The organism is Streptomyces sp. NPDC093568, assembly GCF_044764945.1.
Lineage (GTDB): Bacteria > Actinomycetota > Actinomycetes > Streptomycetales > Streptomycetaceae > Streptomyces.
Genome location: NZ_JBIWJD010000003.1, coordinates 57,672 through 114,221, shown reverse-complemented (window position 1 = coordinate 114,221; position 56,550 = coordinate 57,672). Strand labels below are relative to the sequence as shown.

At 72.9% G+C, this 56,550-nt stretch carries 46 protein-coding genes and 2 pseudogenes (2 of these 48 running past the window's edge); 24 read left to right on the top strand and 24 right to left on the bottom strand.

Annotation, left to right across the window (positions count from 1 at the left end):
• Positions 1–132 carry the beginning of a hypothetical protein gene (locus tag ACIRD7_RS14615; protein ID WP_403453175.1) on the bottom strand. Its footprint begins 294 nt before the window's first position, so 132 of the gene's 426 nt are visible here — the first part of the coding sequence; the start codon lies at positions 130–132; its stop codon lies beyond the left edge, outside the window.
• 391 nt (positions 133–523) lie between these two features.
• Between ACIRD7_RS14615 and ACIRD7_RS14610 the strand changes: the two genes are divergently transcribed.
• The 7 genes from ACIRD7_RS14610 to ACIRD7_RS14580 all read left to right on the top strand — a co-directional run bounded on the left by ACIRD7_RS14610 (position 524) and on the right by ACIRD7_RS14580 (position 8,622).
• The gene (locus ACIRD7_RS14610) at positions 524–1,702 is read left to right on the top strand and encodes an aromatic ring-hydroxylating dioxygenase subunit alpha (protein WP_403453174.1); all 1,179 of its coding nucleotides are present in this window, start codon (positions 524–526) and stop codon (positions 1,700–1,702) included.
• 178 nt (positions 1,703–1,880) lie between these two features.
• The gene (locus tag ACIRD7_RS14605) at positions 1,881–3,005 is read left to right on the top strand and encodes a spermidine/putrescine ABC transporter substrate-binding protein (RefSeq protein WP_403453173.1); all 1,125 of its coding nucleotides are present in this window, start codon (positions 1,881–1,883) and stop codon (positions 3,003–3,005) included.
• Positions 3,006–3,008: 3 nt separating this feature from the next.
• Positions 3,009–3,902, top strand: coding sequence for an ABC transporter permease (locus ACIRD7_RS14600; RefSeq protein ID WP_403453172.1), 894 nt, complete (start codon positions 3,009–3,011; stop codon positions 3,900–3,902).
• Entirely contained in the window at positions 3,899–4,777 is an 879-nt protein-coding gene (locus ACIRD7_RS14595; protein WP_403453171.1) for an ABC transporter permease, read from the top strand. The genes ACIRD7_RS14600 and ACIRD7_RS14595 overlap by 4 nt, the downstream gene beginning before the upstream one ends.
• A 4-nt stretch (positions 4,778–4,781) precedes the next feature.
• Complete coding sequence (locus ACIRD7_RS14590) at positions 4,782–5,852, top strand: ABC transporter ATP-binding protein (RefSeq protein ID WP_403453170.1); 1,071 nt, start codon at positions 4,782–4,784, stop codon at positions 5,850–5,852.
• A 36-nt stretch (positions 5,853–5,888) separates the two neighbouring features.
• A complete protein-coding gene (locus tag ACIRD7_RS14585; RefSeq protein ID WP_403453169.1) occupies positions 5,889–7,208 on the top strand; it encodes a flavin monoamine oxidase family protein in 1,320 nt (439 codons plus the stop codon).
• On the top strand, positions 7,201–8,622 hold the full coding sequence (locus ACIRD7_RS14580; RefSeq protein WP_403453168.1) for an aminobutyraldehyde dehydrogenase: 1,422 nt from the start codon (positions 7,201–7,203) through the stop codon (positions 8,620–8,622). Before ACIRD7_RS14585 ends, ACIRD7_RS14580 begins: the two co-directional genes overlap by 8 nt.
• Before the next feature lie 21 nt (positions 8,623–8,643).
• On the opposite strand, the gene ACIRD7_RS14575 is transcribed toward ACIRD7_RS14580, so the two are convergent.
• Complete coding sequence (locus tag ACIRD7_RS14575; protein WP_403453167.1) at positions 8,644–10,278, bottom strand: sigma-70 family RNA polymerase sigma factor; 1,635 nt, start codon at positions 10,276–10,278, stop codon at positions 8,644–8,646.
• A gap of 594 nt (positions 10,279–10,872) precedes the next feature.
• On the opposite strand from ACIRD7_RS14575, the gene ACIRD7_RS14570 reads away from it, so the two are divergent.
• The 3 genes from ACIRD7_RS14570 to ACIRD7_RS14560 are packed head-to-tail and all read left to right on the top strand — an operon-like array spanning position 10,873 to position 14,520.
• Positions 10,873–12,240: an MFS transporter gene (locus tag ACIRD7_RS14570; RefSeq protein ID WP_403453166.1), complete on the top strand. Its 1,368-nt coding sequence runs from the start codon at positions 10,873–10,875 to the stop codon at positions 12,238–12,240.
• On the top strand, positions 12,237–13,616 hold the full coding sequence (locus tag ACIRD7_RS14565) for an alpha/beta hydrolase family protein (RefSeq protein ID WP_403453165.1): 1,380 nt from the start codon (positions 12,237–12,239) through the stop codon (positions 13,614–13,616). Before ACIRD7_RS14570 ends, ACIRD7_RS14565 begins: the two co-directional genes overlap by 4 nt.
• 52 nt (positions 13,617–13,668) lie before the next feature.
• Complete coding sequence (locus tag ACIRD7_RS14560; protein ID WP_403453164.1) at positions 13,669–14,520, top strand: PaaX family transcriptional regulator C-terminal domain-containing protein; 852 nt, start codon at positions 13,669–13,671, stop codon at positions 14,518–14,520.
• 21 nt (positions 14,521–14,541) lie between these two features.
• On the opposite strand, the gene ACIRD7_RS14555 is transcribed toward ACIRD7_RS14560, so the two are convergent.
• Positions 14,542–15,972, bottom strand: coding sequence for an FAD-dependent oxidoreductase (locus ACIRD7_RS14555; protein ID WP_403453163.1), 1,431 nt, complete (start codon positions 15,970–15,972; stop codon positions 14,542–14,544).
• A 66-nt stretch (positions 15,973–16,038) separates the two neighbouring features.
• A complete protein-coding gene (locus tag ACIRD7_RS14550) occupies positions 16,039–16,782 on the bottom strand; it encodes a DUF1775 domain-containing protein (protein ID WP_403453162.1) in 744 nt (247 codons plus the stop codon).
• Positions 16,783–17,030: 248 nt separating this feature from the next.
• Between ACIRD7_RS14550 and ACIRD7_RS14545 the strand changes: the two genes are divergently transcribed.
• Positions 17,031–18,035, top strand: a complete 1,005-nt coding sequence (locus tag ACIRD7_RS14545) for an esterase/lipase family protein (protein WP_403453161.1) — start codon at positions 17,031–17,033, stop codon at positions 18,033–18,035.
• A 66-nt stretch (positions 18,036–18,101) separates the two neighbouring features.
• Here the strand turns inward: ACIRD7_RS14545 and ACIRD7_RS14540 are convergent.
• Positions 18,102–18,302 (bottom strand): annotated as a pseudogene (locus tag ACIRD7_RS14540) (DUF418 domain-containing protein); the annotation flags it as partial.
• Here ACIRD7_RS14540 and ACIRD7_RS14535 point away from each other — a divergent pair.
• Positions 18,299–18,415: pseudogene (locus ACIRD7_RS14535) on the top strand (two-component sensor histidine kinase); the annotation flags it as partial. The pseudogenes ACIRD7_RS14540 and ACIRD7_RS14535 overlap by 4 nt on opposite strands.
• A 17-nt stretch (positions 18,416–18,432) precedes the next feature.
• Here ACIRD7_RS14535 and ACIRD7_RS14530 read toward each other — a convergent pair.
• Both ACIRD7_RS14530 and ACIRD7_RS14525 read right to left on the bottom strand, forming a co-directional pair.
• Positions 18,433–19,278 (bottom strand): NmrA family NAD(P)-binding protein, encoded by an 846-nt coding sequence (locus tag ACIRD7_RS14530; RefSeq protein ID WP_403453160.1) that lies wholly within the window; start codon positions 19,276–19,278, stop codon positions 18,433–18,435.
• Entirely contained in the window at positions 19,275–19,703 is a 429-nt protein-coding gene (locus ACIRD7_RS14525) for a nuclear transport factor 2 family protein (RefSeq protein ID WP_403453159.1), read from the bottom strand. The genes ACIRD7_RS14530 and ACIRD7_RS14525 overlap by 4 nt, the downstream gene beginning before the upstream one ends.
• Positions 19,704–19,794: 91 nt before the next feature.
• On the opposite strand from ACIRD7_RS14525, the gene ACIRD7_RS14520 reads away from it, so the two are divergent.
• Positions 19,795–20,379: a TetR/AcrR family transcriptional regulator gene (locus ACIRD7_RS14520; RefSeq protein ID WP_403453158.1), complete on the top strand. Its 585-nt coding sequence runs from the start codon at positions 19,795–19,797 to the stop codon at positions 20,377–20,379.
• Positions 20,380–20,398: 19 nt separating this feature from the next.
• Here the strand turns inward: ACIRD7_RS14520 and ACIRD7_RS14515 are convergent, their stop codons facing one another.
• Positions 20,399–20,755: a luciferase family protein gene (locus tag ACIRD7_RS14515; RefSeq protein ID WP_403453157.1), complete on the bottom strand. Its 357-nt coding sequence runs from the start codon at positions 20,753–20,755 to the stop codon at positions 20,399–20,401.
• Positions 20,756–20,896: 141 nt separating this feature from the next.
• Positions 20,897–21,460 (bottom strand): heme-binding protein, encoded by a 564-nt coding sequence (locus ACIRD7_RS14510; protein WP_403453156.1) that lies wholly within the window; start codon positions 21,458–21,460, stop codon positions 20,897–20,899.
• Positions 21,461–21,693: 233 nt separating this feature from the next.
• Between ACIRD7_RS14510 and ACIRD7_RS14505 the strand changes: the two genes are divergently transcribed.
• The 5 genes from ACIRD7_RS14505 to ACIRD7_RS14485 all read left to right on the top strand — a co-directional run bounded on the left by ACIRD7_RS14505 (position 21,694) and on the right by ACIRD7_RS14485 (position 34,379).
• Positions 21,694–22,929: a sensor histidine kinase gene (locus tag ACIRD7_RS14505; protein WP_403453155.1), complete on the top strand. Its 1,236-nt coding sequence runs from the start codon at positions 21,694–21,696 to the stop codon at positions 22,927–22,929.
• Positions 22,926–23,597, top strand: coding sequence for a response regulator (locus ACIRD7_RS14500; protein ID WP_403453154.1), 672 nt, complete (start codon positions 22,926–22,928; stop codon positions 23,595–23,597). The genes ACIRD7_RS14505 and ACIRD7_RS14500 overlap by 4 nt, the downstream gene beginning before the upstream one ends.
• 217 nt (positions 23,598–23,814) lie before the next feature.
• Positions 23,815–31,578: an SDR family NAD(P)-dependent oxidoreductase gene (locus tag ACIRD7_RS14495; RefSeq protein ID WP_403453153.1), complete on the top strand. Its 7,764-nt coding sequence runs from the start codon at positions 23,815–23,817 to the stop codon at positions 31,576–31,578.
• Between the two features lie 61 nt (positions 31,579–31,639).
• A complete protein-coding gene (locus ACIRD7_RS14490; RefSeq protein ID WP_403453152.1) occupies positions 31,640–33,106 on the top strand; it encodes an FAD-dependent oxidoreductase in 1,467 nt (488 codons plus the stop codon).
• A gap of 121 nt (positions 33,107–33,227) precedes the next feature.
• Positions 33,228–34,379 carry a hypothetical protein gene (locus ACIRD7_RS14485; RefSeq protein ID WP_403453151.1) on the top strand — a complete coding sequence of 384 codons (1,152 nt, stop codon included), beginning with the start codon at positions 33,228–33,230 and terminating at the stop codon, positions 34,377–34,379.
• A gap of 27 nt (positions 34,380–34,406) precedes the next feature.
• Here ACIRD7_RS14485 and ACIRD7_RS14480 read toward each other — a convergent pair whose 3' ends face one another.
• From ACIRD7_RS14480 to ACIRD7_RS14455, 6 genes are all read right to left on the bottom strand, one after another.
• On the bottom strand, positions 34,407–35,945 hold the full coding sequence (locus ACIRD7_RS14480) for a protein kinase (protein ID WP_403453150.1): 1,539 nt from the start codon (positions 35,943–35,945) through the stop codon (positions 34,407–34,409).
• Complete coding sequence (locus ACIRD7_RS14475) at positions 35,942–36,736, bottom strand: serine/threonine protein kinase (RefSeq protein ID WP_403453149.1); 795 nt, start codon at positions 36,734–36,736, stop codon at positions 35,942–35,944. Before ACIRD7_RS14475 ends, ACIRD7_RS14480 begins: the two co-directional genes overlap by 4 nt.
• 292 nt (positions 36,737–37,028) lie before the next feature.
• Positions 37,029–37,472, bottom strand: a complete 444-nt coding sequence (locus ACIRD7_RS14470) for a hypothetical protein (RefSeq protein WP_403453148.1) — start codon at positions 37,470–37,472, stop codon at positions 37,029–37,031.
• Between the two features lie 29 nt (positions 37,473–37,501).
• On the bottom strand, positions 37,502–37,960 hold the full coding sequence (locus ACIRD7_RS14465) for an SRPBCC family protein (RefSeq protein WP_403453147.1): 459 nt from the start codon (positions 37,958–37,960) through the stop codon (positions 37,502–37,504).
• Positions 37,961–38,129: 169 nt separating this feature from the next.
• Positions 38,130–38,609, bottom strand: a complete 480-nt coding sequence (locus ACIRD7_RS14460) for a potassium channel family protein (RefSeq protein ID WP_403453146.1) — start codon at positions 38,607–38,609, stop codon at positions 38,130–38,132.
• A 91-nt stretch (positions 38,610–38,700) separates the two neighbouring features.
• The gene (locus tag ACIRD7_RS14455) at positions 38,701–39,417 is read right to left on the bottom strand and encodes a TioE family transcriptional regulator (protein ID WP_403453145.1); all 717 of its coding nucleotides are present in this window, start codon (positions 39,415–39,417) and stop codon (positions 38,701–38,703) included.
• 68 nt (positions 39,418–39,485) lie between these two features.
• Between ACIRD7_RS14455 and ACIRD7_RS14450 the strand changes: the two genes are divergently transcribed.
• Positions 39,486–40,724: an erythromycin esterase family protein gene (locus ACIRD7_RS14450; protein WP_403453144.1), complete on the top strand. Its 1,239-nt coding sequence runs from the start codon at positions 39,486–39,488 to the stop codon at positions 40,722–40,724.
• An 82-nt stretch (positions 40,725–40,806) separates the two neighbouring features.
• Here the strand turns inward: ACIRD7_RS14450 and ACIRD7_RS14445 are convergent, their stop codons facing one another.
• On the bottom strand, positions 40,807–42,045 hold the full coding sequence (locus tag ACIRD7_RS14445) for an NlpC/P60 family protein (protein WP_403453143.1): 1,239 nt from the start codon (positions 42,043–42,045) through the stop codon (positions 40,807–40,809).
• A 238-nt stretch (positions 42,046–42,283) separates the two neighbouring features.
• Positions 42,284–42,778 carry a PaaI family thioesterase gene (locus tag ACIRD7_RS14440; protein ID WP_403453142.1) on the bottom strand — a complete coding sequence of 165 codons (495 nt, stop codon included), beginning with the start codon at positions 42,776–42,778 and terminating at the stop codon, positions 42,284–42,286.
• 89 nt (positions 42,779–42,867) lie between these two features.
• On the opposite strand from ACIRD7_RS14440, the gene ACIRD7_RS14435 reads away from it, so the two are divergent.
• The 3 genes from ACIRD7_RS14435 (at position 42,868) to ACIRD7_RS14425 (ending at position 44,846) form a co-directional block, all read left to right on the top strand.
• Complete coding sequence (locus ACIRD7_RS14435; RefSeq protein WP_403453141.1) at positions 42,868–43,332, top strand: winged helix-turn-helix transcriptional regulator; 465 nt, start codon at positions 42,868–42,870, stop codon at positions 43,330–43,332.
• A gap of 211 nt (positions 43,333–43,543) precedes the next feature.
• The gene (locus ACIRD7_RS14430) at positions 43,544–44,383 is read left to right on the top strand and encodes a DUF1206 domain-containing protein (RefSeq protein ID WP_403453140.1); all 840 of its coding nucleotides are present in this window, start codon (positions 43,544–43,546) and stop codon (positions 44,381–44,383) included.
• A 28-nt stretch (positions 44,384–44,411) separates the two neighbouring features.
• The gene (locus ACIRD7_RS14425) at positions 44,412–44,846 is read left to right on the top strand and encodes a hypothetical protein (RefSeq protein ID WP_403453139.1); all 435 of its coding nucleotides are present in this window, start codon (positions 44,412–44,414) and stop codon (positions 44,844–44,846) included.
• Between the two features lie 99 nt (positions 44,847–44,945).
• Here the strand turns inward: ACIRD7_RS14425 and ACIRD7_RS14420 are convergent, their stop codons facing one another.
• A complete protein-coding gene (locus ACIRD7_RS14420; RefSeq protein ID WP_403453138.1) occupies positions 44,946–47,066 on the bottom strand; it encodes a SpoIIE family protein phosphatase in 2,121 nt (706 codons plus the stop codon).
• A gap of 264 nt (positions 47,067–47,330) precedes the next feature.
• Between ACIRD7_RS14420 and ACIRD7_RS14415 the strand changes: the two genes are divergently transcribed.
• A complete protein-coding gene (locus ACIRD7_RS14415) occupies positions 47,331–48,410 on the top strand; it encodes a glutamate--cysteine ligase (protein ID WP_403453137.1) in 1,080 nt (359 codons plus the stop codon).
• Positions 48,411–48,486: 76 nt separating this feature from the next.
• Here ACIRD7_RS14415 and ACIRD7_RS14410 read toward each other — a convergent pair whose 3' ends face one another.
• From ACIRD7_RS14410 to ACIRD7_RS14400, 3 genes are all read right to left on the bottom strand, one after another.
• Entirely contained in the window at positions 48,487–50,673 is a 2,187-nt protein-coding gene (locus ACIRD7_RS14410; RefSeq protein ID WP_403453136.1) for an MMPL family transporter, read from the bottom strand.
• 345 nt (positions 50,674–51,018) lie between these two features.
• Positions 51,019–51,687 carry a response regulator gene (locus ACIRD7_RS14405; RefSeq protein WP_403453135.1) on the bottom strand — a complete coding sequence of 223 codons (669 nt, stop codon included), beginning with the start codon at positions 51,685–51,687 and terminating at the stop codon, positions 51,019–51,021.
• Positions 51,684–52,844, bottom strand: a complete 1,161-nt coding sequence (locus ACIRD7_RS14400) for a sensor histidine kinase (protein ID WP_403453134.1) — start codon at positions 52,842–52,844, stop codon at positions 51,684–51,686. Before ACIRD7_RS14400 ends, ACIRD7_RS14405 begins: the two co-directional genes overlap by 4 nt.
• A gap of 206 nt (positions 52,845–53,050) precedes the next feature.
• Here ACIRD7_RS14400 and ACIRD7_RS14395 point away from each other — a divergent pair, with 206 nt between their 5' ends.
• Complete coding sequence (locus ACIRD7_RS14395) at positions 53,051–54,112, top strand: AraC family transcriptional regulator (RefSeq protein WP_403453133.1); 1,062 nt, start codon at positions 53,051–53,053, stop codon at positions 54,110–54,112.
• A 42-nt stretch (positions 54,113–54,154) separates the two neighbouring features.
• Here ACIRD7_RS14395 and ACIRD7_RS14390 read toward each other — a convergent pair whose 3' ends face one another.
• The 3 genes in view from ACIRD7_RS14390 to ACIRD7_RS14380 are tightly spaced (each overlapping or abutting the next) and all read right to left on the bottom strand, a layout consistent with a single transcriptional unit that may run on beyond the window.
• Positions 54,155–55,585, bottom strand: coding sequence for an aldehyde dehydrogenase family protein (locus ACIRD7_RS14390; protein ID WP_403453132.1), 1,431 nt, complete (start codon positions 55,583–55,585; stop codon positions 54,155–54,157).
• On the bottom strand, positions 55,582–56,457 hold the full coding sequence (locus ACIRD7_RS14385) for an SDR family NAD(P)-dependent oxidoreductase (protein WP_403453131.1): 876 nt from the start codon (positions 56,455–56,457) through the stop codon (positions 55,582–55,584). Before ACIRD7_RS14385 ends, ACIRD7_RS14390 begins: the two co-directional genes overlap by 4 nt.
• Positions 56,454–56,550, bottom strand: the 3' portion of a protein-coding gene (locus tag ACIRD7_RS14380) for a flavin-containing monooxygenase (protein WP_403453130.1). Its footprint extends 1,250 nt past the window's final position; the window shows 97 of its 1,347 coding nt (coding positions 1,251–1,347); the start codon falls outside the window, past its right edge; the stop codon is at positions 56,454–56,456. The genes ACIRD7_RS14385 and ACIRD7_RS14380 overlap by 4 nt, the downstream gene beginning before the upstream one ends.

The window sequence follows — 56,550 nt, the reverse complement described above, 5'->3', positions numbered from 1 at the left end:
CCGCTCGGCGGCCACGAGGACCGACGGCGGGCGGCCGGTCGCCGGGGACCGCAGGGCGGCGACGGCGGCGGGCAGCTCCTGTTCGGGCTCCGGGGTGAGGCCGAGCCAGACGAGACTGCGGCGAGTGCTCATGCGTGCCTCCGGGGTCGCACCGGCTCCGAGTGGTCCGGAGGCGGGGGTGGCGCGGCCATGACGTGGGACGGGGATGCTCCGGTGCCGTGACGCGAGGGGGCGGGGAGCTGTGCGGGGTGTCCGGATCCGGATGCCCGGCGTGGCGCGGACCGGAGGCCCGCGGGCTTGCGGAACACGTCCGGGCATCCGTCTGCGGGCCTGGGCCGTCCGCCTGCCACGACACTAACTAACTAATCAGTCAGCCCACAAGTCTTGACTTGATCCCGCGACGGTCTCACTCTGACTAACCAATCAGTCAGCCAGATCGCGGCAGGTCTGAAGCCGGACCTGCCGTGTATCCCGGCCACCCCTCACCGCCCATCGCCGCCGCAGCGGCGCGGAGGAGGACCCCATGAACCCCTCGACAACCCGGGAAGCCGACGTGGTCGACGCCGTCCCGCACGGGCCGCCCCCCGGACATCCCGGGGAAGCCCTGCCGGCCCGCTACTACACCGATCCGGCCATCGCCGAGGCCGAGACGGACCGCATCTTCGCCAAGTCCTGGCAGCTCGTCTGCCACGAGTCCGACCTGCCCGGACCCGGCGCCCGGCTGGCCGCCACCGCCGCCGGCCGGGAGGTGCTGGTCGTGCGCACCGAGGACGGCGGGCTCGCCGCCCACCTGAACGTGTGCCGGCACCGCGGCACCCGTCTGGTCACCGACCCGGAGCCGTCGGGCAAGGCGATCCGCTGCCCGTACCACGGCTGGACGTACAAACTGGACGGCCGGCTGGTCGGCGCCCCCGAGGCCCGCCGGATCCCCTGTCTGGACAAGCCGAGGCTGGGCCTGCACCCGGTCAACGTGGAGTCCTTCCTCGGCTTCGTCTTCGTCAACCTCGACATGGAGGCGACCCCGCTGGCCGAGAGCTGTGCCGGGCTCGCCGAGGCCGTGGGCCGCTACGCCGGTGCCGGTCTGGTCCCCGTGGGCCGGCACCGGATCCACGGCCGGACCGGCGGCGAGGAGCAGAACGCCAACTGGAAGGTGATCGTCGACAACTATCTGGAGGGCTACCACGTCCCCGTGGCCCACCCCTCCCTGATGCGGCTGCTCGACTACGCGGCGTACACGGTCGACATACAGGAGAACTACGTCCTGTTCGAGTCACCCCTGCGGGACAAGCCCTCCTCGAACTGGACCGAGCGGCTCTACCAGCGGCTGGCCACCCCGATGCCGGGGCTGACCGACGCCGACCGACGGGTATGGCGGTACGCCGTGATCTACCCCAACACGCTCATCGACTTCTACCCTGACCACGTGCTCGCGTGGACGGCCCTGCCCACCGCCCAGGACCGGGCGGCGATCCCCGGCGCCTTCTACACGAAGCTCGGCGAGGGCCTGCGCACGCGGCTGGCCCGGCGGCTGAACATCCACATCGGCTGGGTCACCAACGACGAGGACGCCGAGCTGGTGGAGCGCGTCCAGGCCGGGATGCGGACCCCCGGCTTCGAGCCGGGCCCGCTGTCGCAACGCGAGGCCGCCGTCGGCTGGTTCGCGCGCCGGGTCAGGGACGACCTGGCGGGGGACGCGCGGTGACGTCCCAGGAGCCGCTCCCGGGGACCGCCGTACGGCTGCCCTCGGCATTACCGCGCACCCTCTGAACCGCGCACGCACCCTCCCCAGACCGGTCATCACTACGGAATCAGGGCCCGAAGTGAGCCGACCAGCCGGTCCGCCCTGGACTTGTGCCGTTCCTCGACGGAGAGGACGTTTCATGTCCCCCGAGGTACCACCGCCGACCCGACGTGCCGTGCTGCGGGCGGGCGCCTGCGGCCTGCTGGGCGCCGCGGCCGGCGGCTGCGGGTTCATGCCCGCCAAGAAGCCCGACGCCGATCAGCTCGCCCCGGTCGAAGCGCGCGTCGACGGCGATCTCGTCTACTTCAACTGGGCCGACTACGTCGACCCGTCCGTGTTCAAGGGCTTCGAGAAGGAGTACGGCGTCCACGTCATCCAGTCGAACTTCGACTCGATGGAAGGCATGGTCGCCAAGCTCAACGCGGGCAACCGCTACGACGTCATCTTCCCCTCCGCCAAATGGGCCCAGCGACTGGCCCGAGGCGGTCGGCTGCGCCGTATCGACCACGCTCAACTCACCAACGCACAGGCCGTGTTCGGCGCCTACGACTACTTCGCAGACCCCTGGTACGACCCCGGCTCCGCGCACACCGTCCCCTTCACCGCCTACAAGACCGGCATCGGCTGGCGGCGTGACCGGATCGGTGAACTCGGCGACTCCTGGCGTGATCTGTGGAGCGACCGGGCGAGGGGCAAGGTCTTCCTGCTGGACGACCGGGACGAGGTCCTCGGCATGGGCGCCCTCACGCTCGGGCTCGACGTCAGCACCGGGGACACCGGTGACCTCGACCGCATCACCTCCCTGCTCGGCACCCTGCGGCCACGGCTGCGCGGCTTCTCCAGCGACAGCTACAACAACCTCCTCAACGGCAACGCGCTGATCCAGCAGGCGTGGAGCGGTGACATGGCCGCGATGCTCAACCAGGCCGAGGACCCGTCCGTGTTCGGGTTCCAGGCGCCCAAGGAGGGCACGCCGATCAACTCCGACTGCTACGCCATCCCCTGGAACGCGCCCCACCCCGGCACCGCGATGCTGTTCATCGACTACATGCTGCGGCCGGAGAACGTGAAGAAGAACATCGAGTACATCGGCTACCCGATGCCGGTCGCGGGCACGGAGAAGGTCTACGCGGACCTGGTCGAGCCGTTCCCCGAGTGCCTGGTCACCCAGGACGACCTGAAGGGCGACGTGTTCTTCCGCAACGGCGGCCGCGCGGCGGAGGACGCCCGCGACACCGCCTGGACCCATGTGAAGGCGGGCTGACCCATGGCACTGCCGCGCAACTCCTCGCGCACCCGGCGCCGGGACGCCGACGGGAACCGGATGTGGGTCTGGTTCATGCTCCCGGGCACCTTGTGGATGACCGGCTTCCTGATCGCCTCGCTGGCCCTCGTCGCGGTCCTCGCGGTCGGCACCACCGACGAACTCGGGAACCCGCGCTTCGGCTTCGACCTGGCCGGCGTGCGCGCCCTCACCGACCCCGCCTACACCGAGGTCCTCGTCCGCTCCCTCGGCTACGCCCTGCTGACCTGCGTGATCTGCCTGCTGATCGCCTATCCGGTGGCGTACACGATCGCCCTGTACGGCGGACGGTTCAAGCACGCGCTGATCGCCGCGATCGTGGTGCCGTTCTTCGCCAACTACCTGGTGCGGATGTACGGCTGGTCGGTGGTCCTCTCCGACGACGGCCCGGTGCTGCGCGCCCTGCGCGCGGTCGGTCCGGCCGACGAAGGCACCAGGATCCTCAACAGCGGCTTCGGCGTGGTCGCCGGACTCGTCTACGGCTTCGTCGTCTTCATGATCATCCCGCTGTACGCGGCACTGGAACGCCTCGACGTCTCCCTCATCGAGGCCGGCCGCGATCTGTACGGCGGTCCGGTCCGCACCTTCTTCTTCGTCACGCTGCCCGCGACGAGGCAGGGCGCGGCGGCCGGGCTCGTCCTGGTCTTCCTGCCCGCCATGGGCGACTTCGTCAGCGCACAGCTCATGGGAGGTCCGGACCAGATCATGATCGGCAACCTCATCCAGGACAAGTTCTTCCAGGGCCAGAACTGGCCGCTCGGCTCGGCCCTCACCATGCTGCTGATGCTGGTCCTGCTGGTCGGGATGCTCGGCTATCTGCGGCGCACCCGCAAGGACGAGGCGGAGGCACTGCGATGACCCTTGTGCGCACCCCCTCCGCCACCGCCCCGGCCCGTCCGTCCGCCCGGACGCGCACCCGCCGCCGCGTCCACCGCAGGCCCCGCGTCCTCATCGCGGTCACCGGGCTGTTCTTCGCCTTGCTCTACGTGCCCATCGCCGTGGTGGCGCTGTTCTCCTTCAACTCCCAGAAGTCCCTGACCGTGTTCGACGGGTTCAGCCTGCGCTGGTACCGGGCCTTCGCCCACGACGACGTCCTGATCGCCTCCCTGGGCACCAGCCTGCGCATCTCCCTGGTGGCGATGGCCGGTTCGCTGCTCCTCGGGGTGGCGCTCGCGCTGGGGCTGGTCCGCTGCCGCACCCGGCTCGGCTCGCTCGCCGGGCTGGTCATGCTGGTGCCGCTGATCACGCCGGAGATCGTGACCGGCGTGGCTTCGATGCTGCTGTTCAAGGGGCTGGGTGTGCCGCTGTCCACCGGCACGGTGATGCTCGCCGAGATCACCTTCTCCATCTCGTACGTCACCGTCATCCTGCGCTCCCGGGTCGCCGCGCTGAACCCGGAGGTGGAGGAGGCCGCGATGGATCTCGGCGCCACCCGCCGGCAGGCGGTCCGGCTGGTGACCCTGCCCGCGCTGCTGCCCGCCGTGCTCGCCTCCGCCGTACTGATCTTCGCGCTCGTCTTCGACGACTTCGTGCTCGCCTACTTCACCACCGGCGTCGACCCGCAACCCCTGTCGGTGCGGATCTACTCGGCGATCCGCTTCGGGGTGCAGCCCACCATCAACGCGGTCGGCACGCTCATGCTCGCGGGATCCATCGCGCTGATCGCCCTGGCCCTGTTCATCCCGCGCCTCTTCGGCCGCCGCGGCGGCCTCGACCTCCTCTCCGGGAAGTGACTTCATGGACGCGACCCCCGCCGTCCGTCTCGACGGTGTCTCCAAGCAGTTCGCCGACTCCTACGCCGTGCACCGCCTCGACCTCGGCATCGAGGCCGGCCACTTCTACTCCCTGCTGGGCCCCTCCGGCTGCGGCAAGACGACCACGCTGCGCATGATCGCCGGGTTCAGCGACCCCACCGAGGGTTCGGTGCTGCTGGCCGGGGAGGACGTGACCGACCTGCCGCCGAACAAGCGCAACGTCAACACGGTCTTCCAGAGCTACGCGCTCTTCGACCATCTGAGCATCGCCGACAACGTCGGCTTCGGCCTCAGGCGCAGAGGCGTCGCGAAGGCCGAGATGCGGCAGCGGGTCGGCGAGATGCTGGAACTGGTCCAGCTCTCCGGCCTCGCCGACCGGCGGCCCCGTACGCTCTCCGGCGGCCAGCGCCAGCGTGTCGCCCTCGCTCGCGCCCTGGTCAACCGGCCGGCCGTGCTGCTGCTGGACGAGCCGCTGGCGGCGCTCGACCTCAAGCTGCGGCGGCAGATGCAGGTGGAGCTGAAGCAGATCCAGCGCGAGGTCGGCATCACGTTCGTCTTCGTCACCCATGACCAGGACGAGGCGCTGACCATGTCCGACCGGATCGCGGTGATGAACGAGGGCCGCATCGAGCAGTGCGGCACGCCCGAGGACATCTACGAGCACCCCGCCTCCCGCTTCGTCGCCTCCTTCATGGGCACGTCCAACCTCATGTCCGGCACGTACCGCGGTGGTGAGGTGACCCTGGAGAAGGGTCCGGCGCTGCCCGTCGGCGCGCGGTCCGAGATCGCGGACGGCACCGCCGTCAGCGTGTCCGTGCGCCCCGAGAAGATCTGGCTGTCGGACTTCGAGCCGGGCATGTCGATGCTGAGCGGTGTGATCCGCGAGACGGTCTACAGCGGGCCGACCACGACGTATCTGATCGAGCTCGCCCCGGGCGTCACGCTGTCGGTGCTGGAGCAGAACACGGCCCGCGCCCGCATGGAGGACCGCTGGAGCGGCGGCGAGACGGTGGAGTTCGGGTGGCGGCCCGAGCACTGCCTGGTCCTGGCCTGACCCTGCCCCCCCACGACGAAAGCGAAAGCGAAACCCATGCATCACGACGTGATCGTGCTCGGCGCCGGTCTCGCCGGGCTCGCCGCCGCCCGGGACCTGGCCGCCGCCGGCACCGACGTGCTCGTCCTGGAGGCCCGGGACCGCGTCGGCGGCCGGGTGGAGCAGGCCCGTACACCCGACGGCCGCACCGTCCAGCTGGGCGGTGAGGTCGTCGGCCACGGGCACAGCGCCTACCTCCAACTGGCCAAGGAACTGGGCCTCGAACTGGTCCCCAGCTATGTCGGGGAACCCGGCCGTATCACCCGCTCCACCGCGGAGGGGCTGTCGGCCGGGGACCCACCGCACTGGTTCGGTCCCGGGGACGCGGCCCTGCACGCCCGCCTGAGTGCCGAGTTCACGGCCCTGGCCGCCACGGTCGACCCCGACGACCCCTGGTCCCATCCGGAGGCAACGGTCCTGGACCGCCTCTCCGTGGCGGACTGGCTGCGCTCCCGGCAGGCCTCACCCGCCGTGGTACGCCTGTGGGACATCGGCCAACTCGCCCTGGCGGGCGGCTCGTACGAGCGGATCTCGCTGCTGGCGACGCTGCGCAAGAGCGCGGCGGTGCCCGGCTCCGGCACGGGCGACTACGACTACGCCGACTGGGAGGGGCTGCGGCTGGCGGAGGGCTCGGCGACACTGGCCGAGGTCCTGGGACGCGAGCTGGGCCCGCGCGTGCGGCTCGGCTCCCCCGTCGCCGCGCTGGACGTACGCCCCGGCCGGTGCGCCGTACGTCTGGCCGGCGGTGAGGTCCTCACCGCGGGCGCGGTGGTGAGCGCGCTGCCCGTGGGTCCGCTGCGGTCGGTCGCCGTCAGCGGGGTGAGCGAGGCGCGGCTCGGCTCCCTGCACCGGCAACGGCAGGCGACGGCCGCGAAGTTCGCCGCCGTCTACGACCGCCCCTTCTGGCGCGAGGCCGGTCTGAACGGCCTGTCCGAGGCGGAGGGGGTGCTGGGCAGCACCTGGCCGCAGAACGAGGGCGTCCTGTCGGCGCTGGTCCCGCCCGAGCGGTACGGCGTCCTGCTCGGCACCCCGCCCGCACGGCGCGCCCCCGAACTGCTCGCCGAGATGGCCCGCATGTTCGGCGACGAGGCGCTGCGGCCGAGCGCCTGCCATCTGCGGCTGTGGGGCACCGATCCGTGGACGCAGGGGTACGTCACCCAGTGGCCGCCGGGCGAGGTCATGGCCGTCGGCCCGCTGCACGGCACGCATGAACCGCCGTTCTACGTCTGCGGCTCCGACCAGTGGGTCGCCGGATACATGGAGGGCGCCGTCCGCACCGGCCGCGCCGCCGCCGAGGAGGCGTTGCGCCGTGGCTGACACCGACCGCCTGAACCACATCGGCGGCAAGGACCTGCCGGCCGCGTCCGGTGCCACCGTTCCGTTGATCGACCCGGCCACCGGGCTCCGCCACGGCACGGCCCCGCTCTCCGGCCCGGCAGACGTGGACGCGGCCTGCCGGGCGGCCGAAGAGGCCTTTCGGAGCTGGTCGTTGACCACGCCCGGGGAACGGCAGGCGGCTCTGCTGCGCATCGCCGACGCCCTGGAGCGGGAGGCCGAGGCGGTGACCCGCGCCGAGGTGACCGACACGGGCAAGCCGCGGGCCCGCTTCCTCGCGGACGAACTGCCCGCGATCGTGGACGTGCTGCGGTACTTCGCCGGGGCCGCCCGGAACCTGCCCGGCGCGGCCGCCGCCGAGTACACGCGGGGCCGCACCTCCGTGCTGCGGCGCGAGCCGGTGGGCGTCTGTGCCCAGATCACGCCGTGGAACTACCCGCTGATGATGTCGGTGTGGAAGGTGGCCCCGGCGCTCGCGGCCGGCAACACGGTCGTCCTGAAGCCGTCGGACACCACACCGTCGTCCGCCGTGCTGCTCGCCCGGCTGGCCGCCGAGCATCTGCCGCCGGGTGTGCTCAACGTGGTGTGCGGCGACCGCGACACCGGACGTGCCCTCGTCGCCCATCGGCGGGTCCGGCTGGTGGCCGTCACCGGAAGTGTCCGCGCCGGGCAGCAGATCGCCGCCGCGGCTGCCGCCGACCTGAAGCGGCTGCATCTGGAACTCGGCGGCAACGCACCCGTGCTGGTCCACGCGGACGCCGATCTCGACGACGCGGTCGAACAGTTGTCGACCCTCGCCTTCTACAACGCCGGGCAGGACTGCACGGCGCCGACCAGGATCCTGGTCGACCGGCGGATCCACGACCCCTTCGTCGCCCGCTTCGCCGACCGGGCCGCCCGGCGCCGGCCCGGGATGCCGGACGACGAGCGCGCGGACTTCGGCCCGCTCGCGAACGCCGCCCAACTCGCCTCCGTACGCGGCCTGTTGGCGCGGCTTCCGGAGCGCGCCGAGGTCGTCGCGGGGGGCGCGGCGGTGGACCGGCCCGGCTACTTCCACGGGGCCACCGTGGTCGCCGGGTTGCGGCAGGAGGACGAGGTCGTGCAGAGCGAGGTGTTCGGTCCGGTCGTCACCGTCCAGCCGTTCGCCGACGAGGCCGAGGCCGTCCGGATGGCCAACGACGTGCCCCAGGGGCTCGCCGCGAGCGTGTGGACCCGCGACCACGACCGGGCCATGCGCGCGACGCGTGTGCTGCGGACCGGCATCGTCTGGGTCAACACCCACGGCACGACGGTGTCGGAGATGCCGCACGGCGGCGTACGCCACTCCGGGTACGGCAGCGACCTCTCCCTCACCGGTCTGCTCGACTACACGCAAGTCAAGCACGTCATGCTGTGACGGGGGCGATCCACCCCCGGCTCACAGCTTGGCGCCGAAGGCCTGCGTCCACCAGGGGCCGCCCGCGCCGTCGTGGATGCCGACGCCGATGTCCTTGAACGAGCAGTTGAGGATGTTGGCGCGGTGTCCGGGGCTGTTCATCCAGGACTCCATCACGGACTCCGGGGTCTGCTGGCCCATCGCGATGTTCTCCCCGTACGTCGACCAGCGGTAGCCCGCCGCCGTGATGCGCTGCCCGGGGTCGGCTCCGTCGGGGTTGGTGTGGTCGAAGAAGTCGCGGGCGGCCATGTCCTCGGAGTGGCCCTGCGCGGCCTTGTTCAGCAGGGCGTCCTCGGCGAGCGGGCCGCAACCGGCGTTCGCCCGCTCCTTGTTCACCAGCGCGACGACCTGCCCGATGGTGTCGGTGGGGGCCGACTGGGGCTGCGGCGTGCTGGAGGGGGTCCGGGTCGGCCGGGTGGAGGGCCGAGGGGTCGGCGTGGCCTTCTTGGTCGGTTTGGGCGAGGCGGAGGGGCTCGCCTTCTTCGACGGCGAGGCGGACGGCGACGGGGACTTGGAGGGCGGCGCGGAGGTCTCGAGGGGGCGCTCGGAGAGGTCGGCCACGGGGGCTCCGGCGGTGCGCGCGGCGATCGGTTCCTCGGTCCCGGTGCCGGGGTCGGAGTCGAAGTACCAGAGTCCGCCACCCGCGACACAGGCGGCCACGACGGCGCCTCCGACGGCCCGGCGCTTGATCCGGCGCCGACGGCGGGCCTCGCCACGGGAGACGGCCCGGCCCCGCGCGGCACGGTGTCCCGCTCCCCCGCCCGGTCCGGCGTGCCCCGACGAGGCGCTCACCGCCGAGGCCGAGCCGACCGGGGTCATCCCGCCGGTGGCGGCGAGCACCCGGTCCAGCAGCGCGGGCGTGGCGGCGACCAACGCGAGTCCGGCCAGGAGTCCCTCGGCCGGCATCAGCCCGCTCCACAGACCGGAACAACGTGCGCAACCCCGGGCATGCCGGGCTATTCGCTTGCGCCACAGGGCCGAGGGCCGACCGTCCCAGGACGCGAGCATGCCGTGCAGTTCCGGGCAGCGGGGCCGGGCGTCGAGCGCCCGTACCACGACGCGGGCCGCCTCCAGCTGGGCCTTCATCCGCTGCACCCGTACCGCCGTGTGTTGCGGGGAGAGCTCCAGGGCGCCGGCGACCTCGGTCCGGGTCAGCTCGCCCGCGCACTCCAGCCACCACAGCGACAGCAGCCCGCGGTCGTCGGGTTCGAGCCAGCGGGTGGCGCGTGCCGTCTCCTGACGCTGGCCGGACAGCTGGAGCCGGACCATCGTCAGGTCCACGAAGTCGGCGCCCGGGTCCGCGAGGTCCTCGGCCTCCTCGACGCCTCCCGGAGCGGACTGCCGGTCGTGCCAGTGGGCCCGGACCTGGTTCATCGCGATGGCCACCAGCCAGGAGCGGAAGCTCTCGGGAGCGCGCAGTCCGCCGAGGGAGTCGAGGGCGCGCAGCATGGTCTCCTGCACCACGTCGTCGACGTCGACGGAGCCGTTCAGAGCCCTCCCCACGATGTTGTAGACCAACGGGAGGTACGCACTGACCAGGGCGTCCTGAGCCTCCGGGTCGCCACCGCGGGCGGCGCTCACCAGTGCCGCGAGTTCCCCCGTGCGCTCTGTACTCATCAGAAAAACTTCCCTGTCCTCGACGCCGAACGATGCTGTCCGATACCTGGGAGATCGCTCGGCGGACCGCGGATAACAGGTCTTCGGATTTTTCTTCGGACGCTTGTTCCCCGAGAGACTTGTGAGGCGCGCCGTGCCGCGCAATGGGCAACGTCACATCGGGGCGGTCGAGTTCATCGGTATGTACCGATACGCGGCGAATGCCCTCACTTGCGCTCGGTCCGGACGGCGACCGCGGCGAGCGGTGCGAGCACCACGACCGTGAACCACGTCGTCGCGCCGGTCGGGCTCATCGCCCGGCTGCCATCGGGTGCGGGCGTCGAGCCGGCCGGTAGAGGTGGTCCTGGTGACCGAGGTGAACCACCTGCCGGCCGCGGCGGACCTGGTCCGGCACGGCCTCGGCGTGTGCGTCATGCCGCCGTCGGTGACCGCCCTGCTGAGCCAATTCCGACCGCACCGACCCGGGCCGGCGACGTCACCGGTCGCAGCCGGCCGTCCGGGCCGACCCACCTGTCAATGTTGTGCAGTTTCTTGACGGCAGTCAGCACTGCGCCTACTTTCGCGGTGTCCTTCCCCCGGTCAAGGGAGACCGCGATGTCCCCGTCCCCCGCCGCATCACCCTCACCGTCCCCCTCCACGAGCCCCGAGCGAAACCGGCAATTGCGCCGAGTCGCCCTGTCCGGGTTGCTCGGTACGGCCGTGGAGTTCTACGACTTCCTCGTCTACGGCACGGTCGCCGCGCTCGTCTTCGGCGAACTGTTCTTCCCGGGTGCCGACCCCGCCGTCGGCACGATCGCCGCGTTCGGCACCTTCGCCGCCGGTTATGTCGCCCGGCCGCTCGGCGGCATCGTCTTCGGGCACTTCGGCGACCGGCTCGGCCGCAAGTCCATGCTGCTGCTCACCATGGGCCTGATGGGCGGCGCCAGCTTCCTCATCGGCCTGCTGCCGACGTACGACACGATCGGTGTCTGGGCTCCGGTCCTGCTGATCGCCCTGCGCGTCGCCCAGGGCATCGCCATCGGCGGCGAGTGGGGCGGCGCCACCCTGATGGTCGTGGAGCACGCCGGCGAGCGCCGCCGCGGACTGTGGTCCAGCTTCACGCAGATGGGAGCGCCGTTCGGCTCCCTGCTCTCCTCGCTCGTCGTCACCCTCGTGGTCGCGATGCCCCGCGACCAGTTCACGGCCTGGGGCTGGCGCGTGCCGTTCCTGCTGAGCGTGGTGCTGCTCGGCGTCGGGCTCTTCGTCCGGCTGAAGGTGGTCGAGAGCCCGCTGTTCGCCGAGGTGAAGAAGGACCGCGCCGAGGCACGGCTGCCGATCCTCGACGTGCTGCGGCGGCCCCGGGCCCTGATGCTGGCCTGCTGTGTCGGCATCGGCGCTTTCACCGCCCAGTCCCTGCTGACCAGTTACCTGATCGCGTACGCCACCGGCATCGGCTACCCGCGCCCGCAGGTCCTCACCGCGCTCACGGTGTCCGCGGCCGTCGCCCTCGTCGTGCTGCCCTGCGCCTCCGCGCTCTCCGACCGCGTCGGCCGCCGCCCGGTCGTCCTCGCCGGCGCCGTCCTCTCGGCCGCCACCGCCTTCCCCGTCCTAGCCCTCGTGGACTCCAAGTCCTCCGGCGCGCTGATCCTGGCCGTCGTCATCGGCCACGGCATCGCCCAGTCCACGATGTACGGACCGCTGGGCGCCCTGCTCACCGAGATGTTCGGCACCCGGGTCCGCTACACCGGCGCCTCCCTCGGCTACCAGGGCGCCACCCTCATCGGCGCCGGCTTCTCCCCCATGATCGCCGGCAGCCTGGTCGCCGGCAGCGGCAACAGCACCCCCGTCGCGCTGCTGCTGTGCGGCGGCTCCCTCATCACCGCGCTGACCGTCTGGTTCGTGCGCGAGACCAGTCGTACGTCGCTGTCCGGCCCCGCGTCCGAACTCCCCACCACCCCCCGCACGGAGGAGATCACCGCATGACGACCGGCACCCGCACCGCCCTGGCCGCCGCGTTGGTGCTCGCCCTGACCACGGTCCCCGCCTCGGCCGTGGCCGTCACCTCCGACCCCGTGCACGTGGACGGCCGACTGCCCTCGGGCGCCACGTACATGATGGACGTGCCGGCCGACTGGAACGGCACCGTCCTCCTCTTCAGCCACGGCTACACGCCCGGCCCCGCCAATCCCGCCCGGGACGTCACGGACGAGGCGACGAAAACTCTCCTCCTGCGGCAGGGCTACGCCCTCATCGGCTCCTCCTACGCCACCACCGGCTGGGCGGTGACGGACGCGGTGCCCGACCAGCTCGCCACTCTCGCCGCCTTCACCGAACGCTTCGGGGCGGCCTCCCGGACCATCGCCTGGGGGCAGTCGTACGGCGGACTCGTCACCACGGCCATCGCCGAGCGCCACCCGGAGCGGATCGACGGCTCACTGTCCCTGTGCGGACTGGTCCACGGCGGCGTCGCCAACTGGAACAGCACCCTCGACCCGGTCTTCGCCCTCAAGACCCTCCTCGCGCCGGGCAGCGGCATTCCGCTGGTGAACCTTCCGGACCAGCAGACCGCCGCCGCCGCGGCCAACACCCTGACAGCCGCCGTCGAGACCGCCCAGGGGACACCCGCCGGACGGGCCCGGATCGCCCTGGCCGCCGCCCTGCACAACATCCCGGGCTGGAACCAGCCGACGCAGCCCCGACCCGCCGCGACCGACTGGGACGCCCAGCAGGCTCATCAGTACGAGGCCCTCAAGGGCCTGGTGAAGCTGCCCGCCTTCAGCTGGCGGCAGGAGGCCGAGAGCCGGGCCGGCGGCAACATGTCCTGGAACACCGGGGTCGACTACGCGAGGCTGCTCGGGCGGTCCTCGGTCCGCAAGGAAGTGACCGAGCTCTACAAGGAGGCCGGCCTCTCCCTGAAGGCCGACCTCGCCACCCTCAACCGCGCCCCGAGGGTCGGCGCCGACCCGGGCGCGGTCGCGTGGATGGCGCGCACCAGCTCCTTCACGGGCAGGCTGGCCAAGCCGCAGCTCGCCGTCCACACCACCGGCGACGCCCTCATCCCCGTCCAGGCGGAGAGCGCGTTGAAGCGGGCCGTCACCGCCGGGGGATCGGCGTCGCTGCTGCGGCAGGCCTACACCGACAACGCCGGTCACTGCACCTTCAGCCCCGCCGAACAGCTCGCCGCGCTGGACACCCTGGAGGACCGCCTGGACACGGGCAGATGGGTCGGCACCGACCCGGCCGCCCTCAACTCCCGTGCCACGCAGGCCGATCCGACGACACCCACGCGCTATGTGCCGTACCGCCCCACCGTCTACCCCCGCCCCTTCGACCTCGCGCACCCCGCTGACGGCCGTTGAGGCCGTACGGCCGCCCGCCGCGCCCTCGGCGGGCGGCCGTACTCTTGCCACCGTGGACGACGACGACATCCTGGACGGTCAGGACACCTCGGAGGGCCCGCAGCCGCGCCCGCAGTCGCTCATGCTCGCGTTCTTCGGCAACCACGTCCTGGAGGAAGGCGACCTCGGCGTCTACTCCGGCAGCATCATCGACGTGCTGGGGCGCGTCGGGGTCGGCGAGCAGGCCGTGCGCTCCACGCTGACCCGGATGGTCAACCGGGGTCTGCTGCGGCGCCAGCGCGAGGGCCGCAAGATGTTCTTCGGCCTGACCCCGCAGGCGAGGCGCGTCCTTGAGGACGGCCGGGTCCGTATCTGGCAGCAGGGCGCGGTCAACGACGACTGGGACGGCTCCTGGACGCTGCTCGGCTTCTCCCTCCCGGACTCCTGGAAGCGGCAGCGCCACGACCTGCGCTCCCGGCTGACCTGGTCCGGGTTCGGGGCGCTCTACAGCGGCCTGTGGATCGCCCCCGGCGACGTCGACGTCGCCGGGATCGTCGCGGATCTCGGCCTCGCCGCCCACGTCAAGATCTTCCACGCGCAGGCCGCCCCGGTCACCGACATCGAGCTGATGATCCGCGACACCTGGGACCTGGAGAGCATCGCCGCCCGCTACGTCGTCTTCGACAAGCGGTGGACCGCCCATCTGGACGCCGGTGGCGGAAACGACCCGATCGGCACGCGGCTGCGGCTGGTCAGCGAGTGGCTCTGGACCATCCGCACCGATCCCCGGCTCCCGGCCCGCCACCTTCCCCCGGAGTGGCCGGCCGGCCCCGCCCAGGAGACCTTCCGCCGCGTCGCCGACCACACCGCCGAGCCCGCGCGGCTCATGGCCGTAGACCTGCTGGAGACCACCCGCCTGCGGTAGCGGCCTGCCCGCCGGGCGCGTTCACGCCGCGCCGAGCACCTTGAGCAACCGAGCCCGCGCGGGCCCCGGCGGCGTGCGCCGCTCGATCTCGGGGAGCAGCCGGGCCACCGCCTCGGTCAGGGCCGGGGCGCGCAGTTCGTGTTCGGCGCCGGGCAGCAGGTGGGCCCCGGCCCGTTCGGCCCGCAGGGCGTCCGGGTCGCGCGCGGCCAGCAGCGCCAGGGCTCTCGCGCGGTCCCAGTCGGGGTGCCGATAGCGCCGGTCGGCGGCATGCGCGTCCATCTCGGCGAGGCGGTGCCGGGTGTAGGAGGTGCTGCGCCGGTACACGTCCGCGAGCCCGTCCCGGGTCGCGGCGCCGAACGCGCCGACCAGCTCGACGGGGTCGCCCACGCCTCCGTGCTGCCTGAGGACGTCGCGCAGCATCAGGCCGTGCTGAAGGCTCATCGCCAGTCCCCGTCCGATGGTCGGCACGGTGAGCGCCCACGCGTCGCCGACGGCGACCAGCCCGCTGACCCGGGGGTGCGGGTCGTCGTACAGCGTGCGTCTGCGGTCCGTGAGGCCGGCCATGATCTGGATCCCGTCGGTGATGGACCGGCCGTCCAGCCAGACTTCCGCGTCGGGGAACAGGCGCACCGCGGCCGACCATGCGGGCTCGTGGCGGAGCAGTCGGCGCAGTTCGTGGTCGTCGCCGCGGCTGATGAGGCCCAGCGAGTAGGTGCCGTGGTCGGCCGGGATGCGCAGCAGGCCGAGCGAGCCGTGCTCCGCGATCAGCGGGAAGGTGTCGGCGGGCAGGGTGCCGTCGGCGGAACGGAAGTAGCGGCAGTAGTACGTGAATCCGCGCCGCCCGACCTCCTCGACCGGGCCCGGCACACCGAGGTCGCGCAGCCAGGCGGGGAGCGGTGAGCGGCGCCCGGTGCAGTCGACGACCAGGTCGGCCAGCTGTGGCCCCGCGCTGGTCCGCACACCCGTGACGTGCGGTGCGCGCCGCCCGCCGGCACTCGTCCCCGCCGCGTCACCGCCGCTCAGCCCCCGGCACATGACGCCCCGCTCGATCCGCACACCGGCCGCCTCCGCCGCCCGCGTGGCGACGTGCTCGAGGAGACAACGCCGGGCGGCGAGCGTGTCGAAGCGCGCGTCGGCGGGCAGCAGGACTTGCCCCCGCATGGCCGGTTCGGGTGCCAGCACGCTCATGCGCACGGCCCCGGCGGCCGTCATCGCCGCCACCAGGTCCGGCAGATGCGCCTCGGTCAGTTGGAGCCAGCGGGCGAGCGGCAGGTGGGTGAGGCGCAGCTGGGGGACGCCGGGGCGCTGCCACCGCGACCACGCCAGGTCCGGATCGGGCGGTGCGGGATGCGGGTCACGCTCCAGCACGGTCACCCGATGGCCGTCCGCGGCCAGCAGCAGGGCGGTCTGAAGGCCGCCGAGCGCGGCGCCGAGTACGACGATGCTCGCCATGGGGGTGATGACTACCCGCGGGCGGGATCACCGTACGCGTGGCCGGCCACCGCCTGTGTCCTGCCCTCAGGCGGATCCGCTGCGGCGCCTGCGCATCCACCACACGCCGCCACCGAGCACCAGCACGGCCGCGGCGATGCCGACGGGCACGGCCACCGGCATGCCGCCGTCGTCCTTCGAGTCGTCCGCCACCGGCTCGGCGGAGGACTCCGCGGCGGAGGGCTCGTCCGACGACGTGCCCGACGAGGGCGCCGGGGTCGTGGGGGCCTCGGTGGGAGTGGGGCTCACCGGTACGGCGCCGGGTGCGGCCGCCTCAAGGGCCAGGCGGGGCGCGGGGTGGCCGTGGCCGTGCCCGTCCCCCTCGGCCTCCTCCTCCAGCTCGATCCAGCGGTCGACCTTGCCGTCGCTGTAGCTCTGGAGGGTCTTGAAGACCACCTCCTTCGCGTCCGGCAACTGCCGTACGGTCAGCACGTACTCGACGTCCTCACCCACGGCCAGCTTCGGCCCGGACACGGTGTACCCCCGGTCGTTGGGGGCGAACTTCCATCCCTTGGGCCCTTCTTCGTAGGTGAGGTCCTGCGGGGTGATCCCCTCGGGCAGGATCACCTCCAGCTTGCTGATCCCGGCCGAGGCGGACTCCGACTCCGCGGAGAAGGTCAACTCCACGTTCTGGTCGAGGGCCCGGGCGCCCTCGGCCTCCACCTCCGCGTGGGCCGCCGCCGGTCCCGCGGTGGCGAGAGCCACGGCGAGGGCGACCGAGGTGAGGACGCCGGTGCGGCGCAGAGTGCGGATCAGCGTGGAGCGGGACACGGACGACTCCCTTGTACCGAGGACGTGATGGAACGGCCGGTGGACGGCCGTCTCTTCACACAAGTCGGATGAGGACCCGCCTGAGTTCCCGGTGTGCCCAAAAGATTTCCCGCACGCCCGTGGGCTGGACGGATGAAAGCCGTCTGCTCCATAAGAGGTGCCCCGAGCGGGGGTTGGGCGCCTCGGTGACCCGCTCCTCGATGATCTTCGCGTCGGCGCTCGGCCGGCTCTGAGACGAGGAGTGACCGATGTCGGATCGGATGGGTTCGCGCAGACGTGCGAACGGGCGACGTGCCAGGTGGGCCGCGGTCTGCGCCGGACTCGCCCTGTCGCTGGCCGCCGGCCTGCAGGGCGTGGCGGGCGCATCCGACGGCCCCGTGCCACCGCGTTCCCCGCTCAGGCTCCTCGACGCCCCCGCGGCGGTGGCCGGCGGGCTCCTCCACCCGGACGCCTCGCCGTCCGGGGCCAACGACTGGAGCTGCCGGCCCACGCGCAGGCATCCGCGCCCGGTCGTCCTGCTGCACGGCTCCGCGGCCAACCGCTACAACAACTGGGGCATGCTCTCCCCGTGGCTGAAGCGGCAGGGCTACTGCGTCTTCGCGCCCAACTACGGCGGGGTGCCGGGCAGTCCGTTCCAGGCGACCGGCCCGATCCCGCAGTCCGCCAAGCAGGTCGCCCGCTACGTCGACCGCGTGCTGAAGGCGACCGGGGCCCGCCAGGTCGACCTCGTCGGGCACTCGCAGGGAGGCGGTCCGACGCCTCGCTGGTACCTGCGGTTCGAGGGCGGTACGAATCCCGCGCATCCGCCGCGGAACAAGGTGCGCCATCTCGTCGCCCTCGCTCCGTCCAACCACGGCGGCGACATCTCCGGCCTCGGCCGGCTGACCACGAGGCTCGGCCTCAACCCGACCGTGTCCGGCCTCGTCGGCCAGGCGTGGTCGGACCAGATGGTCGGCTCCGAGGTGAACCGGAAGCTGGACCGGGGCGGCGACACCCAGCCGGGCGTCCGCTACACCGTGATCGCCACGCGGTACGAGGTGTTCGCCACGCCGTACGACAACAACTTCCTGACGGCCGGTCCGGGCGCGACCGTGCGGAACATCCTGATCCAGGACGTCTGCCGGGAGGACCTCTCCGACCATCTGTCGCTCGCGTACGACACCAACGCCGCCCAACTCGTGAGCAACGCCCTCGATCCCGCGCACGCGAAGCCCGTGCGCTGCGGTCTGACCCTGCCGGTCCTCGGCGGCTGAGAACACCATCGGTGGTGGCGTCTTTCGCGGATGAGGGGCGCCACCACTTTTTCCTGGTGGGGCGGTTCAGCGGACCAGTTCGGCCGGCTTCGTGGCCCTGCCGAGAAGCCATTCCAGGGGGCCGCGGCGGAAGCGGCGGGACCAGAGGGCGGTCAGGGACATCGAGCCGACGGCGATGACGGGGCGGGCGAAGCGGTGGTAGCGCCGGAAGGCGTCCACGGCGGCCAGGCAGCCGGCCAGGACCGCGATCGCCACCCCGGTGTTCGCTCACGAACACACCGCCGGCCCGGCCCTCGCTGCCCCTTCCCGGCTCGCAGCAGGGTCTGATCGGCCTGCGGGAGCGCGCCGAACTCCTCGGCGGCGCCCTGGAGTCCGGCTGAGTCACCGAGTCACCGAGTCACCGAGGAGCCAGCTCCCGTTCGGCCACCGCCCGGAAGGCGTTCGGCGGGCGGCCGGTGACCCGGTGCACGGCGTCGGTGGTGCGGTCCTCGGCGCCCTCGGCGATGGCGCGGTCCATGTCGGCCAGCATGGCGGCGAACTCCCTCGGAATCACCGCGGCGAGCCGGTCGCGCATCTCGTCCGGGGTCAGCCGGTCGTGGGTGACGGGGCGGCCGGTGACCTCGGTGACCACAGCGGCGATGTCGTCGTGGCTGAGTGCCTCCGGGCCGGTCAGGACCAGGTCGGTGTTGTGCGCCCGCTCGTCGGTCAGGGCGCGCACCGCGACTGCGGCGATGTCGTCGGCGTCGACGAATCCGACGCGGCCCGCGCCGGCCGCCGTCCGGATCACGCCGTGCTCGCGGATGCTGTCGGCGTGGGCGTGCGTGCCCGTGAAGTTCTGCATGAACCACGAGGGCCGCAGCACCGCCCACTCGTCGAACAGGCCGGGCAGCGCCTGGTGCACCTCCCCCACCGCCCGGCCGCCTTCGGGAATCGCCGAGGCGCTGAGCAGCACCGCGCGCGCCACGCCGGAGGAACGCGCCTGCTTCAGGAACGGCAGCATGACGGCGGCAGGGTCTGGATCTCCGACCGGCGGCACGAGGTAGACGGCGTCGGCTCCGGTCAGGGCGCCGTCGAACGTGCCGGGGTCGTACCAGTCGAATCGAACCGCCTCCGTGCCGGGCAGCGCGTCGGCCCGGCGGCCGGCTGCCCTGACCCGATGACCGGCCGCGATCAGCCGCGCGGCGGTGCGGCTGCCCGTGGTGCCGGTGGCGCCGATGACGAGGACGGTGCGCAGCGAGGTCATCGGGCGCCGCTCCCGGTGAAGTCCATGCCGGGCTCCTGGACGGCGAGGGGGTTCCAGTAGTCGCGGTAGGACGTGAAGTGTCCGTCCTCGACGGTCACGACGGCGATGTAGGTCATGTCGAAGGGGGCGTCCGTCGCGACCATACGGCCCACCCCGCGCATCTCGACCACGACCGTCCCGGCGTCGGTCGTCTCATGGATCCGCAGGTCGGGAAAGTCGTGCAGGTCGATGTGGTCGGGGTAGTCCCGCATGTACGACGCGATCGCCTCCCTGCCCTCCAGCCGCCGGGGCCAGCCGGGCGGCGCGAAGGGGAACTCCATGACGCCGTCCTCGGTCCACAGGCCGACCCAGGCGGCGATGTCCTTGTCCAGCAGCAGCCGCAGGCTGTGCCGGTACAGGTCTGCCGGTGAGGTGGTCGCGGGCATGCGCTTCTCCTTGCCGTACGATACGGACCAGCGGTCCGCTTCGCTGGAAACAATACGGACCGTCGGTCCGCTTCGCAACCCGAGGAGCTCCATGCCCGATCGCAAGCCCCGCAAGGACGCGGCCCGCAACCGGGCAGCCGCCTTCGCGGCCGCCGACACCCTCTTCGCCGAGTGCGGGAGTCCCGACGAGGTCACCATGGCGGACATCGCGGCGGCGGCCGGCGTCGGAAAGGCGACCCTCTTCCGCGCCTTCGGCGACCGCACGGGTCTGATCCAGGCACTGTGTGCCGCACGGCTCGAACCTCTCAGGGAGGCGGTCCAGGAGGGCCCACCGCCGCTGGGCCCCGGCACGCCGCCGCTCCAGCGGGTCCCGGCCCTGCTCGACGCCGTCCTGTGCTTCAAGCTCGACAACCGCCATCTCGCGCTGGCCCTGGAGACGACCGGCACGGACAGCCCGTATCGCACGGAGCACTACGAGCGCTGGCACGCCCTGCTCATGGACCTCCTGGAACAGGTCCCGGGCGTGACCGAGAGCGACTTCACCGCCCACGCGCTGCTCGCGGCGACCCGGGCCGACCTCGTCGAGTACCTGGCCGGCGAGAAGGGGGTGCGACGGGAGGAACTGCGGGAGCGGCTGGCGAAGTTCACCGCCGGAGTGCTCGGCGGCGACGCGTGATCCGTTTGCCGACGCTCCGTCAGCGACCGTTGCAGCAGCCGGACTTGGCGCCGTCCGGATCCGGCTGCTCCTGATGGACCTGCAGGGCGACGCTCGCCAGGGTCAGCAGCAGGTCGATGTCCGAGTCGCAGTCCAGGTGGATGGTGACCCAGTCCGAGTCGGGGTCCAGCCGGACGGCCGTGGAGTTCTTCAGCTCGTCCTGGAAGCGACGGATCGCCCTGGCCGTCAGGTGCAGGTCGACGCTGTGGTCCGAGTGGAAGTGCGCGATCTCGGCGCCGGCCGAGCGCAGCGCCCGGCCGGTGCCGCAGCTGGGCGGTGCCTCCGCGAGGTCGGGCCAGCTCGACAGTTGCGTCATGGCGCGTAAGGCCGTGGTCATGGCTCCATCATCGAGCGCTCACCACCGGGCCACCAAGGCGTGAGCAAGCCGTAACCGGAACCTGTCGGCTGGGCCGGGCGGCGAGAACCGGATGCGGTCGCCGAAAGCCCACGGCATCCGGTTCTCGCGCCGCCCCGGTGACTAGCGGGCGATCGCGTTCGCACCCGCCTGTGCGAACTTCTCGTCCAGCGCCCCGGACGGCGCGCCCGCGACGCCGATGCCGGCGATCGGCGCGTTGTTCGCGGTGACGGCGACACCGCCCGCGAGGAACAGCGTGCCGGGGATGTCCTTCAGGTTCGGGGCCTGCTCCAGGCGCTCCGCCAGCTGGGAGGTGGGGGCGTTCCAGGAGACCGCGGTGAACGCCTTGCGCTCGGCGGACTCGTACGACTGCGGTCCGGCGCCGTCGCCGCGCAGGGTGACGACCGTGTTGCCGTTGCGGTCGACGACGGCGACCGTGACCCGCTGGTTCTCCTTCTCGGCTGCGTCGAGCGCGGCCTGCGCCGCCTTGGTGGCGGCGTCGATCGTCAGGTGCGTGGAGGTGGTGGTGCCCCTCTCCGCCACGGCAGCGGCGGCGGCCGGCGGCGTGGCGGGCGCCGAGGCGTTCGCGGACACCGCACCGAAGCCCGCCAGGGCGACTGCGGCGAGGACCGCACCGCCGGTGGCGACGCGAGCGCGGCGGGAGAACTTCTTGTGCACGGGGTTCATGGGTCGGTCGACTCCTTCGGTGGGCGGGCGGCCCGGTTGCCGCCCCGCTTCGTCCGCTCTCCACCCTCGGCCCGGACCGGGGCCCGCGCGGTCGACGTTCCGGCTCGCCCGGGATGGCGCGACGGACGACACCGGGGTCATCCGATCGGTTGACCCGCCCTGCTCCCGCCCCGGGTCACAATGGAGGTGTTTGCCCAGCTCAGCACCGGCAGGCGGGAAGGAGGCGAGCCCCGATGGGGAACCGGCCGTACGAACCGGGCACCGTGGACACCCGGTGGCTCGGCTTCGTGATGCACGCGGCGTTCTTCCTGCTGCTCGGCGGAGCGCTGGCCCGATTCGTCCTGCGCCACCCCGGCGAACCGCGTACTCCCTGGATCATCGCGCTGTGCGTCGTGCTCGCCGTCCTGCACCTGCTCGGGCCCGGGACCGGCGAGCAACACCCTCGGCCCACCCCGCGGGACTCGGCGTGGCTGGCGCTGGTCGTCGTGGTGTGGATGGTGCTGGTCGTGCTGGCGCCCAGCTTCGCGTGGTGCGCGGTGCCCTTGTTCTACACCGCCCTGCGCACGCTGCCGGCCCGCGCCGCCCTCGTGCTCGTCGCGGTTCTGACCGGCTTCGTCGTCGCCGCCCAAGTGCAGCTCGCGGGCCGTTTCGACCCGAACCTGGTGCTCGCGCCGCCCGCCGTGGCGGCCCTCGCCACCGCCGTCTTCCTCCAGATGGAACGGCACACCGCGCGCCAGCGCGTCCTGATCGACGACCTGATCCGCACCCGCCACGAACTCGCCGCCTCCGAGCGCCGCGAGGGCACTCTCGCCGAACGCGAGCGGCTCTCGATGGAGATCCACGACACGCTCGCGCAGGGTCTGTCCAGCCAGCAGATGCTGTTGCAGGCAGCCGACCGGGTGTGGGACACCGAGCCGGACAAGGCGCGCGCCCATGTGCGCACCGCCGCCTCGGTCGCCGCGCACAACCTCGCCGAGGCCCGGCGCTTCGTGCACGATCTCGCGCCCGCGGACCTGGTGGCCGACGGCCTCGACGAGGCGCTGCGGGCCCTGGCGGCGCGCGAGTCCGGGGCGGATCTCACGGTACGGGTCCACGTCGACGGCGACGGCCGGCTCCCCCGGCTGCCCGACCGGGTCCAGTCCGCCCTGCTGCGCATCGCCCAGGGTGCCCTGGCCAACGTCCGTGAGCACGCGGCCGCCACCCATGCCGCCCTCACCCTCACCCTCCTCGACGACGAAATCGTCCTGGACGTCTCCGACGACGGCCACGGTTTCGATCCCGCCACGCTGCCGGACTCCCGCGGCACGCAACGCGGCCACGGGCTGCCCGCCATGCGGGCCCGGCTGCGCGCGCTCGGCGGGACCCTGACCATCGACGCCACCCCGGGCGAGGGCACCGTCCTGTCGGCCTCCGTCCCCCTGGAGGCACCCACGATGGCCCCGCCGTCCCGCCTGGAGACGCCCCGATGACTCCCGACCGCGCCGCCCCGGCCGGTGCCGCCGGCACCCCCTCCGCCGTACGCATCCTGGTCTGCGACGATCACGCCGTCGTACGGGCCGGGCTGCTCGCCCTGCTCGACAGCGCCCCGGACATCGAGGTCGTCGGCGAGGCCGGCAGCGGCGAGGAGGCGCTCGCGCTGGCCGCGAAGCTCACCCCGGACGTGGTGCTGATGGATCTGCAACTGGGCGAGGGCATCGACGGTGTGGAGACCACCCGCCGTCTCACGGCCGTGCCCGGCACCGCCACCCGGGTCCTGGTCCTGACCACGTACGACACCGACGCCGACATCACCCGCGCCATCGAGGCCGGCGCCACCGGCTATCTGCTCAAGGCCGAGCGCCCGGAGGAACTCTTCGCCGCGATCCACGCCGCCGCCGAGGGACGCCCCGCCCTGTCCGCACCGGTCGCCGACCGCGTCATGGCCAACCTCCGCCGCCCCCGCCCCACCCTCACCGACCGCGAACGCGACATCCTCACCCAGCTCGCCCGCGGCATCGGCAACCGTGACATCGCCCGTGCCCTGTTCATCAGCGAAGCCACGGTCAAGACCCACCTGCGCCGCATCTACGACAAGCTCGGCGTCGACACCCGCTCGGGGGCGGTGGCGGTCGCGAAGGAACAGCGTTTGCTGCCCTGAGGGGTTGGCGGGCGCGAGCGGGCGTATCCATCGGATTGTCGGCCTGTTGTCGGTCCTGTGGTCCACGGGATGGTCGCGCTGCCCATCTGGCAGGCCAGGCTTGAGCCCTGATCGCCCTGCCCTAGCAGCCCACGCGCCGTACGCTGATCATCAGACCGAGGGGTGCGGACGTGGGAACCGGGGGGGATCAGCGGTGGCGGCAACCGAGGTGTTCGAGGTGCGTCCCGTAACGGAGTTGCTCGCCGAGAACGCGTTACGTCAGGGCGACAGGGCGGCCTTCACCGATGACCGGCGCACGGTGGGCTGGGCCGAACTGGAGCGCCGGACCGCTCGGTTGGCCGGGGGGCTGGAGGTCGTCCGGGGTACGCGGGTGGCCTTCTGTCTGGACGACTGCGTGGAGTTGGCCGAGGGGCTCCTCGCCACGGTGCGGGCCGCCGCGGTGGGTGTGCCGCTGAGGTCCCGCGGTACCGACGCCGAGCTCGCCCAGCTGCTGGGCGACTGCGACCCGGCCGTGCTGGTCACCGACCGGAGGAATCTGCCGCGGATCGCCCGGCTCGTCGCCGACCGGGAGATCCGGCTGGTGGTGACCGGCGAGGGCCCGCTGCTGGAGGGCGCCACCCGCTTCGAGGACCTCGCCACGCAGGCCTCCCTCCCGCCCTCGGACGACCTCGGCCTGGACGAACCGGCCTGGCTGCTCTACACGTCCGGCACCTCCGGCACACCCCGGGGCGCGCTCTCCAGCCAGCGCTCCGCGCTGTGGTCCTCGGCCGCCTGCTATCTGCCCCGGCTCGGGCTGTCGGCGACGGACCGGGTGCTGTGGCCGCTGCCGCTCGCGCACACCTACGCCCACTCCCTCTGCGTACTGGGCACCACCGCGGCGGGGGCGAGCGCGCGGATCACCGCGACACCCGAACCGGCCGCACTGGTGCGGCTGATCGGCGAGTACGCGCCGACCGTCCTGGCCGGCGTGCCCCTCACCTTCGGGCAGTTGCTCGACGCGGGCCTGGGCGCGGTGCCCTCGCTGCGCTTCTGCGTGACCGCCGGTGCGCCGAGCGATCCAGAGCTGCGGGAGCGGGTCGAGGGGCGGTTCGGTGCCCCGCTTCTCGACGGGTACGGCAGTACCGAGACCTGCGGCAAGATCGCCATGGAGGCGCCCGGCGGGCCGAAGGCGGGCGGCGGCAGCGGAACACCGCTCCCCGGCATGGACGTCCGGCTGGTCGATCCGGAGTCCGGACGGGACGCCACCGAGGCGGAGGGCGAGATCTGGGTGCGCGGCCCCGGCGTCATGCTGGGCTACCACGACCGCCCCGAGGAGAGCGCCGATGCCGTACGGGACGGCTGGTACCGCACGGGTGACCTGGGCCGGCTCGACCAGCGGGGCGTCCTGACCGTCACCGGACGGGTGAACGACCGGATCGTGCGCGGCGGCGAGAACGTCGACCCGACCGAGGTCGAGCGGGTGCTGCACGGCCTGCCCGGCGTACGGGACGCGGCCGTGGTGGCACGGCCGCATCCGCTGCTCGGTGAGGTGCCGGTCGCCTTCGTGGTGCCGGCGGACCCGGCGCTCGATCCGGCGGGTCTGCTGCGGGCGTGTGCCGAGGTGCTCTCCGCGCACAAGGTGCCCGACGAGGTCCTGTTCACGCCGGCCGTGCCCCGCACGGCGGCGGGCAAGCCTCGCCGGGCCCTGCTGCGCGAGGCGCTCGCCGGACGCCCGCCCGAGCCCACGCTGTCACGGCTGGCCGAGCGGACACCCGCCGAGCGGCTGGCCGCCCTCACCGACCTGGTGTGCGCGGAGACCGGGTCGATCCGCGGGACGGACGCCGACCCCGGCACCGCGTTCGCCGATCTCGGCCTGACCTCCATGGACGCGATGACCCTGTGGCACCGGCTCAGCCTGCGCACCGGACTGCGGCTCCCGGCCACGCTCGTGTGGGACCACCCCAACCCGGCCGCGGTGAGCGCCTACTTGGACGCGCGGCTGCACGGGTCGGCCACGCCGCCCGCCACCGCACCACCCCGGCGCGGGCCGGAGGCCGAACCGATCGCGATCGTGGCCGTCGGCTGCCGTTACCCGGGCGGGGTGACCTCGCCGGAGGACCTCTGGCGGCTCACGGCCGAACGGGTCGACGCGACCGGCGACTTCCCCGCCGACCGGGGCTGGGACCTGGCGTCCCTCCACGACCCCGACCCCGACCGGATCGGCACCACGTACACCCGCCGTGGCGGGTTCCTCGACGACGTGGCGGAGTTCGACCCGCTGTTCTTCGGCATGTCACCCCGCGAGGCCCTGGCCACCGACCCGCAGCAACGCCTGCTGCTGGAGGTCGCCTGGGAGACGCTGGAACGCGCGGGCATCCCCGCGCCGGCCGTGCGCGGCAGCAGCACCGGCGTGTTCGTCGGTCTGATGCACGTCGGTTACGCCGGCGGGGTCACACCGCACGAGCTGGAATCGCACGTCGCCATCGGGTCGTCGGGCAGCGTGGCCTCCGGCCGGGTCGCCTACTCGCTGGGGCTGCGCGGTCCGGTCATGACCCTGGACACGGCCTGCTCGTCGTCGTTGGTCGCGATGGACCTGGCCGCCAAGTCGCTGCGGGCCGGGGAGTGTTCGCTCGCGCTGGCCGGCGGGGTGACGGTGCTGTCGAGCCCGCAGCCGTTCGTGGCGTTCAGCCGTATGCGCGGCCTGTCGCCGGATGGCCGCTGCCGGTCGTTCGCCGCCGGCGCCGACGGCACCGCCTGGGGCGAGGGCGTCGGTCTGGTGCTGCTGGAGAAGCTCTCGGACGCCCGGCGCAACGGCCATCCCGTCCTGGCCGTCCTGCGGGGCTCCGCCGTGAACTCGGACGGCGCCTCGAACGGCCTGACCGCGCCCAACGGCGAGGCGCAGCGGGACCTGATCCGGCTGGCGCTGGCCGACGCGGGACTCGAGGCGGCCGACGTCGACGCGGTCGAGGGGCACGGCACAGGCACCTCGCTCGGCGACCCCATCGAGGCCGGCGCGCTGCTCGCCACCTACGGACAGGACCGCGACCCGGCCGACCCGGTGTGGCTGGGCTCGGTCAAGTCGAACCTGGGGCACACCCAGGCCGCGGCGGGGGTGGCCGGCGTCATCAAGATGATCGAGGCGATGCGCCACGGCGAACTGCCCGCCTCCCTCTACGCGGAGCAGCCGTCCCCGCACGTCGACTGGTCCGCCGGCGCCGTGCGACTGCTCGACCGGGCCCGGCCCTGGCCCCGTCGGGAGCGCCCGCGGCGGGCGGCGATCTCGTCGTTCGGCATCGGCGGCACGAACGCCCACGTGATCATCGAGGAGCCGGCGGCCGAATCCGATGCCGAGGCGGACGCCGGGACCGGCCGGGACTCCTCCCGGCCGGCGCCCCAACTGCCCCTCACCCCCTGGCTGGTCACCGGCGGCGACGAGGCCGGCCTGCGCGCCCACGCCGCACGGCTGACAGCCGCCCTGGCCGACGTGACCGACCGGGGCGCTGCGCTGGACGCCGCCTACTCCCTGGCGACCACCCGGGCACCGCTGTCCCGCCGTGCGGCCGTCGTCGCCGCCGACGCCGAGGGCCTGCTCGCCGGGCTGCGCGACCTGGCGGCCGGTGCCGAGGGTCCGGCGCTGCTCCGGGGCACGGCACGTACTCGCCCCAAGGTGGCACTGCTCTGTGCGGGCCAAGGTGCCCAGCGGACCGGGATGGGCCGCGAGCTGCGCGCCGCCTTCCCCGTCTTCGACGCGGCGTTCACCGCTCTGTGCGACGAGTTCACCCCGTGGCTCGACCGGCCCCTGCTGGAGGTGATCGACGACCCGGACGACGCCCTGCTGAACCGCACCGACTACGCGCAGCCCGCGCTGTTCGCCTACGCCGTTGCCCTGCACACCCTGCTCGACGAGTACGGCGTACGACCGGACGCCCTCGTCGGTCACTCGATCGGCGAACTGGCCGCCGCCCATGTCGCCGGGGTGTTCTCCCGCACCGACGCGGTGCGACTGGTCGCCGCCCGGGGCCGGTTGATGGCGGCCCTGCCCAGCGGCGGCGCGATGATCGCGGTCCGTGCCACGCCGGCCGAGGTGACGCCCCTGCTCGACGAGGTGCCCGGCCGGGTCGCGGTCGCGGCGGTCAACGGCCCGACGTCGGTCGTGCTCTCCGGTGACGAGGAGGCGGTGACGGCACTCGCGGCCCGGCTCGGCGGACCGGCCCGCCGGCTGCGGGTGAGCCACGCCTTCCACTCGCCGCTGCTCGGCCCGATGCTCGCCGAGTACCGTGCGGTCGCCGAGTCGGTGACCTACCGCCGGCCGGTCGCCGCGGTGGTGTCGACGCTGACCGGTCGGCCCGAGTCGGACGCGCTCGCCACCGCCGACCACTGGGTCCGCCAGGCGCGCGACACGGTCCGGTTCGCCGACGCGGTGGGCCACTTGGCCGACTCGGGCGTCACGGCGTTCGTGGAGGCGGGTCCCACCGCCTCGCTCGGCTTGGCCGCCGAGAGCTGTGTCGCCGCGGACGCGGGGGCCGTGTTCACGTCGTGCGCCGACGCGCGTACGACACTCGAAGGGCTGGCCGCGCTGCATGTGCACGGGGTGTCCGTGGACTGGCGGTCGGTGTACGCGGGCACCGGTGGGCGGCGGCGCCCCCTGCCCACGTACCCCTTCCAACGGCAGCGCTACTGGCTGGACGCCGTACGGCATCGCACCTCGCCCGGCCATCCCCTGTTGGGAGAACCACAGCCCGACGCCGACGGGCCCGGCATCCGGCACACCGCCGTGCTGTCCACGACGCGCCACCCGTGGCTCGCCGACCACACGATCGGGGACCGTGTGGTCGTGCCCGCGACGCTGTACGCCGAGCTGGCCGGCCGGGCCGCCGGCACCTCCGGCCCCGTCCGCCTGGCCGAACTGGCGCTGCACGAACCGCTCGTGCTGTCGCCGGCGGATGACACGCGGGTGCAGGTGGTGGCCGGGGCGCCGGACGCGGAGGGCGGCCGGCCGGTCGCCGTCTGGGCCCGCCCGGCCGGCACCACGGGCGCGTGGAGCAGGCATGCCACCGCGACCCTCGCCCCGGCCGAGGCGCCGCCCACCGGTCCACCGCCCGGAGCTTGGCCGCCGGCCGGCGCCGAGCGGATCCCGGTCGTCGACTACGCCCGGCCGGCCGCTCTCGGCCTTCACTACGGGCCCGCCTTCCGCGCGGTGACCGCGCTGTGGCGCCGGGGCGACGAGGTCTTCGCCGAGCTGGCGCTGCCGCCCACGGAGGCGGCGACCGCGAGCTCGTACACCCTGCACCCGGCGCTGTTCGACGCGGCGCTGCACGCGGCGCTGCTGGCCGAGGAACCGGACGGCCGACCGCGCGAGCCCCGGGCCCCGCTCTCCTGCACGGGAGTCACGGTGTACGCCACCGGCGCCTCCGCCGCCCGGGCCGTCCTGCGGCGGCTCGGCCCGGACGAGTTCCGGGTCACCCTCACCGATCCGTCCGGCCGGCCCCTCGCGGCCGTGGAGTCGGTGGTCACCCGGGCGATCCCGATGCCCAGCACCGCGCAGACCCCGAAGAGCCCCGGGACCTACCGCCTCGTCTGGCGCCCGGCGGCCACCGCCCCCGTCCAGGACGTGAGCCCGGAGCACGAACTGCTCGACGTGGCCCGCCTGGCCGCCGCCCTGCCGGAGGGCGCCCCACCGACCGAGCGGGTACGCCGCCTTCTCAACGCCGTGCTGGAGCGGATCCGCGACTGGACGGCCGACGCCCGGCCGGGCCGACTGCTGGTGCTCACCCGGGGTGCCGCCGACGACGACCCGGACCTCGCCCAGGCCGCGGTCGCCGGGCTGGTGCGCAGTGCCCAGTCCGAGCATCCGGACCGGATCGTGCTGGTCGACCGGCGTGGAGTCACGCCCTCGGCGGCGGAGTTGGAGACGGCGCTGCGGACCGGCGAGCCCCAGGTCTCCCTGCGCGACGGGGTGGCCCTGGTGCCCCGGCTGGCCCCCGCGGACCCCCCGGCCGCCGAGCCGCCGGGTCTGGACCCCGAGGGGACGGTGATCGTCACGGGTGGCACCGGCGCGCTCGGCGCGAGCCTCGCCCGGTACCTGGTCGCCGAGCGCGGGGTACGGCACCTGCTGCTGACCGGCCGCAGTGGCCGGGTGCCGGACTGGGCGGCCGATCTGCCGGCCAAGGTGCGGGTCGTGGCGTGCGACGTGAGTGTCCGCGCCGATGTCGACGCCCTGGTGGCCTCCTGTGACCCGGCTCCGAGGGCGGTCTTCCACCTCGCCGGGGTGGTGGACGACGGTGTGGTGGACGGCATGACCCCCGAGCGGCTCGCGGCCGTGCTCGCGCCGAAGGCGGACGGTGCCTGGCATCTGCACGAGGCGACCAAGGGCCTCGGCCTCTCCGCGTTCGTGCTGTACTCCTCGGCCGCCGGCGTCCTCGGGCGGCCGGGTCAGTCGAACTACGCGGCCGCGAACGGCTTCCTCGACGCGCTCGCCCGGCACCGAGTCGCCCAGGGACTGCCCGCGCAGGCACTGGCCTGGGGCCCCTGGACCACCGCGGCGGACGACGGGATGGCGGCCGGTGTCGCGCACGACCGCCTGGTCGAGGGCGGCGTCCTGCCGGTCACGGAGCAGGAGGGCGTCCGTCTGCTCGACGCGGCGATGCGCGTGCCGGAGCCGGTGCTGGTGCCCATTCCGCTGGACCTCGCGGCAGCGGCGGGCCCGACCGCACCGCCCGTCCTCGCGGACCTTCAGGCGCGACGCGCGCCCCGGGCCGAACAGGCCCCCGTCCCCGGCACACCGGCCGTGAGGGCTGCCGGACAGGCGCCCGGCGCGTGGCGTGAGCGGCTCGCCGCCGTCGCCGCCGCCGACCGCGCTGCCCTCCTGGCCGAGCTGATCCGCGCCGAGATCGCCGCGGTGCTGGGCTTCCCCGACGCGGCCCAGCTCCCCGCCGAACGCCCCTTCACCGATCTCGGCTTCGACTCGCTGACCGCCGTACAGGTGCGCAACCGGCTCAGCGCGTACACGCGGGTGCGCCTGGAGCCGACCGTCGTGCTGGAGCACCCCACGCTGCCCGAGCTGGTCTCGCACGTCCTCACCGTGCTGACCGACGCGGGCGGGCTGCCGCAGGACGGATCGGACACGGCAACCGAGGCCGGCCCGGCGGAGGAAATGACCGGGCCCGGCGCCCATCCCCCGGCGTCGGCCTACCGTTTCAGTGCCCTCTACCATCAAGTGCTGCGCGATCAGGGGGCCTTGGAGGCGATGGGCCTGCGTCATCTGGCGTCCTACGCCCTGCCGTCCTTCGCCGAAGAGGAGCGCGCCCGGTACGCGGTCCCGCCGGTCCGGCTCGCCCAGGGCGGCGGAACGCCGCTGGTGTACATCCCGGACTACCTCTCGCCGTACCAGCGCGTGCCCACCGCCCTGGCCGGGCAGTTCGACGGCGAGCGCGACCTCTTCCTGCTGGAACACCCCGGGTTCGGTACGCGCCGGGCCGTTCCGGACAGCATGGCCACGCTCGCGCGGACGCACGCGGACACCGTGCGCTCCCTGACCGCGGGCGGTCCCGCGGTCCTCGTCGGGTTCTGCGCCGGCGGCGCGGTCGCCCATGCGGTGGCCGGACACCTCGCACGGGCGGGACAGCAGCCGACCGGCGTGATCCTGATCGACTCGCACGCCGGAGTGCTGCGCCGCGACGACCCGCGCGGGCTCGCCCTGATGGCGGCCGGAGAGGCCCTTCCGGAGGGCGTCGTCGACCAGTTGGACGACTCGTTGCTGATCGCCGGCGGCGGCTACGCGCGCGTGCTGGAGAACTGGCGGCCCGAACCGTCGCCGGTCCCGACCCTGCTGCTCCGCGGCCGGCCGACCGCGCACATGCGGCGCGCCGCCCCCGACCGGGACTGGGAGCCGCACTGGCCGCTGCCGCACGACAGCGCCGACGTCCCCGGCGACCACTACTCCGTGCTCCAGGGCGACGCCGGCGGTACGGCCGCCGCGATCCGCGCCTGGCTGACCGGGTGACCGGCTGCGACGCCCGGCCACGGGACCACGTGACCGCACACGAGAACAGAGGAGCTCCTTGATGACCTCGGACTACGACCTCGTCGTGGTGGGCGGCGGGCCGGCCGGCTCGACCGCCGCGACGGCGGTGGCCCTGCGGGGGCACCGGGTCCTCCTGCTGGAGCGGGAGACGTTCCCCAGGTACCAGATCGGCGAGTCGCTGCTGCCGGCCACGGTGCACGGCCTGTGCCGCATCCTCGGAGTCGCCGACGAGGTCGCCGCGGCCGGCTTCACCCTCAAGCGCGGCGGGACCCTGCGCTGGGGGCGGGATCCGGAGCCCTGGCAGTTCTCCTTCGCCATGACACCCCGGCTGCCCGAGCCCACCGCGACCGCCTTCCAGGTGGAGCGCTCCCGGTTCGACGAGATCCTGCTGCGCAACGCCGAACGCGTCGGGGTCGAGGTCCGCGAGGGCAGCCCCGTGCGGCGGGTGCTCACCGAGGACGGGCGGGTGCGCGGCGTCGAGTACACGGCCCCGGACGGGACCGCGCGCACCGCGCGCGCCCGGTTCGTCATCGACGCCTCGGGCAACACCAGCCGGCTCCACGGCCAGGTCGGCGGAGCGCGCGTGTACTCCGACTTCTTCCGCAACCTGGCCGTGTTCGGCTACTACGCGGGCGGGCGCCGGCTCCCCGAGCCGAACAGCGGCAACATCTTCTGCGCCGCGTTCGACGCCGGCTGGCTGTGGTACATCCCGCTGCGCGACGACCTGACCAGCGTCGGCGCCGTGATCGCGCCCGAGCACTACGCGGCCGTACAGCGGGACCCGCGCGCTGCCTGGCAGGACATGATCAAGGCCTGCCCGGAGGTCGACCGGCTGCTGACGGACGTGCCGGTCGCGACGGAGGCGCCGTACGACCGGGTGCGGGTGCGCAAGGACTACTCGTACTGGAAGAACTCGCTCTGGACGCCGGGCATGGCGCTCGTGGGCGACGCCGCGTGCTTCGTGGACCCGGTTCTCTCCTCCGGTGTCCATCTGGCCACGTACGGCGCCCTGTTGGCGGCGCGCGCGGTGAACTCGGCCCTGGACGGCAGCCTTTGTGAGGATCGCGGCTTCGCCGAGTTCGAGGCGCGCTACCGCCGGGAGTACGGCGTGTTCTACGAGTTCCTCATCTCCTTCTACGACATGGAGCGCAACGAGCGTTCCTACTTCTGGTCGGCGAAGAAGGTCACCCGGGTGAACCTCGACGAAGCCGCCGCCTTCGCCGAACTGGCCGGTGGAGTGGCGTCCGGCGACCGCGCGGTGGTCGGGTCCGGATCGCTCGGCGCCCAGTGGAGTGCCGGGGCGGCCGAACTGGAGGGCGCGGTTCAGCGGCTGACGGCCGGTCAGGACCGGACGAACCCGCTGCTGTCCACCCGGGTCGTCTCCGAGACCTTCCGCACCGGCAACGACCTCCAGGAACAGGCACTGTACGGCGGTCCCCTCGACGATCCGGCCCCGGCGGGCGGACTCAAGGCGACCGAGGACGGCCTGTCCTGGCTCGCGCCGTGACGTGAGGGCTCCGGCCCCGGAGTCGGCGCTCCCGCGCACCCTGACATTCGTCAGGGACACCGCGACCGGGCGCCCGCTCTAGGGTTCGAGCTCCGAACCGCTCACCGCGAAAGGCATGACCATGCGCCGTCTTCACGCCGCTGTCGCCGCGCTGCTGCTGGTCGGCGTCACGGCGGGGTCCGCCGCTGCCGACGCCCGGGCCCAGCGGCCCCCGCAGGCCGCCGCCGCGGCCGTACAGGTGCCCGCCGGCGTCACCGCGGGGGCCGCCGTCTTCGACCGGCAGACCGGCACCTTCACCGAGCAGCTCAACACGAGCGCCCGCTTCCGCTCCGCCTCCGTCGTCAAGCTGCTGCTGGCGCTGGACTTCCTGTGGAACCGGGGCCCCGACTACACCGTGCCCGCCGCCGACCGGGCCCTCCTGGAGAAGATGCTGCGCGGCAGCGACGACGACGCGGCCGACCACTACTGGTCGACGTACGGCGGCTCGGCGATCATCAACCGCATGGTCAGCCGTCTCGGCCTGAGCGACACGGCACCGCCGCCCACCGAGTACGCGGGCTACTGGGGTTACACCGCGCTCTCCGCCCGGGACACCGTGACGATCTACCGCTACCTCCTGGACTCGGCGCCGGGCCCGGTGCGGGACTTCGTCATGGACAACCTGCGCAAGTCCACGCGCTGCGCCTCGGACCACTTCGACCAGCACTTCGGTATCGCCGGGGCGTTCGAGAAGCCGTGGGCGGTGAAGCAGGGCTGGTCCGGATCCTCGTATCCGGAGGGCACCTGCGGGGCCGGCGGTGCGGCGGCGACCGCGTCGAGTGCTCCGGCCCCGGGGCCGGCCGCCGCCGCGAGCGTGGACCTGACCCGGCCCGCGCTGCACAGCACCGGGACGGTCGGCGCCGGCGACCGGTATGTCGTGGCCGTGCTCACGCTGCACCCGGTGGGCACGTCGTACGGAAAGGCGTACACGGACATCGGCAGGTTGACCCGCTCGCTGAACGTTCCGGGGGCGGCACGGCCGACCGGGTGGTGGTACGGCACGTGGAGCGACCATGTGAACGTCCGCCCGAATCCGTCCACGGCCAACGCGCGGATCACCCAACTCCCCGCCGGAGTCGAGGTGTTGATCGGCTGCCAGAAGCGGGGCGAGGAGGTCGAGGTGCCGCCGTACACCAATGACTGGTGGGCCTATCTGCCCCAGTACGGCGGCTGGATCTCGAACATCTACGTCAGCTCGCCCGACAACCGGATCCCGGACGTCAAGGACTGCTGAACCGGTCGGCCCGCTTCCTCGCCCGCCTCACTTCTCGTAGTCGGCGAGGAAGCGGAGCACCTCGTCCACGTGCGGCCGTACCCGTTCGGGGACCCCGCGCTCCTTGATGACGGTGCGGTCGCTCGTGCGGTAGCCGGCCGCGATCAGCGCGGGGAGGTCCTCGGCGGGCAGATGGGCCTGCTTGAAGCGCTGGTCGAGCCAGCAGACGTACAGGCTCATCGTGTGGATCGCGTCCGGCGGCGACAGGTAGTCCTTGTCGCCGTCGCCGTCGCCGTCCACGGCCCAGGCCCGGAACACCGACGGCGTCCACATGGCGATGCCGTGCTCGTCGGTCGCCGGGCGCGCCGCTTTCGCGTCGAAGCCGCTCTCCGCCTTGATCAGGGCGGCGAGCAGGGCCGGCGTGACCTCCGCGTCGGTGCAGCGGTTGGCGGCGCTCACGATGACGGGGCGCAGCGCCTTGGGCACGTCGGAGTCCGCCGGGATCTCGCCGGGGGCCGCGATGGGCGTGCCGGTGACGCGGGGCGACGCGTCGCGCTCGGTGTCGTCGCCCCCCGCGCCGCCGCCGAGCAGCCCGTACCCGGTGACTGCGGCGACCACGGCACCGGCGGCCACCGCCGCGGCGACCGGCAGCAGCCGGGGCCGTCGGCGCCGCTTGGCGGAGAGCGTGTCGATCCGGGTGAGGAGGCTCGCGGCGGTGTGCGGGAGCCGGGTGGCGTGGTCCGGCGCCAGGCAGTCCCCGATGAGCCGGCGCCAGCCGTCGTCGAGTCCGGCGTCCAGACGCAGCGGTGCGGTGCCGCGGGCGTAGGCCTGGGCGGCGAGTGAGCGGGCGCGCGCGGTGGCGCCGGGGAACGGGTGGAGGCCGCCGGTGAGCACCTGGTGGGCGAGGACGCCGAAGGCCCAGATGTCGGCGGTCGGCCGCACCACCGTCCCGTCCTCGCCGGTGCGCTGGGACCACCATTCGGGCGGCAGGTGGTCGAGCGTGCCGAGCGGCGGCAAGTGGGCGTGGGTGCCGTCGAGTTCGGCGGCGAGGCCGAAGTCGGCGAGGCGGGCTTCGCCGTTCGCGTCCAGCAGCACGTTGGCGGGCTTGAGGTCGCCGTGCACCCAGCCGGCGCCGTGCATGTGGGCGAGTCCGGCCGCGGCGCCGCGCAGGATCCGTACCGCGTCCCGGACCGGCCGGCCGGTCTCGGCGGAGTCCAGCACCTGGCGCAGGCTGGCCTCGGCGCGGTCCATGACGAGGGCGATGGCGCCGTGCAGGGTGGGCAGGTCCGGCGCGTCGACGGTGCACACGGCACGGGTCCGTACGAGGTGGGGGTGGTCCGCCTCGGCGCTGAACCGCACCTCGCGGGCGACCAGTTCGCCGAGCGCGGTGCGCTGACCGGGGGCGAGGGCGTCCGTCGGCAGCACCTTGACCGCCGCCGTCGTACCGTCGGCGACCGCGCGGGCCTCGTACACCGTGCCCCAGCCGCCCGAGCCGATGACGGCGTCGAGTTCCCAGCCGTCGACGCGGAACCCCGCGGGCAGGCGCGGCGTCGTGAGGGCGCCTTCCTCGGCACCTGGAGCGGTCATGCGCCGGCCCTCTGCGGGACGGGCCGCTTGCGGGACGGCAGCAGGGCGAGGTGCTCCTCGCGCACCAGGCCGAAGCGGACGGCGAGGGAGGCGAGGCGGGCGCGCTTGGCGCCGGTGCGGCCGTTGCCGTCCGCGCCGGGCTCGTCGCCGACGTCCAGGCGCAGTTTCGCGAACGCCAGGTAGTCGATGTGGTAGTTGACGGCGGAACGGGTCAGTCCACGGCAGCTCTCCAGCGGGCGCAGCCGCTCCGCGATGTCGCCGGCGCCCGGCAGCGCGCTGTCCGACAGATCGCGCAGCCGCGGCTCGCACAGGGCCACCAGGACCAGGAAGTACTTGGCCGTCACGTCCAGGGCGTAGGGATGAACGGTCTGCTCACCGGCGTCGGGCGCGGACCGCTCGTCCAGATAGGCGTGCTGGGGAGCGAACACCTTGAAGTCGGCGGTTCCGCTCAGCGCGGGCAGGACCACCCGGGAGAACTCGAAGGGCACCGGCGCCCCGAGCCGTCCGGGCGCGACGGTGATGTACTCGCCGGCGCCCTCCAGGTTCTCGACGACATACGCGGTGTCGCGGCTGAAGTTCGACAGCCGCCAGTAGTCCTCGGCCGCCTCCAGCCGCCCCGCCCGCCGGGAGATCCCCGGGTCGGGCAGGATGATGGACACGCCGCGGCCGCCGGGCAGCCCGCGCCCGAAGTCGGCGACGTCGCCCGGTCCCATGTGCAACAGCTCCGGCCGGCCCGCGTCGACGGCATCCGGCCGTGACGGACCGGGCGGCTGGACGATGATCGTTTCCAAGCCGGATCTCCCCCGATGTGGTCGCCAGGATTCTACGGGCGGTTCCGGTTACCGCCGGCCCGGCGCGATGTCTCAACGCTTGTCACGACGCCCGGCGATGCCGGATGGTCAGTCCGGCCCGCACAGGGCGTTACCCAGAGCATCACCGGTCACGGCGGTCACCGCAACATCCTGCGCCGATTCCGCTGCCCTGGGACTATCCCTCCCCTGCTGACCTGGGGTTACGCGGGGTCCTGGGACGGGCGCCGGCGTTCGGTCCCGAACCGGAGCGGGACGGCAGCCGGCGCGAGGGTCAGATGTCCCGCACGCCGTCGACCGGATCCGGCGTTTCGACGGCAACTCCCTTGCCGATACGGCGATATGCGGCCCGCGCGTGCAGGACGCGGGCCAGCACCGTGCCCACCAGGGCGGCGGTGAGCAGACAGGCCAGCCAGAACGTGTCGCGGGTGTGGGCCCAGGTCAGTGTGCCCGCGGGCGGTATGGCGAAGCCGTTGAGGAACAGCCAGCACACGACGGCGATGCCGGGGGCGGCGCTGAAGCGTGCGCACAGGCCCAGTACGGCGGCCAGCACGGACAGCACGGCCAGGGCCGGCGCGGGCCGGCCCGTTCCCACAAGGGTGTTGACGAGTGCCACCAGCACCAGGGCACCGCCGAAGGCCCCGGCCCACACCAGCGGTGTGGGCACGGGCGTGGGGACGGGCCTGGATTCCCTCCCGAGGCACACCCACTCGATCACACCGGTACTTCCTTCCCGTGCCCCCCAGGTCAGCGCGAATCGATCGCCGCTTCGGCCGCCGCCTTGATCCGGGCGCCGAAGGCGTCGGCGTCCTTGCGGGCGGCGGCGAGCGCCAGGCCGACGAGGAGCTTGCCGAGCCCGTGTCCCTCCAGGACGTTGAAGATGCGGACCCGGGTCCGCCCGTCTGGCAGGGGCTGCAAATCGTAGCCGCCTTCACTGGCCGTGATGCTGTTCTTGGACACTTCGGCCCACCGCATCCGCACGGGTGCTTCGAGGTCGGTGATGCGGAACTCCCGGGCCGATTTCATCCCGGCGTCCTTCACCGTGCTGCGAAAGACCGTACCCACGGCGGTCGGAGCGTCCGGGACCCGCTCGATCCGGAGCACGCGGGGGCTGAACTGCGGGTCGTTGCGTCCGTCGGCGAGGTACTCGAACACCGCCTCGACGGGGCGATCGACCTCGACCGTCGCCTCGAACTGTCCTGACATGAGCACTCCTCATTCGCCCGAGCCACAGCGTGTCCGCGACTCTATGGCGCCGCCGGGCATCCCGCGAGGCGAATGACGCGACAGCCGGGCGGCTTCCGTCGGATGCTCATACGGACGCGTCCAAAGGGTCGGAGGGGGCTGGTCGGACGGGAGAAGGGCCGGAGCGCGGTCACGGCGCCCTGCGTCCGCCCTCCAGCATCTGCTCCAGGCGGTCGAACCGCTCGTGCACCGCGCCGGCCACCTCGGCGTACGTCTGCTCCACCGCCTGCTCCGCCTGGTGCACGCGGGGATGGCGCCGGTCGTCGTCCCGTCCCACGAACCAGGTGGCCAGAGCCGCGGTGACCATCCCGTACGCGGTGATCCCGACGACCATCACCACCACGGCGACCACCCGCCCCCAGAGCGTCACCGGATAGAAGTCGCCGTACCCGACCGTCGTCGCGGTCTCCACCGACCACCACAGCGCCCGGGGGTACGAGGTCAACCGCGCCCCCTGCGTACCGCGCTCGGCGACCACGACGAGCCAGGAACCCAGCAGCATCACGACCGCGAGGGCGATCGTCGCGACCCCGGCGGCCTGTACATGGAGCGAGCGCCCCCGACGTCCCACCAGCAGCTGGATCACCCGGGACAGGAAACCGGCAAACATACCGGGCATCCTGCGCCGCCTGGCCGGCGGACCTCGCGGCTACGCGCCGCGCGGAGACGAACGCCCACCCGAACAGCGGCGGTTCCCAACATCACCCGCAACGCCGGCGCAGGTAGGTCTCCAGCTCCGCGGCCCCGCTCAGCAGCGCGCGCCCGCGAGCGGAGAGCCGGCCCCGCCAGTCGGACAGCGCGGCCTCCAGCGGTTCGAGGCCGCCGGCCGCCCGTACCTGGTCGATCAGCGGGGCGATCTGTTCCAGCAGGTAGCCGCCCCGCCTGAGCTGGTGGGCGAGCCGGGCATCCCGCACGGCGGCCTCGTCGTAGACGCGGTATCCGGTCCGTGGGTCGCGGCGCGGGCGAACCAGCCCGGCGTGCTCCCATTTGCGCAGCGTCGCGGGCCGGATCCCGAGCCTGCCGGCCAGCGGCCCGATGAACGTGCCACCGGGCTCGGGCGCCGCGGTGGGCGCCAGGTCGCGCAGGGCGCTCTCGACGGCCTGAAGCGTCCGCCGGTCGTCGAGGAGTTGCGCGTGGCTCTCGTCGACGAGGCGGTACGCCTCGTCGTCCGCGCCCTCGTTCACGGCCCGCATGATCGCGGTCGCCGTCCGATGGCCGTGGCCGGGCACCAGGGCGAGAAAGGCGCGCAGGGCGAGCGCGTGCAGCGGGGTGTAGGTGCGGTAGCCGTGGGGTGTGCGACCGGCGGCCGGGAGGATGCCGGCCTCCTCGTAGTTCCTGACGGCCTGCGTGGACAGACCGTGCCCGCGTGCCAGGTCGACCGGCCTGAGCCGTTCACCGGTTTGAAGGTTTTGTCTCATCAGCCCGCCGATATCGCGGAAATCCGCACCCAAGTTTCAACCGAAGGTTCAACGATAGCGTTGAAGGCATGGCGACCGACATCAAGCACATCACCCATGCCGTCGAGGCTGCCGCCGTCCTCGGGCTGCTCCCGGCCCGGCCCAGGCTGCTCGCCCTCGGTGAGCCCACCCACGGCGAGGACATGCTGCTGGACCTGCGCAACGAGCTGTTCCGGCAGCTCGTCGAACAGGAGGGCTACCGCACGATCGCGATCGAGAGCGACTGCATGACGGGTCTGCTGGTGGACGACTACGTCACCTCGGGCACGGGCACGCTCGACGAGGTCATGGAGCGCGGGTTCAGCCACGGCTGGGGTGCCTCCGCGGCCAACCGCGAGCTGGTGCGGTGGATGCGCGAGTTCAACGTCCGCGCCCGCGCCGCCGGCCGGCCGGCGTCCGAGCGGCTCCGCTTCGCCGGTGTCGACGGCCCGTTGGAGATCACCGCCGCGGCGAGCCCCCGGCAGGCCCTCACCGCACTCCACGACTACCTCTCGGCCGAGGTGGACGCGGATCTGCTCCCCTGCACCCGGGCAACGCTGGACCGGCTGCTCGGTGCCGACGACCGGTGGACCGAACCCGCCGCGATGACGGACCCGGCGCGGTCCGTGGGACAGTCGGCCGAGGCCGGTCAACTGCGGCTGCTCGCCGACGATCTGGTCGCGCTGCTCGACGCCCAGAGGCCGCACCTGCTCACGGCGACCTCGCGGGACGACTGGGACCGGGCGCGCCTGTACGGGCGCACCGCGACCGGCCTGCTGCGCTACCACCGCTGGATGGCCGACACCTCGCCGGCCCGCATGACCCGGCTGGTGGGCGTGCGGGACCAGATGATGGCGGACAACCTCCTCGCCGTCGCGGCCCGGGGACCGGCACTGGTGCACGCCCACAACTCCCATCTCCAGCGGAGAGAAAGCACGATGCGGATGTGGGAGGGGTCAGTGGTGTGGTGGAGCGCCGGCGCGCTGGTGAACGCCCGGCTCGGGGCGGAGTACGCCTTCGTGGCCACGGCTCTCGGCACGATCCGGCACCAGGGGGTGGACACCCCGCCGCCGGACACCCTCGAAGGGCTCCTGTACGAACTCCCCGAGGACCACTGCGTCATCGACGCCCCACGCCTGGCCACCGCCCTGGGCACCACCCCGCCCGCGCCGCGGGTGTCCCCCTGGTTCGGCTACGCCCCGCTGGACCCGGGCCACCTGACGGCGATCGACGGCATCGTGTTCGTCAAGGACGTTCCGCGGCACCGGGGTTCGCCCTCACACGGCTGATGACCCTCTGCCGTAGCGAAGGGGCCTGGCTCCCGGAGCGGAAAGGGGCGCTCCAAGAGCCGGCCGGCCGGACTGCCGGCGGTCAGAACCAGTCGGTGCAGGCGATGGAGCCGCCCCGGCCGTTGGTGCCGCAGGCTCGCATGACGAGTCCGGCGTCGTTCCACTGGGTGGTGTGCGCGTCGTTGCCCGTCGTGATGGTGGTGTAGCCGAGCATCGGGGACCATGTCTCGCCCCCGTCGGCGCTGCGGTCGACCCAGATCTCGTCGCCGGGCGCGCCGCCGATGATGCGGCCCCAGGCGCACTGGGTGATGCTGCTGTAGCGCAGCTCGACGGTGCGGCCGAAGACGGTGGTCGACTTGGCCGTCCAGGCGCCCGCGGAGTTGGGCTCCGTCCCGTCGCCGCAGGAGGTGTTGTTCTCCGCGCCGGCCATGGTGCCGCCGATCTCCGGATAGTCAGCGCACGACGGCACGTCCCTGAGCACGGCCGGCCCCTGGAGGAAGAGGTTGCTGACCCAGCTGTGGTAGTCCGGCAGGAACGACCAGACGTTGTTCACCATGCCGTCCAGGGTGACCCGCTCGCCCACCCGCTGGCACAGCACCCGCACCCGCACGGAAATGCCGTTGCCGTTGGTGAAGTTGGTGTGGCTGCTCGTGTTCGAGTCCCGCCGCAGGTTGGGCTGGCCCCAGGTCTTGTGGGGGGCGCCGCGGCCGTCCCAGGACCAGACCATCGGCGCTACGGCGGCGTGCGGGCGGAACGCGCCCTGGTAGCGCTCCCAGCGGACAGCGATGCTGTTGACCTGGATCTTCATGCCCGACTGCGGTGCCTCGACCATCATGCCGTTGCCGAGGTAGAGCGCGACATGCGTCGGTCCGAAGCCCTCACGGCCGAAGTACATGATGTCGCCGGGCAGCAGGACGCCCGACCCCTGCGACTTCACGAACTTGGTGTGCGCGTATCCCGGCGCCGCGAAGGTCGCCTGGGTCGTGCGCTCGGTGATGAGGTCCTTGCCGGTCGCCTTGTACCAGGCCCAGCGCACCAGGCCGATGCAGTCGAAGCTCCACAGCAGCGGGTCCGCGGCCGATGCGGGGTCCGTGTCGTCGACCATGCCCTGACTCGGACCGGGCAGGCCCTGGGCGTGGCCGCCGCCCCAGGCGTACTGCAGACCGACGTACCGGCACGCGACCTCGACGGCCGCCTCCGCCGCGGCGCTCGCGCCCGACTGGAGGGGCGCACACGCCGGGGCCGCGGCCGCCGGAGTGGCCGAGACGGCCGGCAGACCGAGACCCGCCACCGCCACGAGCGCGGCCACGAGGAGCCGCAACCGGCGCCCCCATGACCGCTCTCCCCACCCCGTTCTTCCGGACCGCGCTCTTGCGGACCCACCTCTTCCGCCTCTTCGGATCCTGCGCACTGCGTTGATCACGGCACCCCCCTGGGCTCGGTGGTCTGCCGCGACCGTACGGACTTCCCCCGCCCACCGGTCCCTGTCATCTGTCAGGATGCGACCGTCCGCCCGCGGTGAGCCCGTCCGAAAGCACCCGGTGGTGCCGCCGTCGCCGTCAGCTCGGCGGAACCGGGAAGAGCATGCAGCTGCTGGTGGCGTGGGCGAGCAAGCGGTCCTCCGAGTCGAGGAGCTCGGCCTGCGCGAGGGCCGTGCGGCGGCCGTGGTTGAGGACGGTGCCGACGGCACGGACCTTGCCGGTGTCGACGGTGACCTGGCGCAGGAACTTCACGCTCAGGTCGAGCGAGGTGTATCCCATACCGGCCGGAAGCACCGACTGCACCGCGCAGCCCGCGGCCGAGTCGAGGAGGGTGGCGTAGACGCCTCCGTGGACGCTGCCGATGGGGTTGTAGTGCTCCTCCCCCGGCTCCAGGACGAAGACGGCGTGGCCGAACTCGACCTGCTCCAGGGTGAATCCGAGCGTCGCGGCGATGGGCGGGGCAGGCAGACGTCCGCTCAGCACACTGCGCAGGAAGTCGAGGCCGCTCCCCTGGCCGACGTCGGCCGCGGAGATGCTCGGATCCTGCCACTCGTACGTGCGTGACCTCGTCATGCGCCTCTTCCTCCCAGCTGGCTTCGACAATCGAAGTTAGCCGTGCGCGCAGCTGGCTGTCAATGGCGAAGCCAGCCTACGATGACGGTATGACCTGGCTGGAGACGAACACCGAGAACTGCACGGTGCAGCGCACCCTCGACCTGATCGGTGAGAAGTGGTCGCTGCTCGTGCTGCGGGACGCCATGAACGGCGTGCGCCGCTTCGACGACTTCCGCAGGCACGTGGGACTGTCCGAGGCGGTCCTGTCGGACCGGCTGCGCAAACTGGTCGCCGCCGGGGTCCTCGACACCGTCCCGTACCGCGAGCCGGGCCACCGCACTCGTCACGAGTACCGGCTGACGGCCAAGGGCTGGGATCTGTGGCCGGTGATGATCGCCCTGAAGCAGTGGGGCGACCGGTACACGGCGGACCCGGACGGGCCGCCCCTGGAGGTCCGGCACCGTGACTGCGGTGAGGCGGTTGAGACGGTCGTCGTCTGCGCGGGCGATCACGGGCCGCTCGCCCCGCGGCAGGCCTACACACGTCCTGGCGCCGCGGCGCACGCTCTGTGACCGCGCGACCGGGCAGGCACCGCGCTTCGCCGGGTGCCGATTGCGGTCGCCGGCCCGGGTGCGGTCCACCGGAATCCGGGTGCGGTCCACCGGCATGACGTAGACGACGCCGTGCATACGGCCGGGGAGCCGCTACGCATCGTCGCCGAGCCGGGAACCGGCCGCGTGTGTGGTCGCCGACCTGGGGCATCCGGATTGCCGGGAGGTCTACATGGACACGAGTGCGGTGGCACGTAGCGGTCGGTTCCGGGCCCGGCGGGCGGCGCGGGGCACGGTCATGGAGAAGGTGGCGCGGGTGGGCCTCGTCGCCTGGGGCACCATCTACCTGCTCGTAGGTGCCCTGGCGCTGCAGATCGCCTTCGGCGACACGAGCGCTCAGGCCGACCGCGGTGGCGCGCTGGCGGAGCTCTCGCACAAGCCGTTCGGCGCGGTGCTGCTGTGGGCGCTGGGCATCGGACTCGTCGGCATGGCCGTGTGGCGGCTGTCCGAGGCACTCTTCGGCTCCGCCGCGCCGGACGGTCACAGCGCGCGCAAGCGGCTGCTCGCTGCCGTTCTCTTCGCGTTCTACGTTTTCGTCGCCTACTCCGTGCTGTCGTTCGCGGCAACGCGGAACCAGAGCGGCGGCGGATCCAGCGACCAGCAGTCCCGGGACGCCACCGCCATGGCGCTGGACCTGCCCGCCGGCCGGTGGCTGGTCGGCGCGGCCGGGATCGCCGTCGTCGTGGTCGGCGGCTGGATCGGCGTGCGGGCGGTCCGGCGCAAGTACCACGACCAGCTCAGGCTCGGGCGGATGAGCCGGCGCGAGCGGCTCCTGGTGGATGTCGTCGGGGTGTCCGGCGGCGTCGCCCGCGGGCTGGTCTTCGCCACCGTCGGCGTCTTCGCCGTCCGCGCGGCCATCGAGTACGAGCCCGACCGGGCCAAGGGGCTCGATGACACCCTGCGCACCTTCGCCGACACCCCGCTCGGTCCCCTGCTCCTGGCCTGCGTCGCCGCCGGGCTCGTGCTGTTCGGTGTGTTCTCTTTCGCAATGGCTCGCTGGCAACGGGTCTGAACCGCGTCATGCGGGAAACCCGAGGGGGATGAACGACTCCGAGATTCCATATGGCGACGGCCGGCCCGTGGACGTGTACCTGGACCTTCTCCGCTTGCAGATGGACGCGGAGGACTACCGGCGACTGCTTCGCGCGGTGGCACCTGTGCTGAAGGCGATCGAAGAGGAACGCCTCTCCAGCGTCGACCTCACGATCGGTACAGGGTCGGACGACGAGCTGCCACGAGAGGTCCGTGACGAGGCCGCCCTGGTCATCGCCACGGCGGTGACCGGCCGGCTGGACAACGAACTGGTCGAGATCGACGTCGACGAGGCCGACCCGGTCAGGATCGTCACGGACGCGCACACCGCTTCCGACCCCGTCCGACTCGGCGAAATCGCCGACTACGTCAAGGAACGGCACAAGGAGAACCAGGAGCTGCGCGGCATCGCCGAGGCGAGTGGGCTGCCGACGGACTTCTGAGCGACAGGCAGATGTTGCGGGTGGAACGGTTGGCCACGGAGTTGGCCCGGTCGTTCCACCCGTACTCCTGCTTCGTGAGGTACAGGTAGGTGATGCGGCTCAGGGGCGGTCCTCGCATCGCAGCACGAGGAGAGCGACATCGTCCGCGCGCTGCGCGGCGGTGGCGGACTTGCTCAGCAGGGTGTCGATGAGGCGATCCAGATCCCCGTCGTCGGCCTCGGCGAGGTGGTGGGCGAGGTCGGTGATGGAGTCCTCCAGGTCGGTGCCCGGTGACTCGACGAGGCCGTCGGTGTAGAGGGCGAGCAGCATCCCCTCGGTGAGCGGGATCTCGGCCACGGGGAATGCCGCGTCGGGGTCGATGCCCAGGAGCGGGCCGGGCGGGACGACGACGGGCCGGGTGTCACCGTCGGGGAGGCGCAGCAGGGGCGGCGGGTGCCCGGCGCTTGCGAGGCTCACGCGGGCGCGGGTGAAGTCGAGGTGTGCGTAGAGGCAGCTGGTGAACAGGTCGGGGCCGAGGTCGGTGAGGAGCCGGTTGGTCCGGTGGAGGACCTGGTCGGGCGGCGTGCCGAGGGTCGCGTGGGCGTGCACACCGGTACGCACCTGGCCCATCAGAGCGGCGGCGGCGACGTTGTGGCCCTGGACGTCGCCGATGACGGCCGCGGCGGCGGTGTCGCCGAGACGGATCAGGTCGTAGAAGTCCCCGCCGATCTCCATGCCCCGGGTGGCGGGCAGATAGCGGGCGGCGACCCGCAGGCCGGTGAGCGCGGGCAGGCCGCGCGGGAGCAGCGCCTGCTGGAGCCCGTGGGCGAGTTCGTGCTTGGTGTCGTACAGGCGGGCGCGGTCGAACGCCTGGGCGATGAGTCCGGCGAGTGACGTCATGACGGCGCGTTCCTGGGCCGGGAACTCGTGCGGCTTCTCGTACGACAGGATGCAGACGCCGACGGGTCGGCTGGAGACGATCAGCGGCAGGAAGGCCCAGGCCTTCTTCCCACTGACCTGGGGTGCCTCGGGGTAGGTGCGCCGCATCTCCTCGGGGTCGGCGAAGAAGGCGGGGATGCCGCTGCTGAGGGCCTGTCCGGCGGGGGTGAAGGTGGTGTCGAGGGGCAGGCCGTCCAGGCGGCTGATGGTGTCGGCGGAGTAGCCGCGGTGTCCGGTGATCCGCAGCCGGCCGGCGTCGGCGGTGGACAGGACCAGGCCCTGGGCGCCGAAGGCGGGCATGATCTGGTCGGCGACCAGGTCGACGACGTCCTGGACCCCCACGACCTCGGTCAGGCCGGCGGCCAGATGGGTGAGCTGGTACAGGCGGCCGGCGCGGGCCGGTGTGGTGGTGCTCGTGGAGCGGCGGGGCGCCGGTGCGGGCGGCGGGGGGTCGCCGCTGGGGACGATACGGGCGCTGATGCCGCTGGAGTCCGGGTAGAGGTGAATCTCCAGCCACTGGTCCGGGGGGCGGCACACGGTGAACGAGACGGGCTCCCGGCTGATCACCGCGGCGCGGTACCGGTCCTCGTAGGTGGGGTCGTCGAGCCAGCGCACGGACTGCCAGGGCAGGGTGCCCAGCAGCTGACCGGCCGTACGGCCCAGCAGTTCGCAGGCGCCGGAGCTCAGATAGGTGAAGCGTCCCTCCAGGTCCAGGGCGCAGCTGCCGCCGGGCAGCCGCTCGACGAAGTCGGCGACGGCCGGCTGCGGGCCGGCCGCCTGGCGGCCGGTTCCGGCGGAGACGGTCCGTGGCTGTTCGCGGCGGGCGGCGCCACCGCCCTGCTCGGCGGTCTCCTCCAGCAGCCGGGCGAGCCGCCGGCAACCGGAGTTGATGTTGCCCCGCTCCCGCTGGGTCATGTACGGCGGTCGCGTGGCCGGCCACATCAGCAGCAGGGCGCCCCACGGCCGCACGCCGGTCACCGGCGCGGCCACCAGCGCCAACGGGTACGGCAGGGCCATCGCGGTGCGCGGGTAGGAGCGGACCATCTCGTCCTGGCTGCCGACCCACACCATGCGGTCCTCGCGGACGGCGTCGGCCACGGGTGCCGGCGAGGCCAGCGGGACCCTCGCCCACGGGTCGGCGAAATCGACCGGGACCCCGCAGAGCACGTCCAGACACAGCAGGTCCGCGTCCGGCGCGCGCAGGTACAGCGCGCCGATGGAGGCGCCGGTCCGGCGCACCGTCTCGGCGAACGCCGCATCCAGTGCGTCGGTGCCGAGGGCCGGTTCTTCCGTTGCGGTCATGCCAACTGCTCCCCTCGGGCGGCGGAACGGCGACGCCGCGCACACCCGAGTTCACACATTTCGGGACGTTACGCCTCCGAGGTACGGTCGGCATGCGCGGCCCGTGCCTGCGGCGGGATCGCGGAAAACGGGGCCGCGGAATCTGTTTCTCCCGCGGTGATTGAGGCACTCGGTTCACCGGTGAGCGCGCACCCGTCGGGGGTGACCGGATGATCACCGCGTGGGATCGGAACTCCGGCGACGGGGCGGAACAGAAGGCGGCCGATGACGACGATCGGTGTGGAAGAGGAGTACCTGTTGCTCGACCCGGCCACGGGACTGCCCGTGCCGCTGGCCGAGAAGGTGCGCGCCGCGGCGGGGCTCGCGCCCTTCGTGGCCGATGAGGAGGTGCAGAGCGAGCTGCTCCAGGCGCAGGTCGAGGTGGCCACCCCGGTGTGCGAATCGCTGGAGGAGGTCAGGGGCCATCTCATGCGCCTGCGGCAAGCCGTCGGAACGGCGGCCGAACGGCACGGGTGCAGGCTCGCGCCCTGCGGGACGTCCCCGCTGCGGCACAGCCGCCCTGTGGCCGTCACCGACAAGGCCCGCTACCGCGCCATGCGCTCGCAGGCACCGCAGCTGGTGGCGGAGCAACTGGTCAACGGCATGCACGTCCATGTGGCGGTGCCCAGCCGCGAGGAGGGCCTGCAGCTGATGAACCGCCTGCGGGTCTGGCTGCCGACGCTCACGGCGATGTCGGCGAACTCCCCTCTCTGGGACGGCCACGACACCGGATTCGCCAGCTGGCGCACGGTCGTCTTCGGGCGTTGGCCGGTCAGCGGCATGCCCCCGCACTTCCACGACGTGGCCGACTACGACCGGCGCGTGCAGCGGCTGCTGAAAAGCGGGCTGATCTCGGACATCGGGCAGCTGTACTGGCTGGCCCGGCTCTCGGCTCCGTACCCCACCGTCGAAGTGCGGTGTCTGGACGTCCAGTTGCGCGTGGACGACGCGGTGAAGCTCGCGGGCGTCGTCCGAGCCCTCGTCCGGACGGAACTCGACGCCGTGTCCGCCGGCGCCCCCGTCCCCGAATGCGCCCCCGAGCTGCTGCGGGCGAGCCTGTGGCACGCCGCCCGGCACGGTCTGGGCGACACCCTCGTCGACCTGGACGGCAACACCCGTCCGGCCGGCGAGGTGCTGCACGACCTCCTGGTCCACATCACTCCCGCCCTCGCCGACTCGGGCGACACCCGGGAGGTCACGTCCCTGATCGACCAACTCCTTCAGGACGGAACCGGCGCGGACCGACAACGCACGGCCCTCACCGAGGGCGGCCTGCGGGCGGTGGCCGACCTCATCAGCACGTAGGGGGGCGGTTGCGCGCGGCTCTCGACCGGGACTCAGGCCGAGAGCTGTGCGCGGTGCCCTTCGCCGCGTGAGATTGTCAGCTTTCCGCGGGACGTTCGAGCGCCACCTTGGGCAGCCGCCGGGCGAGCGGGGCGGGCAGCCACCACGCCCACCTGCCCATCAGCTGCATGAGGGCCGGGACGATCAGGCAGCGGATGACGACGGCGTCCATCAGGATCGCCACCGCGAGGCCGAGGCCGAACTGCTGGAGCATCCGGTCGGCACTGAGCATGAAGGCGCCGAACACCACGATCATGATGGCCCCCGCCGCCGTGATCACCTTTCCGGTGGAGGCCAGTCCTTCGCGTACGGCCACGGAGTGGTCCTTCGTACGCTCCCACTCCTCATGGATCCGCGAGACCAGGAACACCTCGTAGTCCATGGAGAGTCCGAACACGATCGCGAAGATCAGCACGGGGAGGAAGGCTTCCACCGGGCCGGGCTGCACCCCGAACAAGCCGTGCTGGAACACGAGCGTCATGGCGCCGAGCGCGGCGGTGATCGACAGCAGGTTGAGCAGGGCCGCCTTCACGGGGATCAGGATCGACCGGAAGACCAGCATCAGCAGCAGGGACGACAGGCCGACCACGACGGCGACGAAGAGGGGCAGCCGGCTGGAGACCGTGTCCGCGAAGTCCTGGGAGGCGGCGGTGGCTCCGCCGACGAGGATCTCGGCGCCGGTGTCGCGCTCCGCCTTCGGGGCCACGTCGTCGCGCAGACGGTGCAGGAGGTCGGTGGTGCCCTCGTCCTGCGGTGCCGTCTTCGGGTAGACGATCACGGTGGACAGGGCGTCGTCCTCGGAGGGCATCGCGGGGCTCACCGCCGCCACGCCCTCGGTCCTGGCCAACTCCGACTGCACGGCCTTGCCCGCTGCTTCGCCTCCCTGTGTCACGACCACCAGCGGGCCGTTGAAGCCCCGGCCGAAGCCTTCGGCGAGCAGGTCGTACGCCTGCCTGGAGGTGGTTGTTTTCGGGTCGTTGCCGGCGTCGGCGAAGCCCAGGCGCATGCCGAGCGCCGGTGCGGACAGGGCCAGCAGGGCCAGGACGGCGACCAGCAGAGACTGCAGCGGGCGGCGCTGCACGGCCGCTGCCAGCGCCCGCCAGCGGCGGCCCTCGGTCCTGCCCTTGGCCTCGGTCCTGGCCGCGTGCCCCAGCACATGGCGCTGGATGCGCCTGCCGAAGAGCGCCAGCAGAGCGGGCAGCAGGACCAGCGAGGCGGCCATGGTGGTCAGCACGGTCAGTGCCAGGGCGAGGGCCACGCCCTGCAGCGAGCCGAGGCCGAGCGCGACCAGGCCGAGGAGGGCGATGATCACGGTGCAGCCGGCGAAGAAGACCGTGCGGGCCGCGGCGTCCAGGGCCTTGCGGCCGGCCGCGGCCGGGTCGGCGCCCTGGGTGAGCTCGTGCCGGTAGCGGTAGAAGATCAGCAGGGCGTAGTCGACGCCTACGCCCAGGCCGACGAGCATCGTGATGGGCGGCGTGAAGTCGGCGATGGTGAAGACGTGCGAGGCGAGCACGATCAGGCCGAGGGCGGAGCCGACCGCGAAGAGGGCGGTGAGCAGCGGCACGGCGGCCGCCACCAGGGAGCCGAAGAGCAGCCCGAGGATGACCAGGGCGGCCCCGATGCCGGCCAGTTCGGCGGTCGGGCTCCCCTTCTCCTCGGCGCCCCGCACGGCCTCGCCGCCGACCTCGACCCGCAGGCCGTCCGCCTCGGCGCTCCTGGCGGTGTCGATGATCGCGGTGACGTCCTCCTTCGGCATGGCCTCGGCCTTGGCGTCGAGGGTGACGGTGGCGTAAGCGATCGTGCCGTCCTCGGAGACGGCGGCGGCATCGGCGTACGGGCTGCGCACCTCGGCGACGCCCGGCAGCCGTTCGACCTCGGCCAGCGTCTTCTCGACGACCGCCTTGGCGGCGTCGATGCCCTGACTGTCCTTCAGGACGATGTCGACGCTGTCCCCGGCCTGGGCGGAGCCGTGCTTCGTGAACAGGTCGGTGGCCGCCTGGGAATCGGTGCCCGGCAGGGAGAAGTCGTTCTTGTACGCGGAGCCGGCGGCCTGCGATCCCAGCGTGACCGCGACCAGCACGGCCACCCAGATCAGCAGGGCGGCCCAGCGGCGGCGCTGCGCCCAGCCGGCCAGGGATCCGAACCGGCCCCCGCTCGGCCGGTCCGGGCGGCCCGGCGCTGCGGGCGGTGCAAGAGGCGCGGCTGTGCCGCGGGTGGAGGACATGGGTGACTCCTCGGATTCAGGGTGAGTGGCCTGGCGTGACGAACGCGCCCACCACGGCGCCGCAGAGCGCGGGCAGGCCGATCGCCAGGACGGCGAACACGACATCGACCTCCACGGCCAGCGCGCCGGCGGCCGAGACCAGCAGAATTCCGGCGGCGGCCCCGACGAGCGCGCCGACGATCGCGGCCGCGGCCCGCCCCGGGGAAGAGGGGTGCGTTCATGGCCACGATCGTGCCTGCGCGAGGGGCGCCGAATCGTCCGTCTCCGGCCGACACCCGTCGTACGCCAGGGGATGTACGCCGCCGCCGTGCGCTACCCCAGCAGTCGCGAGGAGACCGCCGTGTACTAGTCCGCCAGCCAGCCCGGGCTGACCAGGCCGGACTCGTACGCCAGCACCACGACCTGCGACCTGTCCCGCGCCCCCAGCTTCGCCATGATCCGGCTGACGTGCGTCTTCGCCGTCGACGGTGCCAGCACCAGGCGCACCGCGATCTCGTCGTTCGTGAGCCCCGCCGCGACCAGCCGCATGACCTCACGCTCCCGTTCGGTGAGGGCGTCGAGCCGGGCATCCGGCCCGGGGCCCTTCACCCGGCCCGCGAACTCGGCGATGAGCCGCCGGGTGACCGACGGGCTGATCAGTGCGTCACCGCGGGCGGCGACCCGCACCGCCTGCAGCAGTTCCTCCGGGTCCGTGTCCTTCACCAGAAAGCCCGTCGCCCCGGCGCGCAGTGCCCCGTACACGTAGTCGTCCAGATCGAAGGTCGTCAGGATGACCACCTTCACCGACGCCAGCCGCTCGTCCGCGGCGATCGCCCGGGAGGCTTCCAGGCCGTCCATCCCCGGCATCCGGATGTCCATCAGGACCACGTCCGGCTCGAGTTCGCGGCAGGCCGAGATCGCGGCCTGCCCCTCCGCGGCCTCGCCCACCACCTCGATGTCGTCCTCGTCCGCGAGGATCGACCGGAACCCGGCCCGCACCAGCCTCTGGTCGTCCGCCAGCAGGACCCTGATCATCGGTCGCTCTCCTCCATCGGTTGTCCAGTGGCCCCGTACGGCAGCCGGGCCCGCACCGCGAATCCGCCCTCGGGCCGCGCACCCGCGGCCAGCTCGCCGCCCAGTGTCCGCGCCCGCTCGGTCATGCCGGCGATCCCGCTGCCGTCACCGGCCAGTACCGGGCCGGCCGCCGCGCCCCGGCCGTCGTCCTCGACGCTCAGGGCCAGCTCCTCGTCTCCGAAGTGGAGCCGGACGGAGACCCGCCCGGCTCCGCCGTGCTTGGCGGCGTTGGTCAGTGACTCCTGCACGATCCGGTAGGCGGCCAGGTCGACCGGGGCGGGCAGCGGGCGTTCCGCGCCGGTGCGTTCGATCCGCACCGTGAGCCCCGCCGGTTTCGCAGAAGCCGCCAGCTCCTCCACCCGGGCCAGTCCCGGCGCCGGTGCCGTGGGCGCTTCCTCGTCGACCCGGCGCAGCACCCCGAGGGTGGCCCGGAGTTCCCGCAGGGTCTCCCGGCTGCCCGCTTTGATCGCGCCGAGCGCCTCCTCGGCCTGCGCGGGATCCTTGTTCAGCCGATGCAGCGCCGCACCGGCCTGCACGTTGATCATCGAGACGTTGTGTCCGATCACGTCGTGCAGCTCGCGGGCGATCCGCAGCCGCTCCTCGGTGGCCCGCAGCCGGGCCTCCTCCTCGGCGTAGGCCGCCCGGCCGTGCCGCACCGTGCCGAGAGCCACGACGGCGACCAGCCAGCCGGCGAGCATGAACACCGCTGTGCCGCCGATGTCGCTGCTGCCCGCGAAGGTGCCCGCGGACATGCCGATCACCATGGCCGCCGCGATAGCGACGGCGGCCTGCAGCCGGCCATGGGCCGCGATGGCGTACAGCGCCACGATCGGCACCACGACCAGCGGACCGTCCGTCTCGCTCAACAGGTGGTAGCCGCCCGTGGCCAAGGCCGTGAACCAGCCCACCGCCACCGGGTACCGGCGCCGCAACAGCAGGGCCGCGCACACCGCGGCGATCAGCAGCCAGGACACGACGAGCGAAGGCGTCGAGCCCCCCGCGCTCCGCAGCAGCTGCACCTCCGCGACCGCGACCAACGCGAACGTCCCGAGGGCCAGTGCGGCGTCGGCTCGGGCGCCACGGAGCAGCTGGAAACGGAGCTGGTCGAAAGGGGGCACGCAGCCATTCTGCCCGCGATGCCGATCCACGGACGCCGGAGCCATCGGCGACGTGGGCCGCGAGCCCCAAGTCGGGAGGCACGGTGACCGGTACGACGTCCTGAGGTGAGGCCGGTGCCCGCCCGGAGAGGCTCCCGGGCGGGGGGCCTCGGACAGGACCCTTCTACTGTGGGCACAGCGAGCAAAGCCCGGTCACGAGGAACGCCATGTCCGACAGCCCCGCCCCGGCACAGTCGCCGGGGACCAGCCGCAGCACTTCGGCGACCATCGCGCCGAACATCCTGCGCTGCCTGACGCCCGTCACCGACGGGTACGGCGTCGACCTCCGGCCCGAGCTGAGCCGGGTCGGGCTGGACGAGGCGATGATGGGCTCGGCGGCGCTGCGGGTCTCCTACCGCCAGGGCAGTGCCGTCATCCGGCGTGCGCTGGAGCTCACCGGCGACGCTCACCTGGGCCTGCGGGTCGGTGCCGCGCAGCATCTGACCTCCTGGGGTCTCCTGGGGTTCGCCCAGATGGCCGCGGAGACCATCCGGGAGGCCATCGAGACGGGCGTGCGCTTCCAGAACCTGTCCGGGGCGATGGTCGTCTGGTCGGCCGGCCAGGAGGAAGCCGGCTATGTGCTGCGGGCCGCGCTGCCCGACCCCGCCCTCGATCCGGCGGTCGCGGTCTTCCTGGCGGAGGAGGCGTTCGCCAGCGTCGTCGCCCTCACACGGCTGAGCTCCGGGGACGAATTCGCCCCCCAGAGCGTCGAGTTCGCCTTTCCCGCCCCGCGCGACACCGGACCGTTCACCGAGCTGTTCCGGTGCCCGGTACGGTTCGACGCCGCCGAGAACCGCCTGGTGTTCCCCACGGCATGGGCCGGGCGGCCGATGCCGGGCCGCGACCGGGTCACCTACACCGGTGTCGTGGAGCTGCTGGCGGAGCAGGTGGCGTCGAGGCGCGATCAGCAGGAGCTGCTGGAGGTGCTGGAGATCTCGATCGCGCAGAGCCTGCCCGACGTTCCGTCCTTCGTCGAGCAGGCCCGACGGCACGCCTCCAGTGAGCGCACGCTGCGCCGTCGGCTGGCCGAGTGCGGCACGACGTACGAGGCGGTCGTCGACGGAGTGCGCCGCGAGCGGGTCGAGCAGCTGCTGCGCCGGCCCGAGCTGACCCTGCGGGACATCGCCCGCCAGGCGGGTTTCTCCGACGTGCGGGCACTGCGGCGGGCGGTGCATCGCTGGCACGGGGTGACCCCGGCGCGGCTGCGCGAGGAGGGCATGGAGCAGTGACGGGAGTGCCCCCGCGCATTAGCCGGCCACTGGGTCACCGGGTCAACGCGTGCGTATCCAGATGGTCTTCTCCCTGGTCCACTGTGCGAAGGCGTCGGTGGACTTCTCCGCGCCGCCGAACCCTGATTGCTTCCAGCCGCCGAAGGGCGTGGTGATGTCGCCTTCGCTGTAGGCGTTGACGGAGACCACCCCGGCTTCGATGCCCCGCGCGAGCCGGAGCGCGGCGTCGAGGTCACGGGTCCACACCGAGGCGGCGAGCCCGTATTCGGTGCCGTTCGCCAACCTCAGCGCCTCGTCCTCGGAGGCGAACGTCTGGACGGTGACGACCGGGCCGAACAGTTCCTTGGTGAGTACGTCGCTGCCCGCCGGGACCCGGCTGATCACGGTGGGCGGGTAGTAGGCGCCGCGCGCCGGCAGACCGTGCGGCAGCCCGCCGGTGTGGATGTGGGCTCCGGCGGAGCGGGCGCCGTCCACCGCCGCCGCGACCCGGTCGAAGGCGGTACGGCTGATGAGCGGCCCCACCTGGGTGCGGGCGTCGGCGGGGTCGCCTATGGTGAGGCTCTTCGCGGCCCGGGTGAACCGGTCCAACACCTCCTCGGCGATGCTGTGGTGGACCAGGACGCGGGAGCCGGCGGTGCAGTTCTGCCCCATGGTCAGGAACGCGGCCTCGATCATGTTGTCGATCAGTTCGTCGCCGTACTCGAGCGCGTCCGGCATCAGAACCTGAGGGCTCTTGCCGCCCATCTCCAAGGAGACCCGCTTGAAGTTGGTCTCCGCCGCGGCCGCCAGGATGCGGCGTCCCGTACCCGTGGATCCGGTGAACGACAGTGCGCGCACGAGGGGGTTGCGGGCGAGCGCCGTACCGGTGACGGTGCCGTGGCCGGGCAGCACGGTGAGCACACCGTCCGGCAGGCCCGCCTCGGCCGCCAGCGCGGCCATGTGCAGGGTGGAGCGAGGGGTGGCCTCGGCGGGCTTGAGCAGCAGGGAGTTGCCCGTGGCGAGCGCGGGCCCGACCTTCCAGGCGGCCATCGCCAGCGGATAGTTCCAGGGCAGGATCGCGGCGGCCACCCCGACCGGTTCGCGGCTCACCAGGCCCAGGCTCTCGTGACCGGTGGGGGCGACGCGGCCGAAGACCTTGTCGGCCGCCTCCGCGAACCAGCGGATCGACTCGATCGCGGCGGGCACGTCGCCGGTACGGCACTCCGTGATCGGCTTGCCCGCGTCCTCGCAGTCCAGCCGGGCCAGCAACTCGGCGTCGCGCTCCATGAGACCGGCGAGGCGCAGCAGCACAGCGGCCCGCTCCCGCGGGGACCGGCCGGCCCAGACGCCGCTCTCGAAGACCTTGTGCGCCCGCTCGGCGGCCAGCGCGACGTCTTGTTCGCTCGCCGCGGTGACGGTCGTGATCAGCTCGCCCGTCGCGGGGTTGACGACGTCGAGCGTCTCCTCGTAAGCGGTGAGGTGCGCCCCGCTCATGCTTCCTCCACCAGTTCCCACCGGCCGCCGACCTGACGGGCCAGTCCCCTGCGGCGCAGGTCCTCCAGATAGCGGGCCATGCCTCGCTCACCCCGTTTGCGGAACAGCGGGAAGAGCCGGGGCAGCAGGTTCGGCGCCAGCAGCGCACACCGCACCAGCCGTGACTCACCGGGCCTGACGTAGGCCTCCAGGCGCGGTCTGTCCAGCAGGCTCACAGCCGCTCTGACGACATCGGACGGCTGCTGCGGCGCGTCCTGGAACTGCATGGAGTTCCCGCCCTCGACGGCTTCCTGACGGAGCATCCGGGTGTCGGTCGCCGACGGCAGCACCGAACCCGCCTGTATGCCCTTGCCCCGCAGATCCAGCCCGATGGCGAGCATCGCGCCCCGCAGCCCGAACTTCGAGGCGGTGTAGACGGGGGTCTCGCCCAGCGGAAAGATCCCGCCGAGGGACACGGTCGTGATCACCCGGGGGTCGCCGGAGGCCCGCAGCAGCGGGATGGCGAGCCGGGTGGTGACCAGTGGGGAGACCAGGTTGAGGTCGATCTCCAGCTCGATGCTCTCGACGCTGCGCGCGTCGAACCGTTCGGAGCTGGTCATGCCCACGTTGTTCACGAGGACGTCGATCCGGCCGTGGGTGGCCGCGACGCCGTCGAGCATCCGCTCCACCCCGGCGCGGTCCAGCAGGTCGCAGCCGAGCCCCACGTGCCCGCTCCCCGGCAGCTCGCTGGCGGTCCGCCTGGCCCGCGCTTCGTCGATGTCGACCACGACGAGCCGGGCACCGCCTGCGGCGAAACGGTGGCACAGGGCGCTGCCGATGCCTCCTGCGCCGCCGGTCACCAGGATGACCTTGTCACGGAAGTCGTACGTCATGACGCCACCGCCTCCTGTCGCGGCGACGTCGCCCGAGGCGGCAGGCCCGCGGTACGCCAGCCCATCCCTTCGGCGACCTTGCCGAGGTACTTC

What these genes read in the sequence shown, in the direction of transcription:
- ACIRD7_RS14555 (WP_403453163.1), bottom strand. Translation starts at nt 15,972, where the DNA reads ATGGCGAGCATCGTCGTACTCGGCGCCGCGCTCGGCGGCCTTCAGACC.
- ACIRD7_RS14575 (WP_403453167.1), bottom strand. Translation starts at nt 10,278, where the DNA reads ATGAGTACAGAGCGCACGGGGGAACTCGCGGCACTGGTGAGCGCCGCC.
- ACIRD7_RS14420 (WP_403453138.1), bottom strand. Translation starts at nt 47,066, where the DNA reads ATGACCGCAACGGAAGAACCGGCCCTCGGCACCGACGCACTGGATGCG.
- ACIRD7_RS14500 (WP_403453154.1), top strand. Translation starts at nt 22,926, where the DNA reads ATGACTCCCGACCGCGCCGCCCCGGCCGGTGCCGCCGGCACCCCCTCC.
- ACIRD7_RS14600 (WP_403453172.1), top strand. Translation starts at nt 3,009, where the DNA reads ATGGCACTGCCGCGCAACTCCTCGCGCACCCGGCGCCGGGACGCCGAC.
- ACIRD7_RS14430 (WP_403453140.1), top strand. Translation starts at nt 43,544, where the DNA reads ATGGACACGAGTGCGGTGGCACGTAGCGGTCGGTTCCGGGCCCGGCGG.
- ACIRD7_RS14610 (WP_403453174.1), top strand. Translation starts at nt 524, where the DNA reads ATGAACCCCTCGACAACCCGGGAAGCCGACGTGGTCGACGCCGTCCCG.
- ACIRD7_RS14390 (WP_403453132.1), bottom strand. Translation starts at nt 55,585, where the DNA reads ATGAGCGGGGCGCACCTCACCGCTTACGAGGAGACGCTCGACGTCGTC.
- ACIRD7_RS14585 (WP_403453169.1), top strand. Translation starts at nt 5,889, where the DNA reads ATGCATCACGACGTGATCGTGCTCGGCGCCGGTCTCGCCGGGCTCGCC.
- ACIRD7_RS14570 (WP_403453166.1), top strand. Translation starts at nt 10,873, where the DNA reads ATGTCCCCGTCCCCCGCCGCATCACCCTCACCGTCCCCCTCCACGAGC.
- ACIRD7_RS14490 (WP_403453152.1), top strand. Translation starts at nt 31,640, where the DNA reads ATGACCTCGGACTACGACCTCGTCGTGGTGGGCGGCGGGCCGGCCGGC.
- ACIRD7_RS14605 (WP_403453173.1), top strand. Translation starts at nt 1,881, where the DNA reads ATGTCCCCCGAGGTACCACCGCCGACCCGACGTGCCGTGCTGCGGGCG.
- ACIRD7_RS14395 (WP_403453133.1), top strand. Translation starts at nt 53,051, where the DNA reads ATGTCCGACAGCCCCGCCCCGGCACAGTCGCCGGGGACCAGCCGCAGC.
- ACIRD7_RS14435 (WP_403453141.1), top strand. Translation starts at nt 42,868, where the DNA reads ATGACCTGGCTGGAGACGAACACCGAGAACTGCACGGTGCAGCGCACC.
- ACIRD7_RS14595 (WP_403453171.1), top strand. Translation starts at nt 3,899, where the DNA reads ATGACCCTTGTGCGCACCCCCTCCGCCACCGCCCCGGCCCGTCCGTCC.
- ACIRD7_RS14530 (WP_403453160.1), bottom strand. Translation starts at nt 19,278, where the DNA reads ATGACCTCGCTGCGCACCGTCCTCGTCATCGGCGCCACCGGCACCACG.
- ACIRD7_RS14410 (WP_403453136.1), bottom strand. Translation starts at nt 50,673, where the DNA reads ATGTCCTCCACCCGCGGCACAGCCGCGCCTCTTGCACCGCCCGCAGCG.
- ACIRD7_RS14450 (WP_403453144.1), top strand. Translation starts at nt 39,486, where the DNA reads ATGGCGACCGACATCAAGCACATCACCCATGCCGTCGAGGCTGCCGCC.
- ACIRD7_RS14545 (WP_403453161.1), top strand. Translation starts at nt 17,031, where the DNA reads ATGTCGGATCGGATGGGTTCGCGCAGACGTGCGAACGGGCGACGTGCC.
- ACIRD7_RS14440 (WP_403453142.1), bottom strand. Translation starts at nt 42,778, where the DNA reads ATGACGAGGTCACGCACGTACGAGTGGCAGGATCCGAGCATCTCCGCG.
- ACIRD7_RS14460 (WP_403453146.1), bottom strand. Translation starts at nt 38,609, where the DNA reads ATGTTTGCCGGTTTCCTGTCCCGGGTGATCCAGCTGCTGGTGGGACGT.
- ACIRD7_RS14520 (WP_403453158.1), top strand. Translation starts at nt 19,795, where the DNA reads ATGCCCGATCGCAAGCCCCGCAAGGACGCGGCCCGCAACCGGGCAGCC.
- ACIRD7_RS14525 (WP_403453159.1), bottom strand. Translation starts at nt 19,703, where the DNA reads ATGCCCGCGACCACCTCACCGGCAGACCTGTACCGGCACAGCCTGCGG.
- ACIRD7_RS14385 (WP_403453131.1), bottom strand. Translation starts at nt 56,457, where the DNA reads ATGACGTACGACTTCCGTGACAAGGTCATCCTGGTGACCGGCGGCGCA.
- ACIRD7_RS14405 (WP_403453135.1), bottom strand. Translation starts at nt 51,687, where the DNA reads ATGATCAGGGTCCTGCTGGCGGACGACCAGAGGCTGGTGCGGGCCGGG.
- ACIRD7_RS14565 (WP_403453165.1), top strand. Translation starts at nt 12,237, where the DNA reads ATGACGACCGGCACCCGCACCGCCCTGGCCGCCGCGTTGGTGCTCGCC.
- ACIRD7_RS14480 (WP_403453150.1), bottom strand. Translation starts at nt 35,945, where the DNA reads ATGACCGCTCCAGGTGCCGAGGAAGGCGCCCTCACGACGCCGCGCCTG.
- ACIRD7_RS14455 (WP_403453145.1), bottom strand. Translation starts at nt 39,417, where the DNA reads ATGAGACAAAACCTTCAAACCGGTGAACGGCTCAGGCCGGTCGACCTG.
- ACIRD7_RS14510 (WP_403453156.1), bottom strand. Translation starts at nt 21,460, where the DNA reads ATGAACCCCGTGCACAAGAAGTTCTCCCGCCGCGCTCGCGTCGCCACC.
- ACIRD7_RS14590 (WP_403453170.1), top strand. Translation starts at nt 4,782, where the DNA reads ATGGACGCGACCCCCGCCGTCCGTCTCGACGGTGTCTCCAAGCAGTTC.
- ACIRD7_RS14425 (WP_403453139.1), top strand. Translation starts at nt 44,412, where the DNA reads ATGAACGACTCCGAGATTCCATATGGCGACGGCCGGCCCGTGGACGTG.
- ACIRD7_RS14515 (WP_403453157.1), bottom strand. Translation starts at nt 20,755, where the DNA reads ATGACCACGGCCTTACGCGCCATGACGCAACTGTCGAGCTGGCCCGAC.
- ACIRD7_RS14485 (WP_403453151.1), top strand. Translation starts at nt 33,228, where the DNA reads ATGCGCCGTCTTCACGCCGCTGTCGCCGCGCTGCTGCTGGTCGGCGTC.
- ACIRD7_RS14505 (WP_403453155.1), top strand. Translation starts at nt 21,694, where the DNA reads ATGGGGAACCGGCCGTACGAACCGGGCACCGTGGACACCCGGTGGCTC.
- ACIRD7_RS14465 (WP_403453147.1), bottom strand. Translation starts at nt 37,960, where the DNA reads ATGTCAGGACAGTTCGAGGCGACGGTCGAGGTCGATCGCCCCGTCGAG.
- ACIRD7_RS14415 (WP_403453137.1), top strand. Translation starts at nt 47,331, where the DNA reads ATGACGACGATCGGTGTGGAAGAGGAGTACCTGTTGCTCGACCCGGCC.